Source organism: Sphaerisporangium fuscum (genome assembly GCF_018531465.1).
Lineage (GTDB): Bacteria > Actinomycetota > Actinomycetes > Streptosporangiales > Streptosporangiaceae > Sphaerisporangium > Sphaerisporangium fuscum.
The window spans coordinates 56078-111787 of sequence record NZ_JAHDTF010000006.1 but is presented as its reverse complement, the minus strand read 5'-3'; the positions used below and the strand labels follow the sequence as shown (position 1 = coordinate 111787).

Here is a 55710-nt window from a genome sequence, read left to right as displayed (position 1 = left end):
GGCCGGTGCTCGTTCAGCTCGGCGATCAGCTCGTGCGGGTGGCCGCCAGGGGCCATGAGTCCGAGCAGCGCGGAGCGCACGTCCGCGATCGCGTCGTTCTCCTCAATCTCTTTGCGCTGCTCGGGCGTCCAGTAGCCCTGCATCTCCAATTCGGTGGTCACCCCGAAGCCGAGTGCGATGCGCAGCGCCTCGAACGAGCTGTGGACGTGGCCGTCGATCAGGCCAGGAAGCAGCGTGGCGCCCTCGGCGTCGACGACGCGCGCGTCTCGCGGCGGCTCCTGCCCGACCGTGACGATCTGCGATCCCTCGATGCCGACGCTGTGGGCCTCCAAAACGCGCTCACCGTCGAAGACGCGGGCGTTGGTGATGTAAGTGGACATTATGGCTCCAGGGCAGACGGTGCGGACTGTTCGTCGGATGTCGGATCCGCTGCGACCTGGCGCGCCCAAGAACTCTGCGGCGGCGGCTCGGCAGGAAACCCGGCAGGCGTGCAGAGAACGTAGCAAACATGTTCGCAACGAACAAGTTCGTTCATGCCTCACCTCGGCCGGAGGGGCATGCGTGCAGGTCGTCCGGAGGGAGATAGGCCGAGGTGGACGTGGTCTCCCACGCCGGTCACGAACATTGTTCGGCCAGTACAGCGCGGTCTTCTTGGAATTCAACGGACGACTGCCGGAGCCTGCCCGCTTCTGTCGGCGGCCCAGCGTAAAGCTGTGCACCGATGGGGGCCTTAGCCCTCGCCCCGCCTTGTTGGCAACGAACACGTTCGATATGTTGTGGATGTGTCAACCACCAGCTCAACTCCGCGCAGCCGCCGCGAACGTCCCGCCAAACCCGCCCTTTCTGTTCCGGGAATCGTTGCTGCCGCAGTCAAGATCATGCGGAGCGAAGGGCTCGAGCGCGTCACGATGCGGCGCCTCGCCCAGGAGCTCGACACCGGACCCGCCTCGCTCTACGTCTACTTCCGCAACACCGCCGAGCTGCACGCTGCGGTCCTCGACGAACTGCTCAGCGAAGTCGACCTCACCTCCGCCGCAGCCCAGGGCGACTGGCGCGAGCGCCTCCTGCAGATCCTGAGCTCGTACATCGAGGTGTTGTACGCCCATCCGAGCCTGGCCCGTTCCGCCCTTGTGGCGCGGCCGCGCGGCGAGCACTACCTCTATCTCGTCGAAGGGCTGCTGAGCGTCCTGCGAGAGGGAGGCATGGACAACGAACGCGCAGCCTGGGCCCTCGACCTGCTGCTGCAGTTCGCAACGACCACCGCCGCCGAGCACGGCACCCGACGCCAGGCCCCCGAAACGCGCGAGGAGTGGGCCGCATTCACCCGAGCCCTGCGCTCGGCCGGACCAGACCGATATCCCCACATCGCCGCCGCCGCCGACGAACTGGTGTCGGGCACCCCGCAAACACGCCTCAGGTGGAGTTTCCTCGTCCTGCTCAACGGAATCCTCACGGCCCCTGCCCCGGACACGATGGGCCGCCCAGCCGACTGAGCCCCACCGGGAGTTCACCGCACGCCAGCGACTCCCAGCGATAAACGACGCGAGTGAACGTCGGGGAAGCGCAGCTCCCGGCCGGTCCGTGAATGGTGCTCAGCCGATCAGTCCCGAGTCGTGACAGCTACGAAACGATCTCGAGGCGTTACTCACGGCTACTTCTCATCTGGTCGCATCGACCCGAGTGGAGGGCCTTCAGTGGGGTGCGATGCCGTCCAGGGCTATGGCGATGAACCGCCGCCAGTCCCCCACGGCGCCCCGGCTGATCATCGCCAGCGCGCCGACCAGCATGTAGAGGTCGTCCACCGTGATGTCGGGGCGGACGGTGCCGTCGGCGTGCCCGCGCCTGATCAGCGTGTCCCCGATGGCCAGCAACTCGGTCGCCAGGGGCCCGCGCGGAGCGGTGGAGCCGAACGTCGCCTCGATCGCCCCGGACAGGCCGCGGCCCTTCTGGTGGATCTCGGCCACATGGGTCAGCAAGCAGGTCAGGGCCGCCCGGGTGTCGGGGTTGGGCAGGCACTCGCTCTCGGCGAAGCCGAGGATCTCGCTGAAGCGCTGGTCGGCGACCGCCTCGACCAGGGCCTGACGGGTCGGGAAGTGCCGGTAGAGGGTGCCGACGCCGACCTGCGCCGCCCTCGCCACCTCCCCCATCTGCACCTGGTCGCCGTGCTCGGCGAACAGATCGACGGCGACCTCCAGAAGGCGGGCGCGATTGCGCTCGGCGTCGCTGCGCGGCCTGGCCATGTGCTCCTCTTTCCCGGAATCGGATTCCGGATCACACCCTAGTCGGCGTTGACAGTCTCCCGGACGCTCACTTAGCTTAAGCGGAATCGGATTCCGAATCACATTCCGAAGGGTCCCACATGTTCAAGGATCGCTTCTTCCTGCTGGACGCCGGCGCCTCCCGTCCCACCCGCGTGCCCCTGCCGCCGTCGATGAGCGTGAAGGCCGGGACCGCCGACACCGAGGGGCGGTTCTCCCTGATGGAGTACCGCGGTGACGGTCACATCCCCGCCCACGTCCACGACACCTTCGACGAGCTGGTGTACGTGCTGGACGGTGACCTGGGCATCGACTTCGACGGCGACACCCACCACCTCACCGCCGGGGCGTTCGCGCTGGTCCCGCGCGGCGTCACGCACGCCATGCGCAACCTCGGGCCGGACGGCTCCACCGTGCACGCCCTGCAGTTGTCCGCGCCGGGCGGCTGGGAGCGCTACGTCGAGGACGTGTGCGAGGCGGGCGAGGCCGATGGGCTGATGCTCCCCGGCGGACGGCCCGACCGGCAGAAGTTGAACGAACTGGGCAAGCCGTACGGCATGCGCTACCACCTGGGGCAGGACGACCCCGCCGAGTGGGGCGACAAGAGCCGGTTCCACCTCCTGCGACAGGGACAGGTGAGGCCCGGGCGCGTCGCCGTCCCGCCCGCGTTCGCCGTCAAGGCGCGCACCGAGGACACCGACGGCCTGATCTCCCTGTTGGAGGTGACCGTCGCCCAGCCCGTCCCGCGCCACACCCACCACGTCGCCGACGAGTGCATCTACGTGGTCGGTGGCGTCCTGGAGATCGACTTCGACGGGGAGACGCACCGGGCCGGTGAGGGGCGGTTCGTCCTGCTTCCGCACGGCGTCCCGCACGCGATCCGCCCCGGTTCCACCCCACCGCCCAAGGTCATCCAGATCTCCTCGCCCGGCGGCTGGGAGTGCGTGGTGGAGGCCCTCATCGAGCATCGGACCGAGGTGAGCCAGGGCGGCCGCTTCGACCCGGCGGCACTCAACCGCTACACCCGCCGCCACCACGTCGTCTACGAGGAGAACGCCTGACCCGCCAGGCCGCCCTCATCGACAGGAGGGGCGCTAGTGCGGCCAGGTCCAGTCGCGGATCTCCGGGACGTCCTCGCCGTGCTCCCGCGTGTGGGCGCGGGCCCGCATGCGGGCGTCGGCCATCTGCTGGCGCAGGTGGGCGCACCGCTCGCCCAGGCCGGGCACCCGGTCGATAACGTCCATGACCAGGTGGAAGCGGTCGATGTCGTTCATCATCGCCATGTCGAACGGCGTGGTCGTGGTGCCCTCCTCCTTGTAGCCGCGCACGTGCAGGTTGTCGTGCCCGTTGCGGCGGTAGGTGAGGCGGTGGATCAGCCACGGGTAGCCGTGGAAGTTGAAGATGACGGGCTTGTCGGTGGTGAACAGCGCGTCGTAGGCGACGTCGGTCAGGCCGTGGGGATGTTCGGAGCGGGGTTGCAGCCGCATCAGGTCGACGACGTTGACCACCCGCACCCTCAGCTCCGGCAGGTGGCGGCGCAGCAGGTCGGCGGCGGCGAGGGTCTCCAGGGTGGGCACGTCGCCGGCGCAGGCCAGCACCACGTCCGGTTCGCTCCCCTCGTCGGTGGAGGCCCACGGCAGGATGCCGAGCCCGCGGGCGCAGTGCACCACGGCGTCCTCCATGGGCATCAGGTCCAGCACCGGGTGCTTGCCGGCGACCACGACGTTGACGTAGTCGCGCGAGCGCAGGCAGTGGTCGGCCACCGACAGCAGGCAGTTGGCGTCCGGAGGCAGGTAGACCCGCACCACGTCGGACTTCTTGTTCACCACCACGTCCAGGAAACCGGGGTCCTGGTGGCTGAACCCGTTGTGGTCCTGCCGCCAGACGTGCGAGCTGAGCAGGTAGTTCAGCGAGGCGACGGGACGGCGCCAGAAGATCTTGCGGGAGGATTCCAGCCACTTGGCGTGCTGGTTGAACATCGCGTCCACGATGTGGATGAACGCCTCGTAGGAGGTGAACAGCCCGTGCCGCCCGGTGAGCAGGTAGCCCTCCAGCCAGCCCTGGCACAGGTGCTCGCTGAGCACCTCCATCACCCGCCCCTGCGGGCCGAGGTGGACGTCGGTGGGCAGCAGTTCGGCCTCCCACACCCGGTCGGTGACCTCCAGCACCGCCCCCAGCCGGTTGGACTCGACCTCGTCGGGCCCCATGAGCCGGAAGTTGGCCGGGTTGGCGGCGACCACGTCGCGCAGCAGGCCGCCGAGCAGCCGGGTCGGCTCGGTGGTCGCGGTGGCCGGCGCCTTGACCTCCACCGCGTAGTCGCGGAAGTCGGGCAGTACCAGCGGCTTGAGCAGCTCGCCGCCGTTGGCGTGCGGGCTGGCGCTCATGCGGCGCGGCCCCTCGGGCACCAGGGAGCGGACGGGCTCCACCGGCCGTCCCTGCTCGTCGAACAGCTCCTCAGGCCGGTAGGAGCGCATCCACTCCTCAAGGGCCTTCAGGTGGGCGGGATTCTCGCGGACGCCGCTGAGCGGCACCTGGTGGGCGCGCCAGGTGCCCTCCACCGGCAGCCCGTCGACCTCTTCGGGGCCGGTCCATCCCTTGGGGGTGCGCAGCACGATCATCGGCCAGCGGCGGTCGTCGCCGGCCTTGACCTCGGCGATCTGGTCGAACACCACATCCAGGGTCTCGGCCATCAGCCGGTGGGTGGCGGCCGGATCCCGCCCCGACACCAGGTGCGGCCGGTAGCCGTAGCCGCGCATCAGCTCCAGCAGCTCGCCCTCGGGGATGCGGGCCAGCACCGTCGGGTTGGCGATCTTGTATCCGTTGAGGTGCAGGATCGGCAGGACGGCGCCGTCCTTGGCGGGGTTGAGGAACTTGTTGGAGTGCCAGCCGGTGGCCAGCGGGCCGGTCTCGGCCTCGCCGTCGCCGACGACGCACGCCACCACCAGGTCGGGGTTGTCGAAGGCGGCGCCGTAGGCGTGGGCCAGGGAGTAGCCGAGCTCGCCGCCCTCGTGGATCGACCCGGGAGTCTCGGGGGCGGCGTGGCTGGGGATGCCGCCGGGGAAGGAGAACTGGCGGAACAGCCGCCGCATCCCCGCCTCGTCCTGGGAGACGTAGGGGTAGATCTCCGAGTAGGTGCCCTCCAGCCAGGCGTGGGCGACCGTCGCCGGGCCGCCGTGCCCGGGACCGGCGACGTAGATCATGTCCTGGTCGCGCCGGCTGATCACCCGGTTGAGGTGGGCGAAGCAGAAGTTCAGGCCCGGGGTGGTGCCCCAGTGCCCGAGCAGGCGCGGTTTGATGTGCTCGGGCCGCAGCGGCTCGGTGAGCAACGGGTTGTCGAGCAGGTAGATCTGCCCGACCGACAGGTAGTTGGCCGCGCGCCAGTAGGCATCGATTCGCTCCAGCTCATCCATGCCTACGAGGCTTCCCGTCTGGCGGAGGATATGCCAGAGACCTAGGTCCCTACCTCCGCCGCCGCCGGGCAGGGCCGTTCTCCCCTCCGCCGCGCGGCGTGGACGGAGTGGGTGGTCAGGTGCCGGTCAGGGCGCCGTCGAGGGCGGCGGTCACCTGGGTGAGCATGCGGCGCATCTGGCGCAGTTCGTCCTCCCCCAGGCCGGTGGCGGCCAGGATCCGCGCGGGGACCTGGACGGCACGGCGGCGCAGCCCCTCGCCCTGCGGGGTGAGGCGGACGCGCACCGACCGCTCGTCGCGCACGTCGCGGTCGCGGCGCACCAGCCCCGCGGCCTCCATGCGTTTGAGCAGGGGCGACAGGGTGCCGGAGTCCAGGCGCAGCGCGGCGCCGAGCTCCTTGACGCTGACCGGCCCCTGCTCCCACAGCACCAGCATCACCAGGTACTGGGGGTAGGTCAGGCCGAGGTCGCCGAGCTCGCGCCGGTAGACCCCGTCCATGGCGCGCGACGCGGCGTGCAGGGCGAAGCAGACCTGGTTGTCCAGCCGTAGCAGCTCGTCCTCCTCCATGCCCGAATCCTACAACTTGACCGCCCGCCATTCAGTTGTGCACAATTCAATTGTTGTCCACCGAAAGGGGTGCCCTGTGAGCACGCTCTACACCGCCATCGCCACCGCCTCCGGCCGGGACGGCCGCGCCGTCTCCTCCGACGGGCTGCTCGACGTCACCCTCGCCCCGCCCAAGGAGCTCGGCGGGACCGGGCGGGGCACCAACCCCGAGCAACTGTTCGCCGCCGGGTACGCCGCCTGCTTCGCCAGCGCCCTGGGCCTGGTCGCCCGGCGGATGAAGCTCGACGCCTCACACGCCTCGGTCACCGCCGAGGTCGGGCTCGCCCAGAACGATCAGGGCGGGTTCGGGCTCAGCGTCACCCTGCGCGTCGAGCTTCCCGACGAGCTGCACGGCGAGGCCGGGCGTTCGCTGGTGGAGGCGGCCCACCAGGTCTGCCCCTATTCCAACGCCACCCGCGGCAACATCCCGGTCGAACTCGTCGTGGAGTGAGGCTCACCCCGTCAGCACGGTGAGGTCCGCGGCGAAGTCGCGGTCCAGGGGGAACACCGGCCGCGCCAGGCGCTGGTACGGCAGCCGCGGCAGATCCTGGTCGACGCCGCCCGGCGTCAGTGCCAGCAGCCAGTCGCCGGCCGCCTCGAACAGCTCGGGCTCCAGGTAACCGATCTTCACCACCACCAGGTCGACCTCGGCGACGTCGACCCCGAGCCGGGCGTAGGAGGCCAGCTCGCGGTACTGCATGCGGCGGGAGGTGAGGAACACGCTCAGCCCGCCGACGCGCACGCTCACGCACCGCCCGCCGTCGGGGTCGTCGGCGACCGCCTCGAGCACGCCCTCCAGCAGCAGGGGGCCGGGGTCGCGCGAGTCGATACGGCCGCCGGCACGCACCCGGACCGGCGAGCCGGGCGGCAGGGCGGCGACCTGCTCGACGGCCTCGGGGTCGACCAGCGAGGCGTACACCGCGCGGACCCGGCCGTCGCGGATCGGCGGGCGGGCCAGCGTCCGCTCCAGGGCATAGGTGACGTCGTCGGCGCCGCCGGCGCCGGGGTTGTCACCGGAGTCGCTGATGAAGAACGGCCGCCGGGCGGGGTCGTCGGCCGCCGCCAGCGCCCGGTCCAGGCACTCGTCCATCGAACCGGTGGGCGCGACGAACGCGAAGTCCTCGCGCGCCGCCCAGAAGTGCTCGCCGAGCTCGCGGGCCGCCTTCTCGGTGGCGGCGGCGTCGGTGCCGGTGACGACGACCGCGCCGCGGCAGCGGGGCTCGTCCGCCCAGGCGAAGCCGATCCAGATCGCCGCGTCGATCACGCCGGGCCGGGACTCGATCTCGGGGATGCGCGCGTACAGCTCCCGGGCGGGGTCGACCCTGGTGCTGGTCATCTCACCCGGCAGCAGGATCGGCACGTGGACCAGGGCCTTGTGCGGCCGCCGCTCCTCGCGCAGCGCCTGGACGAGGTTGCGCGCCGCGCGTTCACGCGTCTCCCACACATCGACGTGAGGCGCGGTGCGGTAGCAGGTGAGCAGGTCGCAGCCGTGGAACAGCGTGGGCGAGACGTTGCCGTGCAGGTCCATGGCGGCGGAGACGAACGGCTGCGGCCCGATCGCCGAGCGGACGGCGGTGATCAGGTCGCCTTCGGCGTCGTCGCGCCCGACGACGCTCATCGCGCCGTGGATGTCCAGCAGCATGCCGTCGACGGGGCCGGCCGCGGCCAGCCCGTCGACGATCTCGGTGCGCCAGGCGTCGTAGGCGGCCGGGTCGACGGCGCCGCCGGGCAGCGCCCGCGCGTGCACCAGGGGCAGCCACTCCACCTCGCGCGCCCACGGCGCCGACAGCCAGTCGTAGCGGGCCAGCAGCGCCTCACCCCGGGTGACCTCGAAGTCGCCGGCGCCGCTCAGGTGGGGGGAGAAGGTGCTGGATTCGATGTGGACGCCGCCGATGGCGATGCGCAGGGGACGGGGCACGGGCAGGGGCTCCTTCAGGCGGGGAGGACGTGGACGGCGGCGCAGACCAGATGCCCCAGGCCCGCCAGGGCGGCATCCGGGCCCGCGACGCTGGCCTCGATGGACAGGGACTGGGTCACCGACGGCAGGCACCGCTCGTAGAGCATGCCTCGCGCCGCGGCCACATAGACGTCCAGGCTGGACAGCGCTCCGCCGATGACGACGGCATCGGGGCTGAGGAAGTTGACCAGCCCCGACAGGGCGACGCCGAGCAGCCGGCCGGCGTTGCGCACCATCGTGACCGCGGCCGGCTCGGCGTCGTCGGCGGCGGCGATGACATCGCGGGTCGTGCTCACCGGCAGCCCGAGCCGCTGCAGTTCCCGGGCCAGCGCGGCGCCGCTGGCCACGGTCTCCAGGCAGCCGCGGCTGCCGCACGAGCAGTGACGCTCACCGCTGTCGGCGACGCGCACGTGGGTGACGTCCCCGCTCAGCCCGCGGCCGCCGCGGTGGATCTGCCCGCCGGTGACCAGGCAGCCGCCGATGCCGGTGCCGACCTTGACGTAGATCATGTCGCCGGTGTCCCGGCCGCGGGTGCTGTGCTCGCCCATCGCGGCCGCCTTGGCGTCGTTCTCGACGACCACGGGGACCTCGAAGCGCTCGGCGAGCGCGGTGCGGGCGTCGAAACCGTTCCAGCCCGGCATCCGGGCCGGGCCGGCCAGCCGCCCGCTGGGGAACTCCACCGGCCCCGGCAGCGCCATGCCGACGCCGAGCAGCGGCTGTCCCGGGGCGGCGTCGGCCCGGGCGGCGCTGAACGCGGCGGCGACGACCTCGAAGACCTCCTTGGGGCCCGCGGCGATGTCGATGGCGATCTCCTCGGCGGCCAGCAGCCTCCCGTCGGGCAGGCACAGGCCGACGCGGGCGTGCCGGGCGCCGAGCTCGGTGACCGCCAGGACGCCCCCCGCGTCACGCAGCCGCAGGATGCGGGGCCGGCGCCCGCCGGTGGAGCGGCCCACCCCCTCCTCCAGGATGGTCCCCTCCTCCAGCAGGCGCCGCACGACGTTGGAGACGGTCGAAGGGGCGACCTTCAACGTGTCGACGAGGTCGGCGCGGGAGACGGCCTCGCCGCTGGCCAGCAGCTTGAGGGTCTGCTCACGCAAGGTGTCGGGGATCTCCGACATGCCTCTCCTTCTCGCGGTCGTCGCTGCCGCACGGCCTCGACCTGACGATTGCCGGGCGCGGGCTTCCATCATGGAGCATCGCCGCACCATCGAAGCATGTCTGGCAACTTAGCCGCCAATCCGAAAAAAGTCACCGAAATAAAGTGAAGTAACTTCGTTGACTTGCAACATGCACATCTATACATTCTCCGCATCCGATCGCAGCCCGCCCGAACGAAGTCCAGGGCGCGTGCACGTCAATCGAGGAGACCCATGCGGAGCACATTCCAGCGGCGCGCACTGCGAGGCGCGGCGGCGGTGACCGGCGCGGCCGCCATCGCGTTGGGCCTGGCCGCGTGCAGCGGCGGCGCCGCGCCCAAGAGCGGCGCCGCCCAGGGCGGGAGCCAGGGCAAGGACACCGTCACCGTCGCCCTGCGGACCCCCAACTGGATCCTGCCGATCTCGGCCCCCGGATTCACCCAGGGCGAGAACGCCATCTTCGGGGCGGCGCAGTACCGCCACCTGTACGAGTACCGGCTGGACGGCACGGCCCAGTACAACATCGACCCCGAGCGCTCGATGGCCGAGCCGCCGCAGGTCAGCGACGGCGGCAAGACGCTGACGATCACCCTGAAGGACAACACCTGGTCCGACGGCAAGCCCGTCACCACCCGCGACGTGCGGTTCTGGTACAACCTGGTGACCGCGAACAAGGACAAGTGGGCGTCCTACCGGCCGGGCGGCTTCCCCGACAACATCGCCGACTTCACCGTCAAGGACGACAAGACCTTCTCCCTGACGACCAAGAAGCCGTACAACACCGCCTGGTTCGTCGACAACCAGCTGAACCGCATCGTGCCCCTCCCCCAGCACGCCTGGGACAAGGACTCCGCCACCGGCCAGGTCGGCGACCTCGACCTCACCCCCGACGGCGCCAAGAAGGTCTTCGCGTTCCTCACCGCCGCCTCCAAGGACCCCAAGAGCTACGCCACCGACCCGCTGTGGCAGGTCAACAGCGGCGCCTGGAAGCTGGAGAAGTACGTGCCGAACGGCGAGGTCGTCCTCGCCGCGCGCCCGAACTACTCCGGCTCCGACAAGCCCAAACTGTCCAAGGTGGTGCTGCGGCCGTTCACCGGGGACGACGCCGAGTTCAACGTCCTGCGCGCCGGCGGCATCGACTACGGATACATCCCCCCGGCCAACATGTCGCAGCAGAAGTACCTGGAGTCCAAGGGGTACAAGGTCTCGCCCTGGTACGGGTGGTCCATCACCTACCTGCAGCTGAACTACAACAACCCCAAGTCGGGGCCGTTGTTCAAGCAGCTGTACCTGCGCCAGGCGATGCAGATGCTCATCGACCAGCCCACGATCAGCAAGGTCATCTGGGCGGGCATGGCGGCGCCGACCTGCGGGCCCGTGCCCGCCAAGCCGGACGCCATCGGGACCGGCGCCGGGTGCGTCTACTCCTTCGACCCCGCCAAGGCCAAGCAGCTGCTGGAGGCCCACGGGTGGAAGGTGACCCCCGACGGGCAGACCACCTGCGAGAAGCCCGGCTCCGGGCCCGACCAGTGCGGTGAGGGCGTCGCCGCCGGCACGCCCCTGTCCTTCACCGTCACCAGCCAGACCGGCTTCGCCGCGACGAGCAAGATGTTCGCCGAGATCAAGTCGCAGATGGCCAAGCTCGGCATCGTCCTGACCGTCAAGGAGGTGCCCGACTCGGTGGCGGTCACCCCGATGTGCAAGCCGTCGGAGTCGAGCTGCTCGTGGGACATGTCCTTCTTCGGCTCCCAGGGCAGCTGGTACTTCCCGGCCTTCGCCAGCGGTGAGCGGCTGTTCCAGACCGGCGCCCCCGTCAACCTGGGCAGCTACAGCAACCCCGAGGCCGACAAGCTCATCGACGCCACGCAGTTCTCCGCCGACGACACGGCGCTGAAGGCCTACAACGACCTGCTGGCCAAGGACCTGCCGGTGCTGTGGATGCCGAACCCGGTGTACCAGATCTCCGCCTACAACGCCGGCCTGCAGGGTGTCGACCCGCAGGACCCGATGAACAACATGTTCTTCCAGGACTGGTCCTGGAAGAGCTGAGCCGGCGACCGTCCCGAGCCGCGGCGGCCCCTGACCGCGCCGCCGCGGCCCCAGAACAAGGAAGGGGCCTTCAGTGGCCCGTTACCTGATCACGCGCCTGGCCCAGGCCCTGGTCATCGTCGTGCTCGTCACGATGATCACGTTCGTCATCCTGCACCTGCTGCCGGGAGGCGCCGCCAGGGCCACCCTCGGCAAGGAGGCGACCCTGCAGCAGCTGGCCGCCTTCGACCACGAGATGGGCTACGACCGGCCCTGGCCGCAGCAGTACCTCATGTACGTGCGGCGCCTGCTGCAGGGGGACCTCGGCTACTCCTTCCAGCTCAACCAGTCGGTCACCGAGGCCATCGCCCAGCGGCTCCCCAAGACGATGGTGCTGTCGCTGCTGTCGACACTGCTGGCCATCGTGGTGGCCGTCCCGCTCGGGGTCGTCCAGGGGATGCGCCGCAACCGCTGGCCCGACTACGCCATCACCGCGGCGTCGCTGCTGGCCTACGCCACCCCCATCTTCTTCATGGGTCTCATCATGATCATTCTGTTCTCGCAGGTCTGGCCGATACTGCCGCCCGAGGCGCCACAGGGCTTCACCCTGCAGGAAGTGCTCGCCGACCCCGCCGGGCTCGTGCTGCCCACCGTGACCCTCGCCATCGTGACCGTCGCGGTGTACTCGCGCTACGTGCGTTCCTCGATGGTCGACAACCTCAACGAGAACTACGTGCGCACCGCCCGCGCCAAAGGACTGTCCGAGCCGCGCGTCGTCGCCGGGCACACCCTGCGCAACGGGCTGTTCCCCGTGATCACGCTGCTCGGCATGTACCTGCCCGCGTTGTTCAGCGGGGCCCTGGTCGTGGAGTCGCTGTTCAACTACCCCGGCATGGGACAGCTGTTCTGGCAGGCGGCGCTGCGGCGCGACTTCCCCATCCTGTTCGGCGTCACGCTGATCATCTCGATCGCGACCGTGCTCGGCGCGCTGCTGGCCGACCTGCTGTACGCCGCCGTCGACCCCAGGGTCCGCCTGAGGGCGAGCCGCTCATGACCACGACGGCCGAGACCGCCGGCGCGCGGGACGACGACGAGGCACCGGTCCGCGGGCTGTGGCGGCAGGGGGCCCAGGTGTTCTGCGAGAACCGGCTGGCCCTGGTGGGCGTCGCCCTGTTCCTGCTGCTGGCCGCCGTCTGCTTCCTGGGACCGCTCTTCTACCACACCGAGCAGGTGCACACCGACCTCGCCGCGGTGTACCTGACGCCCGGCACCGGCGGGCACCCGCTGGGGACCGACGGCGTCGGCTACGACCAGCTGGGACGCCTCATGCTCGGCGGGCAGACCTCCATCGTCGTCGGGCTCGCGGCCGGCATCCTGGCGACCGTCGTGGGCACCGTGTGGGGAGCCGTCGCCGGCTTCGCCGGCGGGTGGGTCGACGCGGCCATGATGCGCCTCGTCGACGCGATGATGTCGATCCCCTCGCTGTTCCTGTTCATGCTCATGGCCACCATCGTGACCCCGAGCGTGCCCATGCTGATCCTGCTCATTGGGGCGTTCGCCTGGCTCGGCCCGGCACGGCTGGTACGCGGCGAGGCGCTGACGCTGCGCTCACGCGAGTACGTCCAGGCCATGCGCTCGATGGGCGGCACCAGCGGCCGGGCGGTGCGGCGGCACATCATCCCCAACGCCATCGGCACGGTGATCGTCAACGCCACCTTCCAGGTCGCCGACGCCATCCTGTACGTCGCCTACCTGTCGTTCCTCGGCCTGGGCGTCCCGCCGCCCGCGGCCAACTGGGGCGGGATGCTCTCCGACGGCCTGGCCGACACCTTCAGCGGCCACTGGTGGCTGCTGTACCCGCCGGGCATCGCCATCATCCTCATCGTCCTCGCCTTCAACTTCATCGGCGACGGCCTGAGGGACGTCTTCGAGGTCCGCCTTCGGCGGCGCTAGAGCAGGAGAAGCGACATTGAGCGCACCTACCGACCCCGGCCCGCCCGCCGGCGACCCGGCCGGCACCGAGCCGCTGCTGCGGCTGCGTCAGGTCAGCACCGACATCGCCCTGCGCCGGGGCACCGTCCACGCCCTCGACGGCGTCGACCTCGACGTCCGGCAGGGAGAGATCCTCGGCATCGTGGGAGAGTCGGGCAGCGGCAAGACGATGACCGCCCTGTCGGTCATGGGCCTGCTCCCCGCGGGCGGCGCCGTCACCGGCGGCCGGATCCTGTTCGGCGGACGCGACCTGCTGTCCCTGCCCGCCACCGAGGCCCGCCGGGTGCGCGGCGTCGAGATGGGCATGGTGTTCCAGGACCCGCTCACCTCGCTCAACCCGACGATGCGCATCGGCACCCAGGTGGCCGAACCGCTGCGCGTCCACCGCGGGATCGGCAAGGCCGAGGCCCGGGAGCGGGCGATCGACATGCTGCGCAGGGTCGGGATGCCACGCCCGGAGAAGATCGTCGACGACTACCCGCACCAGCTGTCGGGCGGGATGCGCCAGCGGGTCGTCATCGCCATGGCCCTCATCTCCTCCCCGCGCCTGCTCATCGCCGACGAGCCCACGACGGCGCTCGACGTGACCACCCAGCGCCAGATCCTCGAGCTGATCGACGACCTGCGCGAGGAGTTCGGCATGGCCGTCATCCTCGTCACCCACGACCTGGGCGTGATCGCCGGCCACGCCGACCGGGTCGCGGTCATGTACGCCGGCCGCGTGGTGGAGACCACCAGCACCGAGCAGCTGTTCCGCTCGCCCCGGCACCGCTACACCGAGGCCCTCATGGAGGCGCTCCCGGAGTCGGCGGTCCGCGGGAACGGCGCCGACGAGCGGCTCTACAGCATCCCGGGCCTGCCGCCGGACCTGTCGCGCCCCCTGACCGGCTGCCGCTTCGCGCCCCGCTGCCGGTTCGCCACCGAGGAGTGCCGCACGACCGACGTGGCGCTGTCGGACGGCGAGCACCGGTTCGCGTGCCTGCACCCGGTCACCCCCGTCACCCTCGCGCCTCCCGTGCGCGCGGCCGCGGACCCCTCGCCGGCGGCGCGGTCCTCCGAGCCCGCCGCTCCGGGCGCGGTGCTGTCGGTGCGCGAACTGGTCAAGGACTACGAGTCGACGGCCGGCGGGGCGCTCGGGCGGGTGACCGGGCGGGTCAGCGCCGTGGCCGGGGTGTCGTTCGACGTCAGGCCCGGTGAGACGTTCGGGCTCGTGGGCGAGTCCGGGTGCGGCAAGTCGACCGTGGGGCGGCTGGTGGTCGGGCTGGAGAATCCCACCTCGGGGCAGATCCTGCTGGACGGCGCCGACGTCGCCACCCTGGACCGCCGGCAGCGCCGCCGCACCCAGCGGCAGATCCAGCTGATGTTCCAGGACAGCTACGCCGCGATGAACCCGCGCATGCGGATCGACGCCATCCTCACCGAACCGCTGGACATCCAGCAGGAGGGCGACGCCTCCTCCCGCCGCGCCCGCGTCGCCGGCCTGCTGGACCAGGTGGGCCTGTCTCGGCGCGTGCTCGAGCGTTACCCCCACGAGTTCTCCGGCGGCCAGTTGCAGCGCATCGGGCTGGCCAGATCGCTGGCGCTGAAGCCGCGGCTGATCGTCGCCGACGAGCCGGTGAGCGCGCTGGACGTGTCCATCCAGGCCCAGGTGCTCAACCTGATGCGCGACCTGCAGCGCGAGCTGGGGGTGGCGTACGTGTTCATCAGCCACGACCTGTCGGTCGTCGACTACATGTCCGACCGCATCGGCGTGATGTACCTGGGCAAACTCGTCGAGGTCGGCCCCGCGGGCGAGGTGGTCCGCAGAGCCCGCCACCCCTACACCCAGGCCCTGATCGACGCCGTCCCCTCGGCCGACCCCGACCTGGCGCGGCGCGAGACCACGGCCATCCGCGGTGAGCTGCCCAGCGCGCTGAACCCGCCCACGGGGTGCCGTTTCCGGACGCGCTGCCCCCTCGCCCAGCCCATCTGCGAGACCGAGCCGCCGCTGGCGGGCGAGGTCCACCAGGTGGCCTGCCATTTCCCCCTGCGCGCCGAGGCGGGCGCGTAGTGCCGCCGGGCTTCGGCGGCCTGGCCCGGCCGCCGAAGCCCGGTGAGGAAAACCTGTTGCGGGATTGTCGGTGGGGTTGGCTAGGGTCTGCTGCTGTGTCTGAGCAACCCCTGATCTACGCGCGTGGCCTGGTCAAACGCTTCGGCGACTTCACCGCCGTCGACGGCATCGACCTGCAGGTCGCCCCCGGGGAGGCGTTCGGCTTCCTCGGGCCCAACGGGGCCGGCAAGTCCTCCACCATGCGCATGATCAGTTGCGTGTCGCTGCCCACCGCCGGTGAGCTGCGCATCCTCGGCATGGACCCCGCGCGCGACGGCACCACGATCAGAGGGCGGCTCGGCGTGTGCCCGCAGCTGGACAACCTCGATCCCGACCTCAACGTCCGGGAGAACCTCACCACATACGCCCGCTACTTCGGCATCTCCCGCGCCGAGGCGCGTCGCCGGGCCGACGAGCTGCTGGAGTTCGTGCGGCTGTCCGACCGCGCCGGAAGCAAGGTCGAGCCGCTCTCGGGCGGCATGAAGCGGCGGCTCACCATCGCCAGGGCCATGGTCAACGACCCCGACATCGTGCTGCTCGACGAGCCCACCACCGGCCTGGACCCGCAGGCCCGCCACCTTTTGTGGGAGCGGCTGTTCCAGCTCAAGCGGCGCGGCACCACCCTGGTGCTCACCACCCACTACATGGACGAGGCCGAGCAGCTGTGCGACCGGCTGGTGGTCATGGACGGCGGGCGCATCGTCGCCGAGGGGTCGCCGCGCGCCCTGATCGAGACCTACTCCAGCGCCGAGGTGGTGGAGCTGCGCTTCGGTGACGAGCGGCCGGCCGACATGGCGGGCAAGCTCACCGGCATCGGCGAGCGCGTCGACCCGCTTCCCGACCGGGTGCTCGTCTACGCCGCCGACGGTGACGCCGCCACGGCCGAGGTCCAGCGGCGCGGGCTGGTCCCCACCAGCGTGCTGGTGCGCCGCTCCACCCTGGAGGACGTCTTCCTGCACCTCACCGGCCGGACGCTGGTCGACTGATGGCCGCGATCACCTCCCAGTTCTCCGCACGCTCCACCCTGGCGGTCCTGGAGCGCGGCCTGACGCTGTACCGCAGGCTGTGGCGGGCCTCGCTGTTCTCCTCCTTCGTGCTGCCCGTGCTGTTCCTGATCAGCATCGGCATCGGGGTCGGCGGATACGTCGGCGAGATCGGCGGCGTCGACTACCTGTCGTGGATCGTCCCGGGCGTGCTCGCCTCCACCGCCTTCCAGATAGCTTTCGGCGAGTGCACCTACCCCGTGCTCGGCGACTTCAGGTGGGTGCGCGCCTACCACGCCATGCGCGCCACGCCCGTGCAGGTCGGCGACATGGTGGCCGGCTGGCTGCTGTACATCCTGCTGCGCGTCCTGATCGCGGTGGTGGCCTTCCTCGGCGTCACCGCGCTGTTCGGCGCCCTGCACTCGCCCTGGGCGCTGGTCACGCCGCTGGTGTGCGCCCTGCTGACCCTGGCCGTCGCCGCCCCGACGATGGCGTTCGCGGCGAGCATCGAGCACGAGAGCTACTTCTCGCTGCTGTTCCGCTTCATCATGATCCCCGCGACGCTGTTCTCCGGCATCTTCTTCCCCGTCGACCAGCTCCCCGCCGTGGTTCGCCCCCTGGCGTACGCCTCACCGCTGTGGCACGGCGTCGAGCTCGACCGCGCCGCCACGCTCGGCATCACCCCGTCATGGCCGGTCGTCGCGCACGTGGCCTACCTTCTGGCGTTCGCCGCCGCCGGCCTGTTGTGGGCCCTCCACGCCTTCCGCAAGCGACTTCAGGACTGACACATGGTGACCACGATGATCGCCGCCCGGCTGTCCCCCGGCCGGGTCGGCGCGGTGATCGGCCGCAACGTGGGGGCGCTGCGCTCGGGCCCGTCCTACTGGCTGGTGCTCGTCTCGGGGTTCTTCGAGCCCCTGCTGTACCTGCTGTCCATCGGCGTCGGGGTCGGCGCGCTGGTCGGCGACCTGCCCGTTGACGGGCGGACGCTGCCGTACGCCACGTTCGTCGCCCCCGCGATGCTCGCGGTGTCGGCCATGTCGGGCGCGCTGTCGGAGACCACGTACAACTTCTTCTTCAAGCTCAAGTACCAGAAGACGTTCGAGGCGGTCCTGGCCACCCCGGTACGGCCGTTCGAGATCGCCGTCGGAGAGCTCACCTGGGCCATGGTGCGCGGCTCCCTCTACACCGGGCTCTTCCTGATCGTCATGGTCGCCCTGCGGCTGGCCGAGCCGCTGTGGGCGCTGGCGGCCTTCCCCGCCACCATGCTGGTGGGGCTGGCGTTCGGGTCGCTCGGCATGGCGGTCAGCACACTGCTGCGGGGCTGGCAGGACTTCGACCTGATGGCCACCGTCCAGTTCGCGATGTTCCTGTTCTCCGGCACCTTCTCCCCCGTCGGCGACTACCCGGCCCCGATGCGCATCCTGGTCGAGGTGACGCCGCTGTACCACGCCGTCGAGCTGGTGCGGGGCCTGACGCTCGGCATCCCGGGCTGGGGACTGCTCGCCCACGCCGCCTACCTGCTGGCCATGATGGCCGCCGGCCTGCTGTTCGCCGCCCGCCGGCTGCAGCGCACGCTGTGCGTGTGACCAGTCGGGTCATTCGGCAGGACAGGTGGTGCCGGGCTTGGGCAGTTCCAGGTCGGTCAGGTAGGCGGTGGCGTGCCGGATCGGGCACTTCTTGCCTGACAGGTACATCACGTGGCCGGGCCCGTCGTAGGCGACGGTCACCGATCCGGCGATCATGCGGGTGAAGCTCTCGGTCGAGGTGTAGTCGACCCACGTGGTGCCGACCCCCAGGACCGGCGGCAGAGCGCGCGTGGGCAGCGGGCGGGACGGGTTGGCCACCGGCAGCGGCCAGCCCGCGCATCCGAGCAGGTTGACGTCCGATCTCGCGTACTCAGGCACGACCTTCCGGGCCCTCCGGCGGAAGTCCTCAAGCCCGGCGTAGCTGCTGTACGCGCGGTCGTCCCCGCAGCTCATCACCAGCGCCGCCGGCATGGCGGCGTAGCGCGCCGTGAAGAGCGCCTGATCGGCGAACCCCGACCCGTCCCCGCGCCGGGCCTTGTCCACGGCGTCCGCGAATGCCGGCCAGTCGGCGTTCTGCGGCCCCGGATCGAGGGGGATCATGTACGGCAACAGCCATCCGGTCAGCCGACCTTCGCCGTACTGCGAGGAGGTGAGCGGGATCGGATGGCGGTCGGCGTCTCGCAGCAGCCTGTGCCACACCGCCTCGGCGTCCTCGCCGTGCAACGCGCAGGCGGGAGTGTCCGCGCACCACCCGGCGAACCTGGTGATCATCTGCCGCAGGACCGGCAGGCTCAGCAGCCGCTGTGCGGGCCAGCCCTCGGTCTGGTTGTTCACCCCATCGACGTACATGGCCCGGACGCGCTGCGGGAACAGCCGCGATGATCAGCAGGAGTTCTCCCGGGTCTCCGTGCCGCATCGAGACCCGATCCACCGAGGTCGGAACGCGCCCACTTACACTATTACCACCATTACAACGGGACAGATCGCGGTCCGCAGCGAGGAGGGAACGGGAGCCGATGAGCCTTCGCCAGTTCGAGTACGCCCTGGCCGTTGCCGAGGAGGGCTCGGTGACGGCGGCGGCGGAGCGGCTGCGCGTCGCCCAACCGTCGGTGTCCCAGCAGATCCGCGGCCTGGAGCGGGAACTCGGAGTGGAACTGTTCGCCCGCACGCCGACCGGACTGGTGCCCACCGTGGTCGGCCGCGCTTTCCTGCGGGAGGCGGAGGTCGCGGTGAGCGCGTCACGGCGGGCGAGGGCGACGGCGCGGGCCGGCGCCGCGGCGCGCTGGACCTCGCCCTGATGGCGGCGTGCGAGCAGTCCCCCGACGACGCCCACCACCTCGGCGACGAGGAGTTCGTCGTGGTGCTGGGCGCCGGACACCGGCAGCTGGCCGCGGACCGGGTCGAGCTGCGCGAACTGGAGGGAGAGCCGTGGGTGAGGTTCGACCGCGACAGCGCGCTCGACGGCGTGCTGCTGAACGTGCTGCGGGACAACGAGCTGACCCCCACCACGGTGGCCCGCGTGTCCCAGACCGCGACGGCCGTGCGCTGGGCCGCTCACGGGCTGGGGGTGACGCTCGTCCCGGCCTCCGCGGTGCCCCCCGGTCACGAGCACCTCGTTCGCCCGGTGCTCCCCGTCGTGTCCCAGCCCGTCATCGCCGTGGTCCGGCCCGGCGCGGGCCCGGCGGAGACGGCCCTTCTCGAACTCCTGCGTCAGGAGACCTGGCACGATTCCGCATTCTTCTCACCGGCGTCCTGACGGCGGAGAAGAAAGCGGGCGCCGCTGAATTCCTTTTGGTCGAGACCGGCGTTCCGGAATGCCGAGGGCGTCAACCCCTGGGGAATTCGCCGCCGTCCACGATGAGATTGCTCCCGGTCAGCCAGCTCGCCCGGTCGGAAACGAGGAACAGCACCGCGTGGGCGATGTCGTCGGGCCGACCATCACGCCCCAGCGGCACGACGGTCTCGTTCTGGTCCTGCGCCGCGTCCAGGCGCGCCCACTGCTCCCGCGTCGCCTCGCCGCCGGGGGTGGCGACTCTGCCGGGGGTCACGGTGTTGACCCGGATCCCGAAGGGGGCCAGCTCCAGGGCCAGTCCCCGGCTGTAGTTCTCCAGGGCCGCCTTGGCCGCCGTGTAGTGCAGGAACGGCGCCACCGGGGTGGCGACCGCGGCCGAGGAGACGTGCACGATCATCCCCGAACGCCGTTCCCGCATCCCCGGCGTCAGCAGCGAGTCCAGCCGCACCGACGCCAGGTAGTTCAGGTCCAGCGCGTCCTGCCACTCCTCGTCGGGGATGGCCGAGCTGCCCTTGTGCGGTCGCGCCCCACCCGCGTTGTGGACCAGGATGTCCACCCCGCCGAGCGTCTCCTGCGCGGCCGCGGCGAGCGCCTCCGCTCCGGCCCGTGTCCGCACGTCGGCCTCCACGAAGACGGCCCCCTCCGGCACGGTGCTCGTCGCCGATCTGGCGGTCGTGAGCACCTCGGCACCCGCGTCCAGGAGCCGGCGCACGACGGCCGCTCCGATTCCGCGAGAGCCACCCGTGACCAGGGCCCGCTTTCCCGCGAGTTCTCGCGTTCCCGATGCGTTCTCGCTCGTGGTCATGCCATTCGTCCTCTCGATTCCGTGTTATTCCGCTCGACATGAGAACAATCGACGTGCGCGGAACGCGAATTTCCGAAGAAATCGCGGTGGGCACCTCGTCGAGCTTTTTCACGGTACGCCCGGAAAAGGACGAGAGACAAAGACGAAATGTCATTAGATGCCATAGGTGATACCTATGGCGCCCGGCGCGGCGCCTGCCACCGGGTGTCGAGCAGGCCGTGCCGCATTCGGCCCACCAAGCGGACGTACAGCGTCTCCGGCGTGTCGTCGCCCGCGTCCCTGCTGATCGCCAGACTGCTGTGCCGTACCGACAGTTCGTTGGCGTCCACCACCATGCCCGGCGCGAGGATCAACTCCACGTTGCCGCCGTTCACCCGCAGCTCGATGACCAGCTCGGGTGCGCTGCGCACCGCGCTGGTCAGGTCCAGCGTCACGTCGCACCACGCGGTGCGCAGCGCCAGCCGGCGCGGCAGTGTCCAGCGGCCGTCACGGCGCACCGAGCCGTGCCGCTCCTTGATGACGAGCAGTTCGGCGGCCGGCGTCCCGGCGAACGGCGGCGTGCGGGCGCCATCCCTGCCCGGCACCGCGATCAGATCGGTGGTGAGCGGGGCCAGCGCGTCGATGGTGCGGGCGGCCAGCGCCGCAGCCAGCCGTTCGTCGAACTCGACCGGGTCGAGCCGGCCGTCGGCGACGGCGACGCTCAGCAGTTCGGCGACCCGGTCGCGGTCCGCGTCGGACGCGCGAAGCGCGGGCGGGCTGGGGGGATCTGCCGGCATCCGGCCTCCTCCGTGGTGAGGGGGTGGCACCGCGCCACCGAGTCTGGGACTATCTGCAGGTACTACAGCCGGCTCGTCCGGCCCTGCGGCCGTGTCCGCTCAGCTTCCCGTGGAGCTGTTCGAGCCGGTCGGTGCGGAAGCTCCAGGTCCTCCAGAGCTCGCCGAGATACCACGTGGGTTCAGGGAATGCACCTCGCGCCGCGCAGGACCTCTTCGACCCGGATGGATTCCGAGGCGGTCCTCGAGATGAGCGCGCCGTGCGCGTGGTCGACGACGTCGTCGCCGATTGGCGGTATCCGCCGGAGTGCTCGATGCCCTCGCGGACGCGGACCTCGCCGCTGCGGGTGTGGAGGTCGACCGAACCACGCCGATGGGCGGCCAGGGGTCAGATCGGCGGCTCGACCGTGCTCTGCTGAAGTGGGCGCGGCCTCGGAGGGTGTGCCGGGACCTTCGCGGGGGCCCGTCCAGCCGGACGGCGCCTACTCGCAGAAGACACGCAAGTGGCCATCGTGCAGCTCGAGCTCCACGATGGTCTCGTCGAGGTGCTCCACGAGCGCCCCGAGGTGTTCGGGCTTGAGCTGCGTCAGATCGAACGGCACGCCCGACCTGCTCAGCTCGGCGTTGGCCCGATCCAGTGCCTGCGGCGGGACCAGGGCCGCCAGCTGTACGCCGGCCCGCAGCAGTTGCAGCGGTACCCGCACGTTGAGCCGCTCCGACTCGCCGTTCTCGAGGAACTCCATCATCACCCGCAGGTACTTCGCCTTGCCTTTCGGCCGGACGGCGGGACTGGCCGCCGTGGGCGGCTGGGCTCGTTCGAGTGCGTCGATGAGCCGCCCCGCCTCGTCCGTGGTGATCTTGCCTTCGCTCAGCAGGTCGAGGATGCCCTTGCGCTGCTCGTTCATCGAAACCTCTCCTATCGGATGGCTACGAGTACAGCCGTACGGCTGTACTCCATGTCGATTCGGGTGCCGGGCAACGCGCAGGCGACCCGCCAGCCGACGCCGAGCGCCCGCACCGCATCGACGTGAAAGACGAGGCAGGCCACGACCGCGCCCAGGACGGCCAGGATCATGATCGGTGAAAGCACGAGCACGACCGGGAGCACTGGAATCCAGATCCGGATGCGGCGGCGGTCCGGGCGTTCGACCCGTACGGTCACCAGCTGGGGCATCACGTCCGCCCCTCCAACTCGGACAATGCCTGCTGCGCGGTGATCTCGCCGCGGCGCAGCCGATCGATGATGTCGGCCGGCGGCGACGCCGGATCGGTCTCGACGAAGTCGAGCATCTGCGAGATGCGGTTGAGGCGTGATTTGATCGTCGGATAGCTGACCCCGAAGATCCGTTCCATCTGCTTGATGGAACCGTGGCACCGCACGAACGCCGTGACGAAGATCTGGTCCTCGACGCTGAGCTGGGCCAGTTGCGGGAGCTCGAACTCGCCCTCGATCGCGACGCCGCTGCCTGCCAGGCGCACCCGCTCGACGACGAACGGCCGGCCCTGGGTCAGGTTCGTGAGTTCCTGCCAGTCCATCGCCTGATCTGTCATGTCTTAAGTTATACCTAGTTAAATCTTGATTTTCAAGATGTCGATCTTGATTTTCTTAACTCACGAGTCACTCCCCGCGCGGCGCCTGACATCCGGCGGGGCCGCCGCGATGACTTCGTCGAGTGCGCCCAGGGACGTCTGCAGGTCGCTGATCGATTGTGTGATCCGTTCACGTTCTCGATGCAGGTCGGCGAGCAGGTCTGGGCATGTCGGGATCAGCCGGTCGCCGTCGTCGCGCAGACAGGGAAGGATCGTGGCGATGGTGGAGGTGGTCAAGCCGGCGGCCAGGAGGCTGCGGATGCGGCGGACGGTGTCGATGTCCCCGTCGCTGTATTCCCGGTAACCGCTGGGACGCCGCTCGGGATGGAGCAGCGCTTGCTCCTCGTAGTAGCGCAGCAGGCGCTCGTGGACGCCGGTCCGCCGTGACAGTTCACCGATGCGCACAGGCCCTCCCTGGTTCGCCGCGAGGAAGTCGCCGCCGCGACTTGACTCTCACATTCATGTGAGACTTTAGCGTCCTTGCCATGAGAAGGACTATCGCGACGCTCGCGGCCCTGTGCGTGAGCGTCTTCGTCGTCGGGACGTCGGAGTACTTGATCTCGGGGCTGTTGCCCCAGGTCGGAGCGGACCTGAATGTGTCGGTGGGCACGGCCGGGCAGGCGGTCACCGTCTACGCGCTCGGAGTCGTGGCCGGTGGCCCCCTCGTGGCCATGTCGACCACCAGGATGCCCCGTAAGGGGCTCGCGCTGGGGCTGATGCTGTTGTTCGCGGTGGGCAGCGCGATCTGCGCCCTGGCCCCCTCCTACGAGCTGCTGCTGGTGGGCCGCCTGGTCTCGTCGTTCAGCCACGCCGCCTTCCTCGCCCTGGCGCTGGTGATGGCGACCAGCGTGGTCCCGCCGGACAAGACCGGCACGGCGATCTCCACGGTCGCCTCCGGCTTCACCGTGGCGACCCTGCTCGGCGTGCCATTGGGCGCACTGCTGGGGGAAAGCGCCGGATGGCGCGCCCCGTTCGCCGTCCTGACCGCACTGGCGGTGGCAGGGGTCGTGCTGCTCGCAGCCGTCCTGCCCAAGCAGCCGGCCCCGGCCACGCGGCTGCGGGACGAGGCCCGGGTGGTGACCCGCCGTCCGGTGCTGCTGGCCATCGCCACCACCGCGGTCGGATTCTCCGGCGTCAGCACGGTGTTCACCTACATCGCCCCGTTGCTGACGCGCGTGTCGGGATTCTCCTCCACGGCCGTCTCGGGGCTCCTGCTCGCGTACGGGGCGGGCAGCTTTTGCGGTAACCTCCTCGCCGGCCGGCTCACCGACAAGTCCATGAGCGCCACCGTGCGTGGCGTGTTCGGCGGGTTGACCGGTGTGCTCGTCCTCATTCCGTTCGCCGCCGTCTGGCGGCCTTCGGCAGTGGCGTCGGTCTTGGTGCTCGGCCTGCTCGCCACCGCCACCATCGCGCCCCTGCAGGGGCTGATCCTGCGCCACGCGGGCGACGCCCCGACGCTGGCCTTCTCCGCCAACGTCGGCGCCTTCAACCTCGGCGCGGCCACCGGCTCGGCCATCGGCGGCGTCATCGTCTCGGCGGGCGCCCTGCGCTGGACCGGGCTGGCCGGCGCGGCCCTGAGCCTGGCGGGCCTGGCCCTGACCTACCTCGCCCTGCCTCGCACGCCCGCGGCCACCCGGCCGGCCGAAGACGACGTCCCGGCCGCCGTCGTCTGACTCCTCACCGATCACGCCCGGAAGGAGTCAGCGTTCGCGCCGGGAGCCCGGGACGACCAGGCCCGTCTCGTAGGCGGCCACGACGGCCTGGGTGCGGTCGCGCAGGCCGAGCTTGTTCAGCACCCGGCTGACGTGCGTCTTCACCGTCTCCTCGGTGACGGTCAGGCGGGCGGCGATCTCCGGGTTCGACAGCCCCTCCGCGATGAGCCGCAGCACCTGCGTCTCGCGGGGGGTGAGCGCCGACAGCGCCTCGCTCCCGGAGTCCTCGGGCCTGCGGCGCAGCATGGCGAACTCGCCGATCAGCCGCCGGGTGACCGCCGGGGCCAGCAGCGCCTCCCCCGCGGCGATGACGCGGACCGCGTCGAAGAGACGTTCGGCGGTGACGTCCTTGAGCAGGAACCCGCTGGCCCCCGCGGCGAGGGCGTCGTAGACGTACTCGTCCAGGTCGAAGGTGGTCAGGATGAGGATCCGCGGCCCGTCGGCGTGCGAACCGGCCAGCCGCCTGGTGGCCTCGATGCCGTCCATGCCGGGCATGCGCACGTCCATCAGGACGACGTCGGGGCGCAGCTCGCCGCACAGCCGCACCGCCTCGGCGCCGTCGCGGGCCGTGCCGACCACCGTGAAGTCGGGCTGGGTGCCGAGCAGCTCGGCGAAGCCGGTGCGCACCACCAGGTGGTCGTCGGCGACGATGATGCGAACGGCGCTGTCGGCGCTCATGCGGCGGTCGCCTCCTTACCCGGAAGGAGGGCCTCGACGAGGAAACCGCCGCCGGGGCCGGGCCCGGTGCGCAGCTCGCCCCCCACGGCCGCGGCGCGCTCCCGCATCCCCGCCAGCCCGTGCCCCCCGGCCGTCACCGGTCCCGGGCCGTCCCTTCGGGTTCCCCGCGGCGCAGGACCTCCGGATCCCGTCGTCCGGCCGCCGGGGCCGTCCTCCGTGGCGTGGGGGCCGGGGCCGTTGTCGCGGACGGACAGGCGCAGGGTGCCGCCGGTGTAGTGCAGTTCGACGTCGACGGCCGCGCCAGGCGCGTGCCGGCGGGCGTTGGTGAGGGCCTCCTGGACGATGCGATAGGCCGCCAGCTCGACACCCGGGTCGAGCGGGACCGGCGGGCCGCGCAGGATGAGCCGGGTTCCGGTGCGGGAGGCGTCGCGCGACTCGTCGAGCAGTTCGTTCAGCTCGGCCAGGCTCAGACCCGGCTGCGGCCGCCGGGCGGGGGCGTCGGTCTCGGCGTCCTCGCGCAGCACCCCCAGCAGCCGCCGCATCTCGGTCAGCGCGGAGCGCGCGGTGTCGCCGATGGCCGACAGCCGCTCGGCTCCGGCGGCGGGCATGCCGGGGACGGCGAGCCGGGCCGTCTCGGCCTGCACCGCGACCATCGAGATGTGATGGGCGACCACGTCGTGCAGCTCGCGGGCGATGCGGGCGCGTTCGCCGCGCGCGGTGTGCTCCAGCAGCGTGTCGGCGATGACCTGCCGCGCGGCCGTACCGGCCAGGGCCTCGCCGCGCGCCCGCCGCGCGACCCCCGTCAGGGCCGCCGCCGGGGCCAGGCAGGCCAGCAGCAGCGTGAGCGTCCCCGTCTCGCCGCCCGGCGTGCCGGTCAGCGCCAGCACCGGGAACGGCGCGGCCAGGAGAAGGGCCAGGGGCTGGGAGCCGGTGCGGCCGAGGCGGTATCCGGTGACCAGCTGCGCCACCGCCCCCGCCACCGTCAGCGTGTGGAAGGCCGCCAGGGACAGCGTGACCGTGGTGGAGACGATCAGCGCCGCGGCGGCGGGCTGCGCCCACAGCGGCGCGACGGGCAGCGTGGTCGCCAGGGCGATCAGGCCGGTCACCGTGTAGCGCAGCGCCGAACCGGGCCCTCCGGCCCGGGGCGCCATGTCGGCGTACCCGACCACCCCGCCCGGTGGAGGCATCATGCCGGGCGCGGTGACCGACTCCCCGAACGCGGCGGACGGCACGCCTCGCGCGTGCGCGAACGACTCGGCCAGCGCGACCAGCGTCAGCAGCACGGCCGGGCCGTACCGGGCCGGCGCGGGCGGGCACCACGCCGGGGCCGTGCGCCGCGCCACGGACACCGCCTTCCGCACCCATGCGGCCACGTGTCGCCTCAGGAAGAACGCGCGCCCGGTCACCGCGGCCACGTGATCCTGTCGGGAGGCAGGGCTCCCCGGTGCTGCCGCGCGAATGGCGCATTCCTCCCCGTACCGCACGCGTTCCCGGCCTGGGAACGGCTGCGCCCTCCCCTGGCCGTCCATCGGCACGGCCGGTCGTCCGCTGAGTTCACGCACGTCATTGTCCCGGTCGTACGGCGTTGTGGCATCCCTCGCGTGAGGGACCCCGCCTCGCTGACGCCAGGGACGGCGAAGATCGCTCCCCGGCGCGACGCCCCGGCCCCCTGCCGCTGCCTACTCTGCGGTGGCATGGAAGCAACGATCGAGGTCGCCGGGCTGCGCAAGCGCTTCGGCGGGACCACGGCCCTGGACGGCATGACGTTCACCGTGCGGCCGGGCCACGTCACCGGGTTCGTCGGCCCCAACGGCGCCGGCAAGTCCACCACCATGCGGGTGATCGTCGGCCTGGACACGCCCGACGAGGGCCACGCGCTGGTCGGCGGGCGGCCGTACCGGAGCCTGAGCCGGCCGCTGTGCCATGCCGGGGCGCTGCTGGACGCCGCCGCGCTGCAGCCCAGCCGCACCGCCCGCGACCACCTGCTGTGGCTGGCCCACTCCCAGGGGCTGGGCGCGAAGCGGGTCGACGAGGTGGTGGAGCTGGTCGGCCTGGGCTCGGCGGCCCGGCGCCGGGCGGGAGGCTTCTCGCTCGGCATGCGGCAGCGGCTCGGGATCGCCGCGGCGCTGCTGGGCGACCCGCCGGTGCTCCTGCTCGACGAGCCGGTCAACGGCCTGGACCCGGAGGGCGTGGTGTGGATCCGCGGCCTGCTGCGGTCGCTGGCCGCCGAGGGGCGTGCCGTGCTGGTGTCCAGCCATCTGATGAGCGAGCTGCAGGACACCGCGGACCATCTGGTGGTGGCCGGCCGGGGCCGGGTGGTCGCCGACGTCGGCGTCGCCGAGCTGATCGCCTCGGCGTCCCGGGGCCGGGTCACGCTGCGGACCTCCGCGCGGCCCGAGGCGATGGCGCTGCTGGCCCGCGCGGGCGCCATCGTGGCCGTCACCGGCGCCGACACCCTCACCGTTTCGGGCCTGGCCGCCGAGGACGTGGTCGGGCTGCTCGGACGGGACGCGGTGCCGTTCTCCGAGGTGACGGCCCATCGGGCGACGCTGGAGGAGGCCTACATGGACCTCACCCGGGACGCGGTGGAGTTCCGGGCCGCCACCGAGCGGGGGACGCGGCGATGACCGCCTACCGTACACAGCTTCCACCGAGACGGGACGGGGTGGGGACGCTGCTGCGCGCGGAGTGGACCAAGTTCCGCACCGTCCGGGGCTGGGTGATCGGCACGGTCGCCGCGGCGCTGGTCACCGTGCTGCTCGGGCTGATGTCCGCCGCGAGCACCCACGACTCGTGCGACAACGGCGCCACGGGCACGGTGTGCGCCGGCGGTCCGGTGGGGCCGGACGGGCAGGCGGTCAACGACGACTTCTACTTCGTGCACCGGACGCTGAACGGCGACGGGATGATCACCGTCCGCGTGTCGTCGCTGACCGGCCGCATCCGCCTTCCCTCACCGGACCCGCGCAACCAGGGTGACGCGCGGTTGAAGAGCGGGGTGACGCCATGGGCGAAGGCCGGCGTCATGATCAAGGACGGTGTCCGGCAGGGGTCGGCGTACGCGGCGATGATGGTCACCGGTGCCCACGGGGTGCGGATGCAGTACGACTTCACCGAGGACGTCGCCGGCAGTCCCGGCGGTGTCTCGCCGGCCTCCCCGCGCTGGCTGCGCCTGGCCCGCTCCGGGGATGAGCTCACCGGCTACGAGTCGGGCGACGGCGCGCACTGGACCAAGGTCGGCAGCGCCCGGCTGACCGGGCTGCCGGCCACGGTGCAGGTGGGGCTGTTCGCCGCCTCCCCGGGCGCCGTGACGATCAAGCAGGGCGACTTCGGCGGCACCATCGTCCAGGACCGCTTCGCCGAGGCCACCGCGGTGTTCGACCAGGTCGGCCTGGAGGGTGACACGGCCCCGGGCGAGTGGGGCCGCGACGACATCGGCGTGCGGTACGAGACCGACGGGGTCACCCCCCACCACCCCGGCGGGATGACGCGGTCCGGCGGCACCTTCACCGTGACCGGGGTCGGCGACATCGGGCCCGGCGGGGAGGGCCACAAGATCGAGGACAGCCTGACCGGTGTGCTGAGCGGGCTGATCGTGATCGTGGTCGTGGCCGTCCTGTACGTCACCGCCGAGTACCGGCGCGGCCTGATCCGCACGACCTTCCTCGCCGGCCCGAGGCGGGGGCGGGTGCTCGCCGCGAAGGCCGTGGTGATCGGCGCGGTCGCCTTCGCCGCGGGGCTGGCCGCCGCCGGCGCCGTCGTCCCGCTCGGCACGCGGATCCTGCGTGAGGGCGGCAACCCGATGCTGCCGGTGAGCGCGTTCACCGAGCTGCGCGTCGTGGTGGGCGTCGCGGCGCTGGTCGCCGTCATCGCCGTCCTCGCGCTCGCCCTCGGGGTGGTGTTCCGGCGCGGCCCGGCGGCGATCACCACGGTGATCGCGCTGGTCGTCCTGCCCCACATCCTCGCGACCTCCTCGGTCCTGCCGATGGAGGCGGGCCGGTGGCTGCTGCGCCTCACCCCGGCCGCCGGCTTCGCGGTCCAGCAGAGCGTCCCGCGGTACCCGCAGGTGGACGACGTCTACTCCCCGACGCTCGGGTATTACCCGCTGCCGCCGTGGGCGGGGTTCGCGGTGCTGTGCGCGTACGCCGCGCTCGCCCTGGGCCTGGCGCTGTTCCTGCTGCGCAGGAGGGACGCGTGAGACCGTACCTGCGCGCGGAATGGACGAAGCTGCGCACGCTGGCGGGCGCCTTCTGGCTGCCGCTCGCCGTCGTCGCCCTGACGGTGGCCGTGAGCGCCGCGGCGTCGGCCACCGTGCACTGCCGGCCGGACAGTTGTGACATCGACGCCCCGAAGCTCGGCCTCATGGGCGTCCAGGCCGGTCAGGCGCTCGTCGCGATCCTGGCGGTGCTGGTGGTGACCGGCGAGTACGGCACCGGGATGATCCGCGCGACGCTGGCGGCGATGCCGCGCCGGGGCGCGGTGCTGGCCGCCAAGGCGGCGGTCGTGTCCGGTGTGACGCTGGCGGCGGCGATCCCCGCCGTGCTCGGGTCGCTGCTGGCGGGGCGGCTCATCCTGCCCGGCAACGGCTTCACCCCGGAACACGGCTACCCGCCGCTGTCGCTGACGGACGGGCCGACGCTGCGCGCGGCCGCCGGGTCGGTGCTGTACCTGGTGCTGATCGCCCTGATCGGCCTCGGCGTCGCCACCGCCGTCCGCGACTCGGCGACGTCCGTCGGGGTGGTGCTCGGCCTGCTGTACGCCATGTCGGCCCTGCCGTTCCTGATCCACGACCCGGACTGGCAGCCGCTGCTGTGGCGGCTGTCGCCGATGAACGCCGGGTTGTCGGTCCAGGCCACGACCCACCTGTCCGAGCTGCCGATCACCCCGTGGGCGGGCCTGGGCGTGGTGGCCGCGTGGGCGGCCGCGGCGCTGGCGGGCGGCGGGCTGCTGCTGCGGCTGCGCGACGCCTGAGACGACGGGACGGCAGGCGCTAGCCGTGGGTGAACGGGGTGACGGCACGGACCGCGGTGACGGGGATCGGGCCGTAGATGTGCGGGAACGCCTCCCGCGCGTCCGGCGGCACCTCGGCCACCACCGGGCTGCCCAGCAGATCCTCCTCGATGTGCAGCACGACCAGCGGCTCGGTCACCTGCGAGTAGAACCGCTCCGCCACCCCGCGCAGCTGCTCGGTGTCGGCGCACGCGTGGATGAAGCCTTCCTGCTCCAGCGTGCGTCCGAGGGTCGACACGAGGTACGCGCCGTCGTCCTGGGCGGCGTCCCAGTCGGCCGCCAGCGCGAGGTGAAGGATCGTCACCGTGTCCACCCTAGACCGATTTCCCGCACATCGCCGTCATTCGCCGAGACCGATCGCCGGACCATGCTGCCTCCGCTGTCGTTTCCTCTTGTCACCGCAGAAGCCTCAGAAGCCGACGCGGGCGATGATCTCCAGCACGAACGGCGCGGCGACGACGAGGACGGCGATGACGATCAGCAGCGCGATCACGTTGCCGACGAAGCTCGACCGGCCGGACCGGCGCGCCAGCCGCGCCGAGTCCTGAGAGGATTGGCGCGCCCACTGGGCCGCCCTGGCCGCGTTCTGGTCGGCGTTCTGCCGGCTCTGCCACGATGAGAAGTTCGGGTTGGTCATGACCGTCTTCCCTTTCGGATCGATGGATCAGGTCCTTCATTGGGGCGGGTCCCCGGCCGGGCCGTCTTGCGACCTCCGTCCCGGGATGCGTGTTCGGATGGCGCCGGCGAGCAGAGCGGCGCCGAGAGGCCCGGCGCCCAGAAGGTAGGGGGCTCCCGGATCGCCGGTGAGCGGGCCGAGCAGCGCGGCGAACGCGATGAGCGCTCCAGCCGCCGGCCGGACCGGTCCGGCACGGACGAGCCCGTACGCCAGCAGCGCGATGCCGGCGGCGGCGGCATAGGCCAAGGCGAGCCGCGGGACGGGCTGCGCCGCGCCCCACCACCCGCCGGCGACCCGGAGCGTCGCCTCGACCGTCCAGGCCGAGGCGACCACTCCGAGCAGGGCCAGTGCGACGGCGGCCCGCCCCCGCCCTGCGTGCCGCGCGACGTCGCGGTACACCGTCGCGGTCGCCGCCACCCCGGCCCATGCGCCGGCCCCCCACATCACCTCGGCGGACGCGGTCAGGGTCCCGGCGAGGCAGAGCATCGCCGAGGCCAGCAGCCCCAGCCCGCCGAGCGCCTGCGCTCTCATGTCCGTCGTCAGGGCCGGCGGTGCGGGCTCAGCAGTGGTTGCTCAGCGACATGTGCTCGATGAGCGGGAACAGGTCGGCGTCGAACTCCGCCTCGGTGTCCTTGATCTGCCACCGGTACGGCTCGGTGTGGCTGGGCATGTTCTTGACGAACTTCGTCAGGTTCGTGGGGGCGGAGCGGGTGTGCCTCAGCCAGCCGAGCACGGCGCCGTTCCCGTCCTTGATCTTCGCCCACATCAGCCAGGCGTCGTCGTCATCACTGCTGGTGACCGTGCCGTCGAAGAAGGCCTTGCCCTTGGAGGTCAACGTCCATCGGGCACCCGAGAACATCGTGCAGTCGCCCGCCCGCATCGTTCCGAAGGTGAAGGTCTTGGTGGCCAGGGCGGTGGTGCCCTGCGCCCGGGCGGTTCCGGTGGTGGCGAAGGTCAGTCCCGCGATCAGGGCCGCAGCGGTCGATACGGCGCCCAGCGTCCTTCGGGTCCCGCGCATGGGATTCTCCTTTCCTGAAGGTGGCTCGTCGATCAGTCACCCTCAGGGTGGGCGGTACCGCGTCCCGTCGTCATGGGTCCCGCGTCCCGGTCGATCCGGGAGGTCGCTCCCGGACGGTGCCGGCGAAAGGGGGCGTCAGGAGGATTCGGGCGCCCCGCCGAGTCCCGCCTCGCGGGCCCGTACGATCGCCGCGGGCCGGTCGGCCAGCTGCAACTTCGTCAGGACGTTCGAGACGTGGTTGCGCACGGTCTTGCCGCTCACGCCGAGACGCCGCGCGATCGCCGTGTTGTCCAGGCCCCGCGCGACCAGCCCGAGCACCTCATGCTCCCGCTCGGTGAGCTGCGGGAACGGGGAGGCCACGACGGCCTTGGAGAAGTGCGCGAGCAGCCGCGTCGCCACGCCGGCGCCGAAGACCGCCTCGCCGCGGGCGACCGCGCGGACCGTGGCCGTGATCTCCTCGGGGCCGGCCCCTTTGAGCGCGTAGCCGTGGGCGCCGGCGCGCAGGGCGGCCAGGACGTTCTCGTCGTCGTCGTACATCGTCAGGATCAGCGCACGCGTGGGCAGACCGGCGGCCCGCATCCGGGAGGTGACCGTGAGCCCGTCGCCGCCGGGCATGTTGACGTCGAGCACCGCGACGTCGGGCCGGTGCTCGATCGCCGAGCGCAGCGCTTCCTCGCCGGTCACGGCGACCGCGAGCACCGTCATGTCCTCCTCGGAGTCGAGCAGGGCCCGCAGGCCCGACGCGAACACGGGGTGGTCGTCGGCAAGGATCAGCCGGATCATCGTGCCCTCCCAGACTCGCCCAGATCCGCCGGCAGGAAGGCGCGCACACGGGTGCCCCCCTCGGGCAGGGAGCATATCGACCATTCCCCGCCGACCTCGGCGGCCCGCTCCCGCATGGAACGCAGCCCCACCCCCGGTGCCCGCTCAGGATCGAGCCCGCGGCCGTCGTCGCGTACCGTCACCTCGACGCCGCCGGCCCTCAGCGCGATCTCGGCGGTGCAGCCGGTCGCGCCGCTGTGCCGGACCGCGTTGGTGATCGCCTCGACGGCGATCCGGTACGCCGCCGTCTCGACCGCGGCGGGCAGCGCCGGCAAGCCTTCCTCGCCGATGACCTCGATCGGCATCGCTCCCGCCAGGGTCGCCGCTCGGGAGCGCACCGCTCCGACGATGCCCAGCTCGTCCAGCGCGGGCGGGCGCAGCGCCTCGACCAGGCGCCGGATGTCGGTCAGCGACGCGCTCGCCTCGGCGGATATCTCTCCGAGCAGGGAACGCGCCGCCGAGTCGTCCGGTACGGCGCGGGCCGCCAGCGCGGCCTTGAGCCCGATCGCGGCCAGCGCCGGTCCCAGCCCGTCGTGCAGGTCGCGGCGGAGCCGGCGGCGTTCGTCCTCCCGCGAGGCCACCACCTCGGCGCGGGAACGGGCCAGGTCGTCGTGCAGCCGTACCGCCTGCACCGCGCTTCCCACCTGCTGCGCCAGCGAGGCGATCAGGCTGAGGTCGATGGGATCGAGTGGGTCGTCCGAGCCGCGCGCCGAGACCAGCAGGAGCCCGACGAGCGTCCCGTGGTAGCGCAGCGGCTCGGCGTGCACCTCGCCCGCCGCGACCCCGTGACGGGCCGCCGAGTGGCGCTCGCCCGCGCCGTCCACCAGCTCTATCGCCACGTACGGCACGCGTAACGACCGGGCCACGGTCTCCACGATCGCCGGTAGCGTCTCGGCGGGCAGCAGCACCGCCTGCAGCCGTGTCCCCAGGCGGGTCAGTGCCCCCTCCGGGTCGTGGCGGTCGCCGTACATCACCCGGTTGACGGTGCTCTGCGCCGCGTTGCGCAGCGGTGCCAGCGCGAGCGCCGCACTGGCCGCGGCGAGCGCGGCGGCCACGGTGTCCGACAGCCGCAGCACGCTGACCAGTACCGCGACCACGGCCGCGTACCCGGCGACCAGGATCGCGACCACGGTGGCGTACACCAGCGAGCGGTTGGCCAGCCTCTCGACGTTGAACAGGCGGTGGCGGCGCAGCGCGACCCCGATCCCGGCCACGAACGGCAGTCCCGACAGGCCGAGCGCGCCCCACGGCAGCGGCTGCGTTCCGGTGATCAGTTGCGGGAGGTGCCAGCCCGCGATGCCGAGTACGGCCGTGGCCGCGCCGCCGCCCAGCATCCAGCGCATCCGCGCGCGCATCAGCGGATCCGGGTTGCCGCGATAGCTGATCACGCCCCAGGCCGTCCCGGTCACCAGTGCCAGCGTCACCACCGCCGTCTGACCGCTGTGCAGCAGGCCGAGCCACCGCAGCGCGTCAGGCGCCATCAACGCCGCCACCCCGCTCCAGGCGGCCATCGCGGCCAGGGGTGCGGCGTACGCGACGGCGATCGTCTTCCGGGTACGGGGCGACAGCGGCTGGCGAGCCGTGAACGCGAGCACGAAGGCCAGGAACGCTCCCCAGCCGATGGAGTACGACACGATCGCGTTGATGTGGAACAGCCAGAGCTGAGGGCCACCGGTGGCCAGCGCGAGCACGGGCAGCCCGGCGGCGACGGTGAGCGTGCTGCCCAGCAGCCCGGCCGCGAGCACGAGCAACGGGGCCGTCGCGGGCGCCTCGGGCCGCCGCAGGTACAGCGCGGCCGCCAGCCCCGCCAGCGCGAGGACGAACACGAGATCGCCCCAGGCCTGCACGAGCAGCGGGTACGGATCGGGCCGATCGACGCGCACCATCACGACCGCGTCCTCGCCGGCCACGCCGTACGGGACGCTCGCGCCCAGGCCGGGACGAGAGACGGCGCCGAGGCCGTCGGCCAGGCGCCTGCCCGCGACGGCGACCACCAGGTCCCCGGTCCGCAGCCCAGGCCCCGAGGGCGCGGCCGGCACGTCCACCACGACGCCGTCGAGACGCCACGTCGACGAGCCCAGCCGCAGGATGCTGCCGTCGGACGGCGCGTCCAGCGAGACGGCGGTCGCGATGACGCCCAGCACCACCAGGACGATCGCGACCCCGGCCGGAACCCTGCGCGACCGTCGCACCGAAGCCAACCAGGGCAGCCGCGCGGACACACCCCACATCCTCACCGACAACCGGCGGCGAAACCACCGGCCCGCCGGACAGGACCGTGCTGAGTCAATGGCGGCCCGCCGACCGGTAGGAGCTCGCGCCAGAACTGTGCATCACGCCGGGGGCCGGAAAGGGCTCGGGAGGGCCGGATCCGCTTGCCAGAGGTATCGAATACATGTTCCACTGTTGGTCATGCGTTTCGACGCCCTTCCCCTGGTCGACGACGCCCCCACCGCACGCCCCCGGATCGAGCGGCGGGCGGTCCGCCGTGTCCTGGGCGACACGACGTTCTACGAGGTGGCCGCGCACACCGCGATCGAGCGGGTGCCGCAGGCCGCCGGGCTCGGCATCTCCTGGGCGGTCAGCCCCTACCGCGGGTGCGCCCACTCGTGCCTGTACTGCGGCGCGCGGCGCGGCCACCGCTCCCTCGGGCTGGACGGCGAGCGCGACTTCGCCTCCTCCATCGTGGTCAAGACCGACGTGGCCAGGCGGCTGCGGGCCGAGCTCGCCTCGCCCCGGTGGGACGCCGAGCCGGTGGGCATCGGCCTGAGCGGCGACTGCTACCAGGACGCCGAGCGGGTCTACCGGCTGATGCCGGGCGTCATCGCGGCGCTGCGCGACGCCGGCAACCCCTTCCGGGTGATGACCAAGAGCGCGCTGATCCTGCGCGACGCCGAGCCGCTGGCCGAGGCCGCGCAGGTGGCCCAGGTCGAGGCGCGGGTGTCGATCGGGTTCGTCGACGACCGGCTGCGCCGTGCGGTGGAGCCGGGGGCGCCGAGCGCGCAGAAGCGCCTGGAGCTGTGCGCCGAGCTCGGCGAGCGCGGCGTGCCGTGCGGGGTGCTGATGGCGCCGATCCTGCCGTGCCTGACCGATTCCGAGGACCAGCTGCGGGCGGTGGTACGGCGGGTGGCCGAGGCCGGCGTGGTCAGCCTGACGCCGATGGTGCTGCAACTGCCGCCCGGCTCGCGCGAGTGGTACATGCGGTGGCTGGCCGAGGAGCATCCGCGGCTGGTGCCCCGCTACCAGGAGTTGTACGGCGACGGGCCGCTGGCCTCCGACGACTACCGGCGGCGCGTGGTGGGGCGGGTCGGCGAGCTGGCCCGCCTCTACGGCATCGGCACCCGGCGGGACCCCTGGCGGCCCAGCCGTTCGGCGGACCACCAGCTCGCCCTGCTGTGAGCCGCGCGCCCCGTCACCGGCGCCTGGAGGAGCCGTCCTCGATGAGGACGCGGACGGTCTCGACCTCCGGGTCGGCCGCGTCCGGCACGACCATGCCCGCCTCGACGCCGCCGCGCAGGTAGCGCAGCACGTCGTCGTTGAGGCGCTCGCCGGGCAGCGCGGCCGGGATCCCCGGAGGGTAGGGGGTCAGCATCTCGGCGGCCACGCGGCCCGCGGCCTTGCGCCAGGGCACCTGCTCGGCGGGGCCGAAGAACGCGTCCCGGGGCAGTGTGACCTGTTCCAGCCGCAGCCGGGCCGGGTCCGGTATCTCGAACCGCGGCGCGGGCGGCAGTTCCGCGGCGTGGTCGGCCAGGTCGCGCAGGGCGGTCAGCAGCCGGGCGGCGGTCTTGTCGTCGTCGGCGTGGGTGATCTGGGCGCTGATACGACGGTGGTCGGACAGGCCGAGGTTGATCTGACGGTGCTCGCGCAGCCAGTCGGCGGCCGTGAAGCCGGTCACGCCGAGGGCGGAGATGTCGACGACGATCAGCAGGGGGTCCATGTCGGCCGCGCGGCCGGGTCCGCAGAAGTCGTCGCGGCCGTGGACGTGCATGCCGTCGATGTCCTCGATTTCGGCACGGACCTCGTCGGCCAGCGCGAGGGTGCGGTCGTAGATCTCCCGGCCGTGCTCGACCATCTGGCGCCGCCAGCCGTCCAGAGCGGCGTAGATCAGCACCGACGGGCTGGTGGTGCTGAGCAGGTCGGCCCGGGCCTTGAGGACGTCGGGGTCGACGAGGTCGCCCTGGAGGTGGAACACCGAGCTCTGCTCCAGCCCCGAGCCCATCTTGTGGATCGAGGTGACGCAGAGGTCCGCGCCGGCGTCCATCCCCCACGTGGGCAGGCCGGAGTGGAACGGCAGGTGGGCGCCCCAGGCCTCGTCGACGATCAGAGGCTTGCCGTGCCGGTGGCACACCTCGGCGATGGCGGCCAGGTCCGAGCCGGCGCCGTACGGGGTGGGGCTGGTGACCAGCACGCCCTTGGCGTCGGGGTTGCCCTCCAGGGCGGACTGGAAGGCCTGCGGCGTGGGCGGGTGGGCCAGGTGCAGGTCGGGGTCCCACTGCGGGTCCACCCAGACGGGCCGCTGCCCGGACAGGATGAGGCCCGAGATCACCGCCTTGTGGGCGTCACGGCCGAGCAGCACCGTCTCGTGGGGCCCGGCGACGGCGAGCATGGCGGCCTTCACCGACAGGGAGCTGCCGCAGGTGGAGAAGAAGGTCCGTTCGACCGACACCGCCTCGGCCATGAGGTCCTGCGCCTGTTGCAGCACCTTGCCCGTGGAGGCCCGGTCGTCCAGCCCGGCGGTGGCCAGGACGTCGGAACGGAAGACCGCCTCCCCCAGCACGGCGAGGACACGCGGGTCGGTCCCGCGTCCCTGCTTGTGACCGGGCGGGGTGAACGGCAGCTGATCGGTCTGGTGATATGCGGCCAGCGCCTCAAGCACCGGCGCTCGTGACTGGTCCATATCGGCCCGGTGCCCTGGCTCGAAGCCGGGAAACCCCAGCTCGGAGCGTCACACCGCCGTCCCAGCGGGAACCTCAGCCGGTGACGGTGCTGTCGCCGGAGGAGTCGTCCTTCGGTGTGTCGGTGGGGGTGTCCTTGGGGGCGTCGGTGGTGTCCTTGGGGGCGCCGTTCTTCAGGGCGCTGCCCTTCTTCCACTGCTTGAACGGCATCTGCCAGAAGCCCCAGCCGTTGTTCCACTCCAGGATGCGGGTGGTGCCGACGATCGTGACGACGTCGCCGCGGTGGAAGTTGTCGTAGAACCACTTGGCCTGGTCCGGGCGGGCGTTGACGCAGCCGTGGCTGACGTTGGCGCGGCCCTGCGAGCCGACCGACCAGGGGGCGCTGTGGACGTACTCGCCGCTGTTGGAAATGCGGACGGCGTGGTTGACGACCTCCTTGTAGTACCCGGGGTCGCCTTCCTTCTTCCCGGGGGAGATCATCGTGACCGGGTTGCCGCGCTCCATGGTGAGGTGGACGCCGCTGGTGGTGGTGTACTCGCGGGTGTCGCCCTTGCCCGCGCTGATCGCCATCCGCTGCACGATCTTGCCGTCGCGGCGGACGACCATGGTGTGGCTGCGGGTGTTGACCTTGCTGATCCAGGCGGCGCCGATGTTCATGGTGCTGCTGTAGTTCTTCACGCCGTACATGTCCTTGCCCGCGCGCACGCCTTCGAGCTGCGCGGCGAACTTGACCTTCTGGTGGGCGGGCCAGTACTTGGCGGGCCGGTAGATGACGAGACGGTCGTCGATCCACCTCCAGGCGCCGGGCACGGGCTTCTGGGCGGTGACCTTCAGCGACGCCTCCACCGCCTCCTTGTCACCGACCGGCTGGGTGAACCGCACCATGATCGGCATGCCGATGCCGACGGTCTCACCCTTGACGTTGGGGGTGATGTCGGCGATGCGCAGTTCCTGGGACGGCTTGAGGGTGGCGAAGGAGCTGGTGGCCGTGGCGGGACCGCCGTCGCCGGTGGCCTTGGCCGAGACGGTGTAGTTGCTGGAGGGCTTCAGCGGGCCCTTGGACACCCACTTGGTGTGCTCGGTGTCGAACTCGCCCTCGAGCGGCTTGCCGTCGGCCTCGACGGTGACCTCCTCCAGCTTCCCCTGGCTGGCGGTGACCACGACGCTCTTGTCGGGACGGACCTTGGTCGCGCCCTTCACCGGGCTGATCTTGATCTGTGGCAGCGGCTTGGCGGGTGTCTGGCTCGCGCCGCCGTCGGCACCCGGCCCCGCGGGTGTCCCCGTGCCTGAGCACGACGCGGTCAGCAGGCCCGCCGCGACCACGGCGACCCCGGCGATCGGAGTCCTCAGACGGTGCCAAATGTCTCGCACAGACCTCTCCCCCACGGCGGCAAAGTGCTCGTAAAAAGCCTAATAGCGATCCGTATAGGAACGTACCTGTTTTGGCCGGGTTGGATCACATTTAGGTGAAGTTACGGGTGAACGGCGGACGTGAGGTGCGGGACCCTGGAAAGTCGAAGATCAGCCACCCGTGGCGGCGTTCGGATGTGAGCCGGATCCGCGTCCCGCCGGCGCGGCAGCGGTCACCGGCCGCCGGCGAAGTATTCGGCGGGGACGAACGGCTCGTGCCCGCTGTCGAAGAGCACCCGCGCCCCGGAGGGCGTCCACTCGATATCGAGCAAGGCCTCTCAGAGCCTCAGGGCCGGTCCTGGCGGAGCCGGTGGGTCAGGCTGGTGTGGCGGCGGCCCGCGCCGCGGGTGCGCACGGCCTGTCCCAGCGCGCGCCGCGAACCCACCAGCACCACCAGCTTCTTGGCCCGGGTGACCGCGGTGTAGAGCAGGTTGCGCTGCAGCATCATCCAGGCGCTGGTGGCCAGCGGGACGACCACGGCGGGGTACTCGCTGCCCTGCGAGCGGTGGATGGAGACGGCGTAGGCGTGGGCCAGCTCGTCGAGCTCGTCGAAGGCGTAGTCGACGCTCTCGTCCTCATCGGTGAGAACGGTCAGCTTGCTCTCCTCGAGGCGCAGGTCCGTCACCACGCCGACCGTGCCGTTGAACACCCCGGCGACGCCCTTGTCGTAGTTGTTGCGCAACTGGGTGACCTTGTCGCCGATGCGGAAGACCCGGCCGCCGTACCGCCGCTCCGGCATGCCCTCACGGGAAGGGGTGAGGGCCTCCTGGAGCGCGATGTTGAGGTTCCCGGCGCCGGCCGCGCCGCGGTGCATGGGGGCGAGCACCTGCACGTCGCGGCGAGGATCGAGCCCGAACCTGCGCGGGATGCGCCGCGCCACCACGTCGACCGTCAGCGCGGCGATCTCCTCGGGCTCCTCGCAGGGGAACAGGAAGAAGTCGGCCATGCCCTCGAGCACGGGGTGCAGCCCGGTGTTGATGCGGTGGGCGTTGACCACGACCCCGGACTGCTGGGCTTGGCGGAAGATCTGCGTCAGCCGCACCCGGGGGACGTTGTCGGCGGCCAGCAGGTCGCGCAGCACCTCCCCCGCCCCCACCGAGGGCAGCTGGTCGACGTCGCCGACGAACAGCAGGTGCGCGCCCGCCGAGACGGCCTTGACGAGCTTGTTGGCCAGCAGCAGGTCGAGCATCGAGGCCTCGTCGACCACCAGCAGGTCGGCGTCCAGGGGGTTGTCGCGGTCGAAGGTGGCCTCGCCGCCGGGGCGCAGCTGCAGCAGGCGGTGGACGGTGGTCGCCTCGTGGCCGGTGAGCTCGGCCAGCCGTTTGGCGGCCCGGCCCGTGGGGGCGGCGAGGGTGACCTTGGCACGCTTGGCGCGGGCCAGGGCGACGATGGAGCGCACGGTGAAGCTCTTGCCGCAGCCGGGCCCTCCGGTGAGCACCGCGACCTTGGAGGTGAGGGCCAGCCGCACCGCCTCGGCCTGTTCGGGCGCGAGGTCGGCGCCGGTCTGCTTGCGCAGCCAGCCGAAGGCGGCGTCCCAGTCGACGTCACCGAACGCCGCCAGCCGGTCGTGCGGCGAGTCGAGCAGGCGCCGCAGGCCACCCGCCAGCGACAGCTCGGCGCGGTGGAAGGGCACCAGGTAGACCGCGGGCACGACGCCGTCGCCGGCGGGGACGTCCTCGCGGACCACGCCCTCGGCGGCGACCAGCTCCTCCAGGCAGTCCGCCACCAGCTCGGCGGGGACTTCGAGGATCTTCACCGCGTCGCCGGCCAGGTTGGGCGCGGGCAGGTAGCAGTGGCCGGCGTCGGCGGCCTGGGAAAGGGTGTACCGCAGGCCGGCCTTCACCCGCTCGGGGCTGTCGTGCGGGATGCCGACGGCCTGGGCGATGGTGTCGGCGGTCTTGAAGCCGATGCCCCACACGTCGTCGGCCAGCCGGTACGGCTCGGTCTTGACCACCGTGATCGAGGCGTCGCCGTACTGCTTGAAGATGCGCACGGCGATGGAGGTGGACACCCCGACGCCCTGCAGGAAGATCATCACCTCTTTGATGATCTTCTGCTCCTCCCAGGCGGCGGCGATCATCTTGGTGCGCTTGGGGCCGAGCCCGGGCACCTCCACCAGCCGTCCGGGGCTGTCCTCGATCACCTGGAGGGTGTCGACCCCGAAGTGGCCCACGATGCGCTCGGCCATCTTCGGGCCGATGCCCTTGATCAGGCCGGAGCCGAGGTAGCGCTGGATGCCCTGCACGGTCGCCGGCAGGACGGTGGTGTAGGACCAGACCTCGAACTGCCTGCCGTACCTGGGGTGGGAGGTCCAGCGGCCGGTCAGGCGCAGGCTCTCGCCGACCTGCGCGCCGAGCAGCGGCCCCACCGCCGTCACCAGCTCGGACCCGCCCCGCTCCGGCGCCACGCGCGCGATCGTGTAGCCGGTCTCGTCGTTCGCGTAGGTGATGCGTTCGAGAACCGCCGAAAGGCTTGTCGTGGAGACGCCGTCTCCCTTCGGCTGCACCCGCCCACCTCCGCACCGACATTGGCTTGCGTAAGCGTAGAGCAGCCCCGGGGCGGGGCCTGCTTCGTACGCCGGCCGCGCGCCCGGAGGCGGACGTCAGCCCGGCAGGCCCTTCAGCACCGACCGCTCCACCGGGGTGGGGGACGCGCCGGTGAGGTCGAGCAGGCCGGTCGGCGTCAGCGGCGGCTGGGCCATGAACCGGGGAACGCTCCCGCGGTGCCGCTGGGCGGCGTGGATGAGGAACGGGTGGCACAGGTACACGTCGCCGGCCTCACCGGTGGCCACGACCTCCGGCCGGCCCGAGCTGGCGGGAACGGCCTCTTGGCACAGCCCGAACCATTCGCGGCCTTCGTCCCCCGCGTCGGCCAGCAGCGCCGGCACGTCCAGGTGCGAACCGACGCGAATCCTGGTCGGGGCGTCGTCGGGGCCGACGTCGGAGAACAGGAACAGCATCAGCAGGGCGCGGCCACGGGAGCGCAGGTTCACCCGGTACTCCCCGCCGTCGCCGGTGAAGCTCGCGTCCAGGTGCCACCCGTCGTCGCCGGGGTCCTCGTCGCGGGGAAAGCGCAGCGGGAACGTCCCCAGGCCCATCGGCGCGTCCCAGCGCCCCGGCCCCGCGAGCCGGTCGTAGGCGGCGTGCAGCGCCGGGGTGTTGGCCGCCGCCCGGAAGGGCGGGGTGGCGAAACCGCCCAGGCGGACGACCGGCTTCGTCCAGGTCGACGGGTCGTCGGGATCGCAGCCGCTCGCCTCCCACAGCTCGGCCCGGCACTGCTCGACGGTCGTCCGAGGGACCGCGCCGCGAAGCCGGACGAACCCCTCCTCGACGAACCTCTCGACGTCCTCGTCGGTCAGCATCGGCACCCCCCACATGCTCGGCAACAGAGAGCAGCATGGCCAGGACCGTGATGGGCCGCAACGGAATTTCCACCTCGGACCCGGGTGATTCGACAGGACCGGCACCCGACGCCGAGAGCGAGGAGCACGCCGTCGGGAGCCGTCACCTCATCGCGGGCCGGCGACCCGCGGGCGAGGGGCCGCCCCGGGCGGCGGACGCTCTTCGACACCTGGGGCCGCGGGGTGACGGCGGCCCTCACCGGGCTCGCCCTGGCCGCGATCGTCTCGGCGGCCGCCGTGCGCGTCCCCCCGGCGGCGGCACGCGGCGAACCCGTCGCCGCCCGCTCGGCGACGTAACCACTTCGGTCGGTTACGGCCCGGACGGCCGGTGGAACCCCGGTAATGTGGGCTGCTGTTGCACGACGGTTCTCACGATGCGGGAGGGCGGCCGGATGTCGGCGGTTCTGGAGGGTACGGCTCGCGCGCTGCTGCGACGCCTGGCTATCGAGCAGGCCGAGGCGCGGCTGCCCTCGCTCGTCGCGACGGTGCTGCGCGACGGCGTGCCCGTCTGGTTCGGCGCCAGGGGCACGGTCGAGGGCGCGCCGCCCACCGCCGGCACCCAGTACCGCATCGGCTCGATCACCAAGACCCTGGTCGCGGTGATGGTGATGCGGCTGCGCGACGAGGGCCTGCTCGACCTCAACGAGCCGCTCGGCAAGCACGTCCAGGGCACGCCGGTCGGCGAGGTCACCATCGGCCAGCTGCTGTCGCACACCTCCGGGCTCACCGCCGAGCCACCCGGCCAGTGGTGGGAGCGCACGCCGGGGGTCGGCATCGACACCCTGGCCGGCAACCTTGACACCACCACCGCCCGTCACCGGCCCGGCCGCCGGTTCCACTACTCCAACCTGGGCTTCGCCCTGCTCGGCGAGCTCATCGGCCGGCACCGCGGCGCCGACTGGTTCGAGTCCGTGCGCGAGGAGATCCTCACGCCGCTCGGGATGCTCGACACCACCACGCGCCCGCGCGAGCCGCACGCCCGGGGGTACGCCGTGCATCCGTGGGCCGACGTGCTGCTGCCCGAGCCCGAGCACGACGCGGTGGCCATGGCCCCGGCAGGGCAGCTGTGGTCCACGCCGACCGACATGGCGAAGTGGACGGCGTTCCTGGCCGGAGGCGACGAGAAGGTGCTGAGCGCGGTGACGCTCGCCGAGATGCGCGAGCCCGCCACCGTCGAGGACGGCGACGTCTGGAGCGGCGGGTACGGTCTCGGCGTGCAGCTGCTGCGTCACCGCGGGCGTCGCCTGGCCGGGCACAGCGGGTCGATGCCGGGGTTCCTCGCCCTGGTCTGGGGCGACCCGGCCGACCGCACCGGCGTGGTGATCATGGCGAACACCACCTCGGGGCTGCGCGGGTCGATCGCCACCGACCTGGTCGACATCCTCGACGCCCACGAGCCCGCCATCCCGCGCGAATGGACGCCCACCCCGGCCGACCCCGACCTGCTGGAGCTCACCGGGCCCTGGTACTGGGGGCCCACCGCCTACATGCTGCGCCTGCTGCCCGGACGCGACCTCTCGCTGACGCCGGTCAACGGCATGGGCCGGTCCTCGCGCTTCGCCGCCCAGGCCGACGGCACCTGGCTCGGCCTCGACGGCTACTACGCCGGGGAGACCATGCGCGTGGTGCGCCGGCCGGACGGCTCCCCCAGCCACCTCGACCTCAACACCTTCGTGTTCACCCGCGAGCCGTACGACCCGGCCGCGCCGGTTCCCGGGGGTGTCGACCAGTCCGGCTGGCGCTGACACAGCCCCTGACCTGCTAATTCCTCCAGCGAGCCTCCGCCGCGCACGGCCCGGCGTTCGTGACAATGGCGTCAAAGGGGGAATGACATATGCGGGTAGCTGTACTCGGAATGGGCAACATGGGCCGGGCGGTGGCGACGCGCCTGCTCGGCCACGGGTGCGAGGTCACCGTCTGGAACCGCACACCGGGCAAGGCCGCGCAGGTGGTGGAGGCCGGCGCCCTGGAGGCGTCCACCCCGGGTGAGGCGGCCAAGGGGGCCCAGGCGGTGCTGATGTCGCTCGCCGACGACCGGGCCGTCCTGGAGGTCGTCGAGCGTCTGGACGAGATCGGCGCGGGGCCGGGCGCGCCCGTGCTCGCCGACATGAGCACCGTCTCCCCGGACACCTCACGAAGGCTCCGCGACACCGTTCCCGAACGGCGCTTCCTCGCCGTGCCGATCATCGCGGCGCCGCGCACCGTCACCGACGGGCTGGCCGCCGGCCTGCTCGGCGGCGACCGGGCTCTGGTCGACGACCTGGAGCCGCTGTGGCGGCAGCTGTTCTGCGTCCACTGGTACTGCGGTGAGGACCCGGGCGCGGCCACCACGTTCAAGCTGCTCAACAACTACCTGCTGATGTCCTCCGTCGCGGTGGCCGCCGAGGTGGTGGGCGCCGCCGAGGCCGCCGGGCTCGACACCGGGCTGCTGCGGGAGGTCCTCGACCAGTGGCCCACCGTGCCGCTCGCCATCCGCAACCGGCTCGACGACATGATCGGCGGCGACCACCGCCGCGGCTGGTTCGCCACCTGGCTCGGCGCCAAGGACGTACGGCTGGTGGCCGAGGTCGCCGAGGCGCACGGCCTGTCGCTGCCCATCGCCCGGCTGGTGGAGCGGCGCTACCAGGAGACCGCCGAGCGGGGGTGGCGCGAGGCCGACATCGCCGCCGCGGTGGAGCTGGTGCGCGCCGAGCGCCGCCATTCCGCTCCCGGCCAGGGGTGAAGGGCGAACCATGACCGCCACCACCCCACCCCGTCAGGTGACGGCGCTGGTCACCGGCGCCAACCAGGGCATCGGGCGCGAGATCGCCGCGCAGCTGGCCGGACTCGGCATGACGGTGCTGCTCGGCGCGCGGGACCCGCGGCGCGGAGAGGAGGCGGCGGCCGCCCTGCGATCCGCCGCCGGCGCCGAGGTCCACCCGATCTGGCTCGACGTCACCGACCCCGCCTCGGTCACCGCGGCCGCCAAGCACGTCGAGGAGCAGTTCGGCGTGCTGGACGTCCTTGTGAACAACGCCGGCATCCTGGGCGACCCCGCGGCGCAGAGCGCGGGCACGGCGCGGCTGGAGGTCGTCAGGGAGGTCTTCGAGACCAACGTCTTCGGCGTCATCAGCGTCACCACGGCGATGATCCCGCTGCTGCTGCGCTCCCCCGCCGGGCGGGTGGTCAACGTCACCAGCGGCCTGGGCTCGCTGGCGCTGATGGCCGACCCGCAGGGCTTCTTCGCCCGGCGGCCCGCCTCGGTGGCCTACGTCCCGTCCAAGACCGCGCTCAACTCGCTGACGGTGCAGTACGCCAAGGAGCTGCGCCCGCACGGCATCCTGGTGAACGCGGCCGATCCGGGGCTGTGCGCCACCAATTTCACCAGGGACGTGCCGGGCCTCACCCGCACCGCCGCCGAGGGGGCGGCGGTGGCCGTGAGGCTGGCGACCCTCGGCGCGGACGGCCCGACGGGCGGCTGCTTCGGCGAGGAGGGGCCGATCCCCTGGTAGCGGGGCCGCCGGCGGCCGTGGGTCAGCCGGTCGGCCCTTCCTCGCCGAACCAGGTGGTCAGGGCCAGCCGCAGCGTCGCCGCGGCCTCCTCGTCCGGGTCGTGCGGTCCGGCGGCCCAGGCGAGGTAGCCGTCGGGGCGGATGAGCATCGCCTGCGCGGGCGGGTGGTCGCACGCCGCGGCGACCACCTCGACCACCCGGTCGGCGGCCGGTCGGCGCTCGGCTTCGTAGGTGTCCAGCAGTCCCGGCGGTGCCCGGCCGGCGACCTCGGCGGCGAGCTTCCAGCCGAGGTTGGCGACGTCCTGCAGGCCGAGGTTCAACCCCGGCGCCCCCATGGCGGAGTGGACGTGGGCGGCGTCGCCGGCCAGCAGCACCCGCCCCTGGCGGTACCGCTCGGCCAGGCGGGTGTTGCGGCCGCTCAGCCGGCGCAGCAGGTGGGGGCCGGGGCCTTCGGGCGCGGCGATGGGCAGGTCGGCGCCCAGCACCCGGCGCAGCGCGGCCGAAAGCTCCTCCAGCGACATCGGCGACTCGTCGTCCGTCTCGCCGCCCCACTCGATGCAGCTGACGGCCAGCCCTCCGCCGGGGAGGGGAAGCAGGGCGTCACGCCGGGGAAGCCGATGCCGGCCTGCTTGCGGACGACGCTGTGGGCTCCGTCGCAGCCCACCAGGTAGGCGGCCCGCATTTCGTGCCCACCCTCCGGGCCCCGTACGGTCAGGTGGACGGCCTGCTCGTCCTGTGACAGGGCGACCACCTCGTGGCCGCGCCGGATCGGCACGCCGAGTTCGCGCGCCCGTTCCTCCAGCATCCGCTCCAGGCGCTGCTGCGAATCTGCACGCCGTACATCGGGTTGTCGTCCAGCCGGGCCAGCTGCAGCGGCATGGCTCCGAAGATGAACATCGGCATCGGGCGGGGCGCGCCGGGGGTGCCGGTGAGCCGTTCGTACAGGCCGCGGTGGTCCAGGAGGCGGACGACCTGCCCGATGACGCCGTTGGCCTTGGGCTCCGGGCGAGGGTGGTGCGAGGCCGGGGATCATCGCTTGGGAGGGGTGGGAAGCCCGGCCCAGAGCTGGTCGAGGACCTCCCGCAGGAGCGGGCCGATCGCCACGGTCGGATCGGCACGGAGCCAGTGCTCCATGGCGACGGTGGTGGCCGCTCCGGTCGCCGCGGCGACCAGGTTCGGGTACATGTCATCGAGCACGTCGGTGCCGGTACGCCCGGCGATCGCCTTCGCCAGCTCACGCTGGACGAGCATGTTCGCCCTGAGGTACTCGCCCTGCACTTCCGGCTCGGTGAGCATGAGCCGGATCCCGTCGACCCACTGCCGGCTGCGCGGGTGTCCGTCGTCCGCGACGGACTCGGGGGTGAACCGCGTCACCATCGCGCCGGCGATGGCCTCGGTCAGCGGCTCGTCGGCGGGACGGGCGCGCAAGTCGTCCGCCACACCCTGCATGCGATCGAGATGACGGGCGACGAACGCCTCCGCCCTGCTGGAGAAGTAGTTGCTGCCGGGGCGGCAAGTTCTTCCCCTTGCCGTGATCGGCTCACCCCAGCATGTCGCCGGCATAGAGGGCGTACACGGCGGCGCAGCGGCGCACGGCGGCCTCCTCGACGTACTCCTCGGGGCCGTGGGAGACCTCCAGGCGGCCCGGGCCGTAGCCGAACGCCGGGATGCCGAGCTGCGCGTACCAGCGGGTCTCCAGGACGCCCGGGCACAGCTCGAAGCGGGCCGGGCCGCCCTGGACCTCGCCGACGACGCGGGCGAGCGCGGCGGCCGCCGGGTGATCCGGGCCGGTGCTCGCGGAGGGCTGCACCTGGGTCGTCCGGATCGCGACGGTGGCGCCGATCTCCCGGGCGGCGTCCTCGATGAGGCCGGTGAGGCGCTTGAGTTCGCCGTCCAGGTCCTCCTCGGGGTTGAAGCGGCCGTCGACGGTGAAGTAGGCCGAACCGGGGACGACGTTGAAGTTGGAGCCGCCGCCGGACAGGCCCCCGACCACGAGCATGCTGCCGGGGGCGTCGCCGGGGCCCATCGGGAAATCGGTGTGCCGACCGGCCATCTCGGCGGCGTACCGCTCGACGGGACGGGCGAGGTGCAGCATGTGCTGGAAGGCGTTCACGCCGAGGTTCGCCTGCCCGACGTGGGCCTCGCGGCCCTGGACGTCGACACGCAGGGAGATGGCGCCACGGGCGGCGTTCCAGATGCTCCCGCCGCTGGGCTCCGCGGTGAGCATGGCCCGCGCGGCCGGGTCGATCAGTCCGGCCGCGCGCAGATGGCCGGAGCCCGCGACGCTGCCGGTCTCCTCGTCGCACACCAGGTGCACGACGATCCGCCCGTCGCCGAGCAGCCCGAGCTCCCTGGCGGCCGCGGCGCCGTAGAGCATGCCGACGACGCCGCCCTTCATGTCCGCCGTGCCGCGCCCGACGATCTTCCCCTCGCGGCGTACCGGAGTGAACTGCGCGCGGTCCTGCGCCGGGACCACGTCGAAGTGGCCGTGGAAGTAGACGAGCCCGCCGCCGTCGCCGGCGGTGCCGCGTACGAGGCACGGCTCCTCCAGGTCCCCGGGCGCCTCGGGGAGGCCGAGGATCTCCGGGGACAGGCCGAGACGATCCATCTCCTCGCGCAGCAGGCGGGCACAGCGGCCGAGCGCGCGCCCGGGTGGATTCTCGGAGTCGACGGCCACCAGGCGTTCCAGGAACCGGGCCATCTCCTCGGCCCGCTCGTCCAGCCAGGCTCCGACCCGCGCGACCCGATCCGTCATGATGCCCACCATTCGCCGATGTGATGCGAGAAAGACCGCCGTAAGGGGCATTGACCAGCGGAAACGCCCTAGAGCAATTCTAGAATGAAAAGCGCCTAATTTGATTTCGGATTCTGGCTCTATTCTGGCCGGATGGGCAATGAACACGCACTGGACGACATCGATCGAGAAATATTGTTCCAGCTCCAGCGGGACGGCCGGCTGACCAACGTCGAGCTCGCCCGGCGCGTGGGGCTCACCCCGCCACCATGCCTGCGGCGGGTGAAGCGCCTGGAGGAGGCCGGTGTCATCAGCGGCTACCGGGCGACCGTCAACCACGAACTGCTCGGCGGCGGCCTGGAGGTCATCGTCTCCATCGAGGTCAGCGTGAGCGATCTGAAGACGCTGGAGGAACTGGAGAGGACGATCGCCGCGTACGACGAGGTCGTCGAGTTCCGCCGCCTGTTCGCCACGCCCGACTACCACCTGCGCGTCCTGGTCGCCGACTACGCCGCCTACGAGGCGTTCCAGACCGGCAAGATCATCGGTATTCCCGGCGTCGCCCGGGTGATCTCCCAGCCGACGATGAAGAAGATCAAGGTGCTCGACTGATCCGGTCCGCGCGCCGGTGCCTCGGCCCGGCCGGACGCGACGTGCCCGGCCGGGCCGCCGAGGGCGGCGCTAGTCGGCGAAGATGCCGGCGGTGGCGTTCACGAACGTCGCGGTGATCGCCCCGGCGCGCTCGGAGGCGAGGAACGCGGCGGTGCCGGCGATCTGTGCCAGCGTCGGAGAGCGGCGCAGCATCCGCATCCCGTTCAGGTGTGCCAGCAGATCCTCGAATCCCGCCTGGTCCACGACCATGCCGGGATTCACCTCCGCGAGCCTTTCGGGGGACAGCGTCTCGGCGAGCCCCGCGGTCCAGATGCCCACCACGCGCACGCCGCTCGGGCCCAGCTCGATGGCCAGGTTGCGCACCAGGGTGTCCATGGCCGCGTCCGCAGGCCCGGTGCCGCCCATCATCGGGCTCCCCTTGGCCGAGCCGCTGTTCAGCGTCAGGATGACGCCCGACCCCTGCTCGGTCATGTGGCGCGCCGCCGCGCGGGCCGTGACGAAGTTGGCCGTGACCCCGGTGACGATCGGGCGCAGAAGGTCCTCGGTGCTCATGCCGACCAGCGGCGTGCCCTGCGCGTCCCCCCGGGTCACCAGGTTGAACGAGACGTCCAGGCTGCCCGCATCGTCCACCACGGCCCTGGCGTGCGTCTCCACGGCCTGCTCGTCCAGCGCGTCGAGCACGGCCACCCGCGCCCGGCCGCCCGCCGCGGTGATCTCGCCGGCCACCTTCTCCAGCGTCTGGCGGGTGCGCCCGGCCAGGAACACCGTGGCGCCCTCCTCGGCGAGGGTCCTGGCCACCGCGCCGCCGATCGACCCGCCGGCTCCGTAGACGATGGCGTTCTTGTTCTCGAGCAGCATCGCGTCACTCCGTTCCCGTGGCCGCGCGCCTCTCGCGCGGCTCGGTCGTCATGACGCGGGCCAGGCGGGGAAATCATCGGAGCCGGGGCGCAGGGTGAGCGGCAACCCGAAGGCCGGGAAGAGGTGGGGCTCGAAGGAGGTGATCTCGACGATCCTGCCGTCCTCGACGCGCAGCACGTCGAGCACCTGCGCCCGGTAGACCGCGGTGCCCGGCCGCTGCACGTACCCGCCGAGCGCCGGCTGCCGGTTCGCCCGCGTCGGCAGGTGCCGCCACCGGCCGAAATAGCGCGGCGAGGCGGGGTCGAACGTCGGCTCCATGAAGGACATGATCGCGTCGCGGCCCCCGAACCACAGCGGGTTCGGCGGCATGGTGATCCGGGCGTCCTCGCTCAGCATGTCGACCATCGCCGAGGTGTCGCCCCGCACGGCCGCGTCCACGTACCGGCGCAGGATGTCCTCCTCCTCACGCGTGAGCCCGTTTCGCCGCGTCCAGTCCGGACGGCGTCCGGGCAGGTGCTCGCGCATGGCCGGCCTGGCCCGCTGCAAGGCGCTGTTGACCGAGGCGACGCTCATCTCCAGCATCTGGGCGGTGTCGGCGGCCGGCCAGCCGAGCACGTCACGCATGACCAGCACCGCCCGCTGACGCGGCGGCAGGTGCTGGATGGCCGCCAGGAACACCAGCTCCATCGTCTCCCGGGACACCGCTGCGGCGTCCGGCCCGAGCTCGGCGGAGGGGATCTCGTCGAGGAGACGGTCGGGGAACGGCTGCAGCCAGGCGAGCATCGGCGGCGCCTCCACACCGGCCGTCGGCGGCACCGGCGAGGGGCCGTACGGCTGCGGGCGGCGGGTGTTGCGCCGCAGGAAGTCCAGGCAGGCATTGGTGGCGATGCCGTACAACCAGGCGCGCAGGGTCGAGCGTCCCTGGAATCCGTCGCGGCGGCGCCAGGCGCGCAGCAGCACCTCCTGGACGAGGTCCTCCGCGTCGTCGAACGAGCCGACCATCCGGTAGCAGTGCACCTGGAGCTCGCGCCGGTGCGGCTCCACCAGCCCCGCGAACGTCCATTCGTCCCCCGACCGGACGGCGTCCAGCACATCGGCGGATTCCGTCACGTTCTCCGCCGTGACGATATCCGTGGTCTCTTCGGGAGATGGCGCGACGGTCTCCCCGGCCTCGTCCGGAGATGGCGTAACGCGCGCCGGCGTGACGGTTTCCCCGGCCCGCGTGGCCTCCCACGCGATCGTGGCGATGCGGCGCAGCCTGCCGACCGAGGACGACAGGGCCGTGACGTCGGCGTAGAACGGCTCGGGCAGCTCGGGGGCGAGTGCCTGGGCGCGCCGCCGGATGTCGTCGATCAGCTCGTGGACGCCGTCCCCGCCGGTGGCCTGGCGGGAGCGGTAGGCCTTCTGGCGGCAGGCGGCCGAGCAGTACAGCGAGGCGCGTCCCGGCCTGCCGGTGACACGCGGCAACGCGCGACCGCACGTCCGGCAGTTCTCGTCCGGCATCCGCCCACCGCCCTCCGACCTCGCCGCGTCACCGCCCGGCTCCGCGTCCCTGACGGCGGAGGCCGAGCGTCAAGGGTACGCGTGCCGGGCGCCCTGAGCGCGGCGTCCACCTGCCCGGCCCGGGCAGGTGGACGCGGCGGGGGCTCAGGTGAGAGCGGGCTCGGGACCGGCCGCGGGACGGACCGCGGCGGGGGCCTCGTCCAGGGGCTGCGGCGGGGCGGTGAACACCGCCTCGTCCAGACGGCCCTCGGAACGGGCGACCAGGACGGGCACCACCATCTGCCCCGCGACGTTGGTCGCGGTACGGATCATGTCGAGGATCGGGTCGATCGCGAGGAGCAGCCCGACGCCCTCCAGGGGCAGGCCCAGTGTGCTCAGGGTCAGGGTGAGCATCACTATCGCGCCGGTCAGACCGGCGGTCGCGGCCGAACCGACCACGGAGACGAAGGCGATCAGCAGGTAGTGGCCCACGCCGAGATGGATGCCGAACACCTGGGCCACGAAGATCGACGCGAGCGCGGGGTAGATCGCGGCGCAGCCGTCCATCTTGGTGGTCGCCCCGAAGGGCACCGCGAAGGAGGCGTAGTCGCGGTCCACTCCCAGACGCTCGGTGGTGACCCGCTGGGTGAGCGGCATGGTCCCGACCGAGGACCGGGAGACGAAGGCCAGCTCGATCGCGGGCCAGGCCTTGCGGTAGAAGGTGAGCGGGCTGACCTTGCCGACGAAGGCGAGCAGCAGCGGGTAGCTCACCAGGAGCACCAGCAGGCAGCCGATGTACACGCCCGCGCTGAGCTTGGCGAGCGGGGCGAGCAGGTCCCAGCCGTAGCTGGCCACCGACTTGCCGATCAGACCGGCGGTGCCGATCGGGGCGAGCCTGATGACCCACCACAGGCCCTTCTGGACCAGTTCCAGGATCGACCGGCTGAAGGCGAGGAACGGCTCGGCCTTCTCGCCGACCGCGAGGGCGGCGGCGCCGATGACGACTCCCAGGAAGACGATCTGGAGGACGTTGAGCTCGGTGAAGGCGGTGACGATGTTGGTCGGGATGATGCCGGTCAGGAAGTCCAGCCAGGTCCCGGCGCCCTCGAGGTCGACGGCCTTGGCCCCCGCGGTGGAGATGGTGACGCCCAGGCCGGGGTTGAGGATCAGGCCGAGGCCGAGCCCGAAGACCACCGCGATCAGCGAGGTGACCAGGAACCACAGCAGCGTCTTGCTCGCGAGCCTGGCGGCGCCGCTGACGTTGCGCAGGTTCGCCACGCTGACGACGACCGCGGTGAAGACCAGCGGCGGGACGGCGAGTTTGAGGAGCTGGACGAAGATCTTGCCGACTTCGGTCAGGGTGGCGGTGAGCCAGGTGACGTCACCGGCACGGGCGACGAACCCGAGGACGACGCCTATCACCAGACCGAGTAGCAGTTGCAGGGAGAAGGAGACTCTTTTCACGAACGCGCTCCGGTGGAAGGGCATGCCGACGCACGGGTGGCATGCACGGGAGGAGAAGGGGGGCGGGAACGGCGTTCAGGGACACAGACGACTGTTCAGACGGCACAGGTCGACGTGCAGGCGCTCGACGAGCCACACGATCACCGGGATGAACCTCACGAGGCGATCAAACCTCTCTAACTGGTAGGAAAATTCCGGTTTGCCCTGTGATCCGTATCACATTCCCGTGCACGGGAGAAGCCTTCATCGGCCCGCGCGCGAGCCTTTGCGGAATCACGGAATCAGCGGGGCGGCGGAGGGTAGCTTGGGCCGGGTGCCCACCGCCCCCGATCCCCCGTCGACTCGCGAGACCGGACCCCCGGGAAGGCTGGCCTGGCTGGACGCCCTGCGCGGCGTGGCGGCGCTCGCCGTGGTGGCCGAGCACCTGCCGTGGGCGCTTCCGCCGCTGCGCCCCTACTGGTTCAGCCTGGGCGTCTACGGCGTGATGGTGTTCTTCCTGGTCAGCGGGTACATCATCCCGGCCTCGCTGGAGCGGCGCGGCGACCTGCGCGCCTTCTGGTTCAGCAGGCTGTTCCGTCTCTACCCGCTGTACCTGGGCGTCTGCGGGCTGGTCGTGGCGCTGTCGTGGTGGGTGCCGCTGCGCGAGGCCGTGCCGCGCGACGGATCGGCGGTCGCCTCCCACCTGACGATGCTGCTCGACGTGCTCGGCCTGGGCGGCGTGGCGGACACGATGTGGACGCTGTCCTACGAGATGGTCTTCTACCTGCTGGTCACCGCGCTGTTCGCGGTGAGGCTGCACGAGCGCAGCGGCCTGTTCGCCGTGCTGTTCGCCGCGGCGTCAGTGGTGGCGGGAGCGGCGCTCGCCGCGGCGCCGCTGCCGGGCGGGCCGCTCGCCTACGCCTCGGCGGCGGTGTTCACGGCCGGGCTCGCCTGCGTGATGTCGGGCAGATTCCGTACGGCGGCCGCGTGTGCGCTCGGGCTGATGGCACTGACCCTGCCGGTGCTGAGCGGGCGGATCCCGTGGCTCGGACTGACGATCCTGGCCGTGATGTTCACCGGGACCGCGATCCGGCGCTGGGAGCAGGGCACGGGCACACTGCGGCCGGTCGCGCTGGCCGCCGCGCTGGTGGCGCTGGCGCCCGTCTGGGCGGTCGAGGCGGGATGGTGGTGGGTCGAGCCGGGCGTGTGGATCACGACGGTCGGAGGGGCGGGGCTGACGTTCGCGGCCGCGATGGCGCTGCGCGGACGGCCGATGCCCCGGCCGCTGACCTCGCTGGGCCTGATCAGCTACTCGCTCTATCTGGTGCATCACCCGCTGTTCACGTTCCTGCGCGAGCTGATCGGCGGCCTCGGCGGGGCGCCGCACGTCGTGCAGGCCGCCGTCGCGGTGGCGGCGGTGGCGGCGAGCGTGCTGGTGAGCGTGCTGACCTACCGTTTCGTCGAGCGCCCGATGCAGGACCTGGGACACCGCCTGGGCCGGTCCCCGGCCGGACGCCCACCCGAGACGCCCGCCCCCACCCGCGACATGGCCCGCCATACGAACTGAGCGGTGTTGGCGCGGCGCGGCCACGCGGGTCGCCGTGACGGCGCGCCGGTGTGACGTGCGTCACCGGACGCGGGTGTCACAAAGCGGCGGCGACCGGCATCTTGTGCGTGTGACAAGGTTGAGAGCGAACAGGCAGGAGCCGGGTGTGAGCGAGCGGGAGACGGACGCGGTCGAGCCGGTCGCTCACGAGGACGGCGTGAACTCCGCGACGGAGACGTTCGTCACCCACCGCAACCTGCTGTTCACCGTCGCATACGAGATGCTCGGCTCGGCCGCCGACGCCGAGGACGTCCTGCAGGAGACCTGGCTGCGATGGGTGGACGTCGACCTGGAGACGGTGCGGGACCGGCGTGCGTACCTGGTCCGGATCACCACTCGTCAGGCGCTGGGCCGGCTGCGCACGCTCGCCCGGCGTAAGGAGTCCTACGTCGGCCCCTGGCTCCCCGAACCGCTGCTGACCGCCCCGGACGTGGCCGAGGACGTCGAGCTGGCCGACAGCGTCTCGATGGCGATGCTGCTGGTGCTGGAGACGCTTCAGCCGACCGAGCGGGCGGTGTTCGTGCTGCGCGAGGTGTTCGACCTGGACTACGACGAGATCGCCGAGGCCGTCGGCAAGAGCCAGGCGGCGGTCCGCCAGATCGCCCACCGGGCACGGTCACACGTCGCCGCCCGCCGGCCACGCGGGATCGTCTCGGCGACCGAGACCCGCGAGGCGCTGGCGGCGTTCCAGCGGGCGATCGAAACCGGCGACCTGCGGAACCTGCTCGGCATCCTCGCACCGGACGTGGTCTTCGTGGGTGACGGCGGCGGCCTCGCGCAGGCCGCGCCGGCGCCCATCACCGGCGCCGACCGCGTGGCCCCCCTGGCCGCTGGGCTGAGCAGGTTCGGCGCCGCGCTGTCGCTGCAACCGGCACAGGTCAACGGCTACCCGGCGCTGATCCTCCGGCTCGACGGCGA

The 55710-nt window shown here is 72.0% G+C and carries 55 protein-coding genes (2 of these 55 only partly in view); 23 read left to right on the top strand and 32 right to left on the bottom strand.

Going from position 1 to position 55710, the window contains the following annotated elements; translation table 11 throughout:
• Positions 1-380, bottom strand: partial view of an amidohydrolase family protein gene (locus KIK05_RS09555; protein ID WP_250562512.1) — the beginning only. Its footprint begins 829 nt before the window's first position; the window shows 380 of its 1209 coding nt (coding positions 1-380); it begins with the start codon at positions 378-380; the stop codon falls past the left edge of the window.
• A gap of 396 nt (positions 381-776) precedes the next feature.
• Between KIK05_RS09555 and KIK05_RS09550 the strand changes: the two genes are divergently transcribed.
• A complete protein-coding gene (locus tag KIK05_RS09550; RefSeq protein ID WP_308249837.1) occupies positions 777-1493 on the top strand; it encodes a TetR/AcrR family transcriptional regulator in 717 nt (238 codons plus the stop codon).
• A gap of 198 nt (positions 1494-1691) precedes the next feature.
• Here the strand turns inward: KIK05_RS09550 and KIK05_RS09545 are convergent, their stop codons facing one another.
• A complete protein-coding gene (locus KIK05_RS09545) occupies positions 1692-2240 on the bottom strand; it encodes a TetR/AcrR family transcriptional regulator (protein WP_214410241.1) in 549 nt (182 codons plus the stop codon).
• Positions 2241-2359: 119 nt separating this feature from the next.
• Between KIK05_RS09545 and KIK05_RS09540 the strand changes: the two genes are divergently transcribed.
• On the top strand, positions 2360-3319 hold the full coding sequence (locus KIK05_RS09540; protein ID WP_214410240.1) for a cupin domain-containing protein: 960 nt from the start codon (positions 2360-2362) through the stop codon (positions 3317-3319).
• Between the two features lie 33 nt (positions 3320-3352).
• Here KIK05_RS09540 and KIK05_RS09535 read toward each other — a convergent pair whose 3' ends face one another.
• On the bottom strand, positions 3353-5668 hold the full coding sequence (locus KIK05_RS09535; protein ID WP_214410239.1) for a phosphoketolase family protein: 2316 nt from the start codon (positions 5666-5668) through the stop codon (positions 3353-3355).
• A gap of 115 nt (positions 5669-5783) precedes the next feature.
• Entirely contained in the window at positions 5784-6233 is a 450-nt protein-coding gene (locus KIK05_RS09530; RefSeq protein WP_214410238.1) for a MarR family winged helix-turn-helix transcriptional regulator, read from the bottom strand.
• Positions 6234-6309: 76 nt separating this feature from the next.
• Between KIK05_RS09530 and KIK05_RS09525 the strand changes: the two genes are divergently transcribed.
• A complete protein-coding gene (locus KIK05_RS09525; protein WP_308249836.1) occupies positions 6310-6723 on the top strand; it encodes an organic hydroperoxide resistance protein in 414 nt (137 codons plus the stop codon).
• A 3-nt stretch (positions 6724-6726) separates the two neighbouring features.
• Here KIK05_RS09525 and KIK05_RS09520 read toward each other — a convergent pair whose 3' ends face one another.
• Together KIK05_RS09520 and KIK05_RS09515 are read right to left on the bottom strand one after the other, a co-directional pair.
• A complete protein-coding gene (locus KIK05_RS09520) occupies positions 6727-8190 on the bottom strand; it encodes a M81 family metallopeptidase (protein ID WP_214410236.1) in 1464 nt (487 codons plus the stop codon).
• Positions 8191-8204: 14 nt separating this feature from the next.
• The gene (locus tag KIK05_RS09515; RefSeq protein ID WP_214410235.1) at positions 8205-9347 is read right to left on the bottom strand and encodes an ROK family transcriptional regulator; all 1143 of its coding nucleotides are present in this window, start codon (positions 9345-9347) and stop codon (positions 8205-8207) included.
• 252 nt (positions 9348-9599) lie between these two features.
• Here KIK05_RS09515 and KIK05_RS09510 point away from each other — a divergent pair, with 252 nt between their 5' ends.
• The 7 genes from KIK05_RS09510 to KIK05_RS09480 all read left to right on the top strand — a co-directional run bounded on the left by KIK05_RS09510 (position 9600) and on the right by KIK05_RS09480 (position 18046).
• Positions 9600-11414, top strand: coding sequence for a peptide ABC transporter substrate-binding protein (locus KIK05_RS09510; protein ID WP_214410234.1), 1815 nt, complete (start codon positions 9600-9602; stop codon positions 11412-11414).
• 73 nt (positions 11415-11487) lie between these two features.
• Positions 11488-12447 carry an ABC transporter permease gene (locus KIK05_RS09505; RefSeq protein ID WP_214410233.1) on the top strand — a complete coding sequence of 320 codons (960 nt, stop codon included), beginning with the start codon at positions 11488-11490 and terminating at the stop codon, positions 12445-12447.
• Positions 12444-13346 (top strand): ABC transporter permease, encoded by a 903-nt coding sequence (locus KIK05_RS09500; protein ID WP_214410232.1) that lies wholly within the window; start codon positions 12444-12446, stop codon positions 13344-13346. The genes KIK05_RS09505 and KIK05_RS09500 overlap by 4 nt, the downstream gene beginning before the upstream one ends.
• A gap of 16 nt (positions 13347-13362) precedes the next feature.
• Positions 13363-15435, top strand: coding sequence for a dipeptide ABC transporter ATP-binding protein (locus KIK05_RS09495; protein ID WP_214410231.1), 2073 nt, complete (start codon positions 13363-13365; stop codon positions 15433-15435).
• A gap of 95 nt (positions 15436-15530) precedes the next feature.
• Positions 15531-16460 carry an ABC transporter ATP-binding protein gene (locus KIK05_RS09490; RefSeq protein WP_214410230.1) on the top strand — a complete coding sequence of 310 codons (930 nt, stop codon included), beginning with the start codon at positions 15531-15533 and terminating at the stop codon, positions 16458-16460.
• Positions 16460-17242 (top strand): ABC transporter permease, encoded by a 783-nt coding sequence (locus KIK05_RS09485; protein WP_214410229.1) that lies wholly within the window; start codon positions 16460-16462, stop codon positions 17240-17242. The genes KIK05_RS09490 and KIK05_RS09485 overlap by 1 nt, the downstream gene beginning before the upstream one ends.
• 3 nt (positions 17243-17245) lie before the next feature.
• Entirely contained in the window at positions 17246-18046 is an 801-nt protein-coding gene (locus KIK05_RS09480; RefSeq protein WP_214410228.1) for an ABC transporter permease, read from the top strand.
• A gap of 9 nt (positions 18047-18055) precedes the next feature.
• On the opposite strand, the gene KIK05_RS48805 is transcribed toward KIK05_RS09480, so the two are convergent.
• Complete coding sequence (locus KIK05_RS48805) at positions 18056-18820, bottom strand: alpha/beta hydrolase (protein ID WP_214410227.1); 765 nt, start codon at positions 18818-18820, stop codon at positions 18056-18058.
• Between the two features lie 182 nt (positions 18821-19002).
• On the opposite strand from KIK05_RS48805, the gene KIK05_RS48030 reads away from it, so the two are divergent.
• Both KIK05_RS48030 and KIK05_RS09465 read left to right on the top strand, forming a co-directional pair.
• Entirely contained in the window at positions 19003-19284 is a 282-nt protein-coding gene (locus tag KIK05_RS48030) for a LysR family transcriptional regulator (RefSeq protein WP_214410226.1), read from the top strand.
• Complete coding sequence (locus tag KIK05_RS09465; protein WP_214410225.1) at positions 19284-19742, top strand: LysR family transcriptional regulator substrate-binding protein; 459 nt, start codon at positions 19284-19286, stop codon at positions 19740-19742. The genes KIK05_RS48030 and KIK05_RS09465 overlap by 1 nt, the downstream gene beginning before the upstream one ends.
• A 70-nt stretch (positions 19743-19812) precedes the next feature.
• Here the strand turns inward: KIK05_RS09465 and KIK05_RS09460 are convergent, their stop codons facing one another.
• The 6 genes from KIK05_RS09460 to KIK05_RS09435 all read right to left on the bottom strand — a co-directional run bounded on the left by KIK05_RS09460 (position 19813) and on the right by KIK05_RS09435 (position 23351).
• Complete coding sequence (locus KIK05_RS09460) at positions 19813-20583, bottom strand: SDR family oxidoreductase (RefSeq protein WP_214410224.1); 771 nt, start codon at positions 20581-20583, stop codon at positions 19813-19815.
• A 173-nt stretch (positions 20584-20756) separates the two neighbouring features.
• Positions 20757-21359, bottom strand: coding sequence for a DUF1707 SHOCT-like domain-containing protein (locus KIK05_RS09455; protein ID WP_214410223.1), 603 nt, complete (start codon positions 21357-21359; stop codon positions 20757-20759).
• Between the two features lie 479 nt (positions 21360-21838).
• On the bottom strand, positions 21839-22261 hold the full coding sequence (locus tag KIK05_RS09450) for an SHOCT-like domain-containing protein (protein WP_214410222.1): 423 nt from the start codon (positions 22259-22261) through the stop codon (positions 21839-21841).
• An 11-nt stretch (positions 22262-22272) separates the two neighbouring features.
• Entirely contained in the window at positions 22273-22530 is a 258-nt protein-coding gene (locus KIK05_RS09445) for a hypothetical protein (RefSeq protein WP_214410221.1), read from the bottom strand.
• Positions 22530-22892: a DUF2089 domain-containing protein gene (locus tag KIK05_RS09440; protein WP_214410220.1), complete on the bottom strand. Its 363-nt coding sequence runs from the start codon at positions 22890-22892 to the stop codon at positions 22530-22532. The genes KIK05_RS09445 and KIK05_RS09440 overlap by 1 nt, the downstream gene beginning before the upstream one ends.
• A 75-nt stretch (positions 22893-22967) precedes the next feature.
• Positions 22968-23351, bottom strand: a complete 384-nt coding sequence (locus tag KIK05_RS09435) for a MerR family transcriptional regulator (protein WP_214410219.1) — start codon at positions 23349-23351, stop codon at positions 22968-22970.
• 80 nt (positions 23352-23431) lie between these two features.
• On the opposite strand from KIK05_RS09435, the gene KIK05_RS09430 reads away from it, so the two are divergent.
• Entirely contained in the window at positions 23432-24619 is a 1188-nt protein-coding gene (locus KIK05_RS09430; RefSeq protein ID WP_214410218.1) for an MFS transporter, read from the top strand.
• 27 nt (positions 24620-24646) lie between these two features.
• Here KIK05_RS09430 and KIK05_RS09425 read toward each other — a convergent pair whose 3' ends face one another.
• Both KIK05_RS09425 and KIK05_RS48025 read right to left on the bottom strand, forming a co-directional pair.
• A complete protein-coding gene (locus KIK05_RS09425) occupies positions 24647-25336 on the bottom strand; it encodes a response regulator (protein WP_214410217.1) in 690 nt (229 codons plus the stop codon).
• Positions 25333-26679, bottom strand: a complete 1347-nt coding sequence (locus KIK05_RS48025; protein ID WP_214410216.1) for a sensor histidine kinase — start codon at positions 26677-26679, stop codon at positions 25333-25335. The genes KIK05_RS09425 and KIK05_RS48025 overlap by 4 nt, the downstream gene beginning before the upstream one ends.
• A 351-nt stretch (positions 26680-27030) precedes the next feature.
• On the opposite strand from KIK05_RS48025, the gene KIK05_RS09415 reads away from it, so the two are divergent.
• The 3 genes from KIK05_RS09415 to KIK05_RS09405 are packed head-to-tail and all read left to right on the top strand — an operon-like array spanning position 27031 to position 30307.
• A complete protein-coding gene (locus tag KIK05_RS09415; protein ID WP_214410215.1) occupies positions 27031-27963 on the top strand; it encodes an ATP-binding cassette domain-containing protein in 933 nt (310 codons plus the stop codon).
• Positions 27960-29534 carry a DUF1349 domain-containing protein gene (locus KIK05_RS09410; protein ID WP_214410214.1) on the top strand — a complete coding sequence of 525 codons (1575 nt, stop codon included), beginning with the start codon at positions 27960-27962 and terminating at the stop codon, positions 29532-29534. Before KIK05_RS09415 ends, KIK05_RS09410 begins: the two co-directional genes overlap by 4 nt.
• Positions 29531-30307, top strand: a complete 777-nt coding sequence (locus KIK05_RS09405; protein ID WP_214410213.1) for an ABC transporter permease — start codon at positions 29531-29533, stop codon at positions 30305-30307. The genes KIK05_RS09410 and KIK05_RS09405 overlap by 4 nt, the downstream gene beginning before the upstream one ends.
• 19 nt (positions 30308-30326) lie before the next feature.
• Here KIK05_RS09405 and KIK05_RS09400 read toward each other — a convergent pair whose 3' ends face one another.
• The 6 genes from KIK05_RS09400 to KIK05_RS48800 all read right to left on the bottom strand — a co-directional run bounded on the left by KIK05_RS09400 (position 30327) and on the right by KIK05_RS48800 (position 35084).
• Positions 30327-30650, bottom strand: coding sequence for a DUF952 domain-containing protein (locus KIK05_RS09400; RefSeq protein ID WP_308249835.1), 324 nt, complete (start codon positions 30648-30650; stop codon positions 30327-30329).
• A 105-nt stretch (positions 30651-30755) separates the two neighbouring features.
• Positions 30756-30983 carry a hypothetical protein gene (locus tag KIK05_RS09395; protein ID WP_214410211.1) on the bottom strand — a complete coding sequence of 76 codons (228 nt, stop codon included), beginning with the start codon at positions 30981-30983 and terminating at the stop codon, positions 30756-30758.
• 36 nt (positions 30984-31019) lie between these two features.
• Positions 31020-31553, bottom strand: coding sequence for a hypothetical protein (locus tag KIK05_RS09390; RefSeq protein ID WP_214410210.1), 534 nt, complete (start codon positions 31551-31553; stop codon positions 31020-31022).
• 28 nt (positions 31554-31581) lie between these two features.
• On the bottom strand, positions 31582-32040 hold the full coding sequence (locus KIK05_RS09385; protein WP_214410209.1) for a DUF6294 family protein: 459 nt from the start codon (positions 32038-32040) through the stop codon (positions 31582-31584).
• 135 nt (positions 32041-32175) lie between these two features.
• On the bottom strand, positions 32176-32823 hold the full coding sequence (locus tag KIK05_RS09380; protein WP_214410208.1) for a response regulator: 648 nt from the start codon (positions 32821-32823) through the stop codon (positions 32176-32178).
• Positions 32820-35084 carry a sensor histidine kinase gene (locus tag KIK05_RS48800; RefSeq protein WP_214410207.1) on the bottom strand — a complete coding sequence of 755 codons (2265 nt, stop codon included), beginning with the start codon at positions 35082-35084 and terminating at the stop codon, positions 32820-32822. The genes KIK05_RS09380 and KIK05_RS48800 overlap by 4 nt, the downstream gene beginning before the upstream one ends.
• 190 nt (positions 35085-35274) lie before the next feature.
• Between KIK05_RS48800 and KIK05_RS09370 the strand changes: the two genes are divergently transcribed.
• A complete protein-coding gene (locus KIK05_RS09370) occupies positions 35275-36261 on the top strand; it encodes a radical SAM protein (RefSeq protein ID WP_214410206.1) in 987 nt (328 codons plus the stop codon).
• Positions 36262-36274: 13 nt separating this feature from the next.
• Here the strand turns inward: KIK05_RS09370 and KIK05_RS09365 are convergent, their stop codons facing one another.
• The 4 genes from KIK05_RS09365 to KIK05_RS09350 all read right to left on the bottom strand — a co-directional run bounded on the left by KIK05_RS09365 (position 36275) and on the right by KIK05_RS09350 (position 42528).
• A complete protein-coding gene (locus KIK05_RS09365) occupies positions 36275-37759 on the bottom strand; it encodes an aminotransferase class I/II-fold pyridoxal phosphate-dependent enzyme (RefSeq protein WP_214410205.1) in 1485 nt (494 codons plus the stop codon).
• A 73-nt stretch (positions 37760-37832) separates the two neighbouring features.
• Positions 37833-39128 carry a L,D-transpeptidase gene (locus tag KIK05_RS09360; protein ID WP_308249834.1) on the bottom strand — a complete coding sequence of 432 codons (1296 nt, stop codon included), beginning with the start codon at positions 39126-39128 and terminating at the stop codon, positions 37833-37835.
• A gap of 325 nt (positions 39129-39453) precedes the next feature.
• Positions 39454-41673: an SF1B family DNA helicase RecD2 gene (recD2, locus tag KIK05_RS09355; protein ID WP_214410204.1), complete on the bottom strand. Its 2220-nt coding sequence runs from the start codon at positions 41671-41673 to the stop codon at positions 39454-39456.
• Positions 41674-41769: 96 nt separating this feature from the next.
• A complete protein-coding gene (locus KIK05_RS09350) occupies positions 41770-42528 on the bottom strand; it encodes a phytanoyl-CoA dioxygenase family protein (protein WP_214410448.1) in 759 nt (252 codons plus the stop codon).
• A gap of 431 nt (positions 42529-42959) precedes the next feature.
• On the opposite strand from KIK05_RS09350, the gene KIK05_RS09345 reads away from it, so the two are divergent.
• The 3 genes from KIK05_RS09345 to KIK05_RS09335 all read left to right on the top strand — a co-directional run bounded on the left by KIK05_RS09345 (position 42960) and on the right by KIK05_RS09335 (position 46058).
• Positions 42960-44312, top strand: coding sequence for a serine hydrolase domain-containing protein (locus KIK05_RS09345; protein WP_214410203.1), 1353 nt, complete (start codon positions 42960-42962; stop codon positions 44310-44312).
• 89 nt (positions 44313-44401) lie between these two features.
• Positions 44402-45289, top strand: coding sequence for an NAD(P)-dependent oxidoreductase (locus KIK05_RS09340; protein WP_214410202.1), 888 nt, complete (start codon positions 44402-44404; stop codon positions 45287-45289).
• 10 nt (positions 45290-45299) lie between these two features.
• Positions 45300-46058, top strand: a complete 759-nt coding sequence (locus KIK05_RS09335; RefSeq protein WP_214410201.1) for an SDR family NAD(P)-dependent oxidoreductase — start codon at positions 45300-45302, stop codon at positions 46056-46058.
• Positions 46059-46080: 22 nt separating this feature from the next.
• Here KIK05_RS09335 and KIK05_RS48020 read toward each other — a convergent pair whose 3' ends face one another.
• The 4 genes from KIK05_RS48020 to KIK05_RS09315 all read right to left on the bottom strand — a co-directional run bounded on the left by KIK05_RS48020 (position 46081) and on the right by KIK05_RS09315 (position 48812).
• Positions 46081-46578, bottom strand: coding sequence for an FAD-dependent monooxygenase (locus KIK05_RS48020; RefSeq protein ID WP_214410200.1), 498 nt, complete (start codon positions 46576-46578; stop codon positions 46081-46083).
• Positions 46476-46862, bottom strand: coding sequence for an FAD-dependent monooxygenase (locus KIK05_RS48795; protein ID WP_214410199.1), 387 nt, complete (start codon positions 46860-46862; stop codon positions 46476-46478). Before KIK05_RS48795 ends, KIK05_RS48020 begins: the two co-directional genes overlap by 103 nt.
• Positions 46863-47086: 224 nt before the next feature.
• A complete protein-coding gene (locus KIK05_RS09320; RefSeq protein WP_214410198.1) occupies positions 47087-47497 on the bottom strand; it encodes an acyl-CoA-like ligand-binding transcription factor in 411 nt (136 codons plus the stop codon).
• A 100-nt stretch (positions 47498-47597) separates the two neighbouring features.
• Entirely contained in the window at positions 47598-48812 is a 1215-nt protein-coding gene (locus KIK05_RS09315) for a M20 family metallopeptidase (RefSeq protein WP_214410197.1), read from the bottom strand.
• 132 nt (positions 48813-48944) lie between these two features.
• Between KIK05_RS09315 and KIK05_RS09310 the strand changes: the two genes are divergently transcribed.
• The gene (locus KIK05_RS09310) at positions 48945-49403 is read left to right on the top strand and encodes an Lrp/AsnC family transcriptional regulator (protein ID WP_214410196.1); all 459 of its coding nucleotides are present in this window, start codon (positions 48945-48947) and stop codon (positions 49401-49403) included.
• Positions 49404-49472: 69 nt separating this feature from the next.
• Here KIK05_RS09310 and KIK05_RS09305 read toward each other — a convergent pair whose 3' ends face one another.
• From KIK05_RS09305 to KIK05_RS09295, 3 genes are all read right to left on the bottom strand, one after another.
• Positions 49473-50261, bottom strand: coding sequence for an SDR family NAD(P)-dependent oxidoreductase (locus KIK05_RS09305; protein ID WP_214410195.1), 789 nt, complete (start codon positions 50259-50261; stop codon positions 49473-49475).
• A 48-nt stretch (positions 50262-50309) separates the two neighbouring features.
• Positions 50310-51728, bottom strand: coding sequence for a sigma-70 family RNA polymerase sigma factor (locus KIK05_RS09300; RefSeq protein WP_250562511.1), 1419 nt, complete (start codon positions 51726-51728; stop codon positions 50310-50312).
• Between the two features lie 180 nt (positions 51729-51908).
• Positions 51909-53207: a dicarboxylate/amino acid:cation symporter gene (locus KIK05_RS09295; protein ID WP_308249833.1), complete on the bottom strand. Its 1299-nt coding sequence runs from the start codon at positions 53205-53207 to the stop codon at positions 51909-51911.
• Positions 53208-53520: 313 nt separating this feature from the next.
• Between KIK05_RS09295 and KIK05_RS09290 the strand changes: the two genes are divergently transcribed.
• Positions 53521-54753, top strand: a complete 1233-nt coding sequence (locus tag KIK05_RS09290) for an acyltransferase family protein (protein WP_214410192.1) — start codon at positions 53521-53523, stop codon at positions 54751-54753.
• A 145-nt stretch (positions 54754-54898) separates the two neighbouring features.
• A protein-coding gene (locus KIK05_RS09285; protein ID WP_308249832.1) for an RNA polymerase sigma-70 factor crosses the window boundary here: on the top strand, positions 54899-55710 show its 5' portion. 115 nt of this gene lie beyond the right edge of the window; 812 of the gene's 927 nt are visible here — the first part of the coding sequence; it begins with the start codon at positions 54899-54901; its stop codon lies beyond the right edge, outside the window.

What these genes read in the sequence shown, in the direction of transcription:
- KIK05_RS09365 (WP_214410205.1), bottom strand. Translation starts at nt 37,759, where the DNA reads ATGGACCAGTCACGAGCGCCGGTGCTTGAGGCGCTGGCCGCATATCAC.
- KIK05_RS09450 (WP_214410222.1), bottom strand. Translation starts at nt 22,261, where the DNA reads ATGAACGAGCAGCGCAAGGGCATCCTCGACCTGCTGAGCGAAGGCAAG.
- KIK05_RS09515 (WP_214410235.1), bottom strand. Translation starts at nt 9,347, where the DNA reads ATGTCGGAGATCCCCGACACCTTGCGTGAGCAGACCCTCAAGCTGCTG.
- KIK05_RS09460 (WP_214410224.1), bottom strand. Translation starts at nt 20,583, where the DNA reads ATGACCACGAGCGAGAACGCATCGGGAACGCGAGAACTCGCGGGAAAG.
- KIK05_RS09390 (WP_214410210.1), bottom strand. Translation starts at nt 31,553, where the DNA reads ATGAGAGCGCAGGCGCTCGGCGGGCTGGGGCTGCTGGCCTCGGCGATG.
- KIK05_RS48030 (WP_214410226.1), top strand. Translation starts at nt 19,003, where the DNA reads ATGAGCCTTCGCCAGTTCGAGTACGCCCTGGCCGTTGCCGAGGAGGGC.
- KIK05_RS09530 (WP_214410238.1), bottom strand. Translation starts at nt 6,233, where the DNA reads ATGGAGGAGGACGAGCTGCTACGGCTGGACAACCAGGTCTGCTTCGCC.
- KIK05_RS09535 (WP_214410239.1), bottom strand. Translation starts at nt 5,668, where the DNA reads ATGGATGAGCTGGAGCGAATCGATGCCTACTGGCGCGCGGCCAACTAC.
- KIK05_RS09430 (WP_214410218.1), top strand. Translation starts at nt 23,432, where the DNA reads ATGAGAAGGACTATCGCGACGCTCGCGGCCCTGTGCGTGAGCGTCTTC.
- KIK05_RS09385 (WP_214410209.1), bottom strand. Translation starts at nt 32,040, where the DNA reads ATGCGCGGGACCCGAAGGACGCTGGGCGCCGTATCGACCGCTGCGGCC.
- KIK05_RS09335 (WP_214410201.1), top strand. Translation starts at nt 45,300, where the DNA reads ATGACCGCCACCACCCCACCCCGTCAGGTGACGGCGCTGGTCACCGGC.
- KIK05_RS09540 (WP_214410240.1), top strand. Translation starts at nt 2,360, where the DNA reads ATGTTCAAGGATCGCTTCTTCCTGCTGGACGCCGGCGCCTCCCGTCCC.
- KIK05_RS09340 (WP_214410202.1), top strand. Translation starts at nt 44,402, where the DNA reads ATGCGGGTAGCTGTACTCGGAATGGGCAACATGGGCCGGGCGGTGGCG.
- KIK05_RS09545 (WP_214410241.1), bottom strand. Translation starts at nt 2,240, where the DNA reads ATGGCCAGGCCGCGCAGCGACGCCGAGCGCAATCGCGCCCGCCTTCTG.
- KIK05_RS09305 (WP_214410195.1), bottom strand. Translation starts at nt 50,261, where the DNA reads ATGCTGCTCGAGAACAAGAACGCCATCGTCTACGGAGCCGGCGGGTCG.
- KIK05_RS09415 (WP_214410215.1), top strand. Translation starts at nt 27,031, where the DNA reads ATGGAAGCAACGATCGAGGTCGCCGGGCTGCGCAAGCGCTTCGGCGGG.
- KIK05_RS09445 (WP_214410221.1), bottom strand. Translation starts at nt 22,530, where the DNA reads ATGCCCCAGCTGGTGACCGTACGGGTCGAACGCCCGGACCGCCGCCGC.
- KIK05_RS09310 (WP_214410196.1), top strand. Translation starts at nt 48,945, where the DNA reads ATGGGCAATGAACACGCACTGGACGACATCGATCGAGAAATATTGTTC.
- KIK05_RS09440 (WP_214410220.1), bottom strand. Translation starts at nt 22,892, where the DNA reads ATGGACTGGCAGGAACTCACGAACCTGACCCAGGGCCGGCCGTTCGTC.
- KIK05_RS09345 (WP_214410203.1), top strand. Translation starts at nt 42,960, where the DNA reads ATGTCGGCGGTTCTGGAGGGTACGGCTCGCGCGCTGCTGCGACGCCTG.
- KIK05_RS09465 (WP_214410225.1), top strand. Translation starts at nt 19,284, where the DNA reads ATGGCGGCGTGCGAGCAGTCCCCCGACGACGCCCACCACCTCGGCGAC.
- KIK05_RS09455 (WP_214410223.1), bottom strand. Translation starts at nt 21,359, where the DNA reads ATGCCGGCAGATCCCCCCAGCCCGCCCGCGCTTCGCGCGTCCGACGCG.
- KIK05_RS48020 (WP_214410200.1), bottom strand. Translation starts at nt 46,578, where the DNA reads ATGTCGCTGGAGGAGCTTTCGGCCGCGCTGCGCCGGGTGCTGGGCGCC.
- KIK05_RS09395 (WP_214410211.1), bottom strand. Translation starts at nt 30,983, where the DNA reads ATGACCAACCCGAACTTCTCATCGTGGCAGAGCCGGCAGAACGCCGAC.
- KIK05_RS48795 (WP_214410199.1), bottom strand. Translation starts at nt 46,862, where the DNA reads ATGCTGGAGGAACGGGCGCGCGAACTCGGCGTGCCGATCCGGCGCGGC.
- KIK05_RS09370 (WP_214410206.1), top strand. Translation starts at nt 35,275, where the DNA reads ATGCGTTTCGACGCCCTTCCCCTGGTCGACGACGCCCCCACCGCACGC.
- KIK05_RS09500 (WP_214410232.1), top strand. Translation starts at nt 12,444, where the DNA reads ATGACCACGACGGCCGAGACCGCCGGCGCGCGGGACGACGACGAGGCA.
- KIK05_RS09410 (WP_214410214.1), top strand. Translation starts at nt 27,960, where the DNA reads ATGACCGCCTACCGTACACAGCTTCCACCGAGACGGGACGGGGTGGGG.
- KIK05_RS09480 (WP_214410228.1), top strand. Translation starts at nt 17,246, where the DNA reads ATGGTGACCACGATGATCGCCGCCCGGCTGTCCCCCGGCCGGGTCGGC.
- KIK05_RS09315 (WP_214410197.1), bottom strand. Translation starts at nt 48,812, where the DNA reads ATGACGGATCGGGTCGCGCGGGTCGGAGCCTGGCTGGACGAGCGGGCC.
- KIK05_RS09425 (WP_214410217.1), bottom strand. Translation starts at nt 25,336, where the DNA reads ATGAGCGCCGACAGCGCCGTTCGCATCATCGTCGCCGACGACCACCTG.
- KIK05_RS09380 (WP_214410208.1), bottom strand. Translation starts at nt 32,823, where the DNA reads ATGATCCGGCTGATCCTTGCCGACGACCACCCCGTGTTCGCGTCGGGC.
- KIK05_RS09510 (WP_214410234.1), top strand. Translation starts at nt 9,600, where the DNA reads ATGCGGAGCACATTCCAGCGGCGCGCACTGCGAGGCGCGGCGGCGGTG.
- KIK05_RS09350 (WP_214410448.1), bottom strand. Translation starts at nt 42,528, where the DNA reads ATGCTGACCGACGAGGACGTCGAGAGGTTCGTCGAGGAGGGGTTCGTC.
- KIK05_RS09485 (WP_214410229.1), top strand. Translation starts at nt 16,460, where the DNA reads ATGGCCGCGATCACCTCCCAGTTCTCCGCACGCTCCACCCTGGCGGTC.